General features: G+C 72.9%; 51 protein-coding genes and 1 pseudogene (1 of these 52 running past the window's edge). 26 read left to right on the top strand and 26 right to left on the bottom strand.

Annotated elements, in window-relative coordinates:
• Window positions 1-922, top strand: partial view of an NADH-quinone oxidoreductase subunit D gene (locus AB0H52_RS20530; RefSeq protein WP_278125979.1) — the 3' portion only. The gene continues 266 nt to the left of window position 1, outside the view; 922 of the gene's 1,188 nt are visible here — the last part of the coding sequence; its start codon lies off the left edge, out of view; its stop codon occupies window positions 920-922.
• Window positions 923-940: 18 nt separating this feature from the next.
• On the opposite strand, the gene AB0H52_RS20525 is transcribed toward AB0H52_RS20530, so the two are convergent.
• From AB0H52_RS20525 to AB0H52_RS20510, 4 genes are all read right to left on the bottom strand, one after another.
• Window positions 941-2,671, bottom strand: coding sequence for a hypothetical protein (locus AB0H52_RS20525; protein ID WP_357949274.1), 1,731 nt, complete (start codon window positions 2,669-2,671; stop codon window positions 941-943).
• Window positions 2,672-2,781: 110 nt separating this feature from the next.
• Window positions 2,782-3,786, bottom strand: coding sequence for a glycine betaine ABC transporter substrate-binding protein (locus tag AB0H52_RS20520; protein ID WP_357949271.1), 1,005 nt, complete (start codon window positions 3,784-3,786; stop codon window positions 2,782-2,784).
• Window positions 3,787-4,006: 220 nt separating this feature from the next.
• Window positions 4,007-4,747 (bottom strand): ABC transporter permease, encoded by a 741-nt coding sequence (locus AB0H52_RS20515; RefSeq protein ID WP_151488078.1) that lies wholly within the window; start codon window positions 4,745-4,747, stop codon window positions 4,007-4,009.
• On the bottom strand, window positions 4,744-5,430 hold the full coding sequence (locus AB0H52_RS20510; protein WP_151488077.1) for an ABC transporter permease: 687 nt from the start codon (window positions 5,428-5,430) through the stop codon (window positions 4,744-4,746). Before AB0H52_RS20510 ends, AB0H52_RS20515 begins: the two co-directional genes overlap by 4 nt.
• Window positions 5,431-5,459: 29 nt before the next feature.
• Between AB0H52_RS20510 and AB0H52_RS20505 the strand changes: the two genes are divergently transcribed.
• Window positions 5,460-6,437: an ABC transporter ATP-binding protein gene (locus tag AB0H52_RS20505; RefSeq protein ID WP_151488085.1), complete on the top strand. Its 978-nt coding sequence runs from the start codon at window positions 5,460-5,462 to the stop codon at window positions 6,435-6,437.
• Between the two features lie 56 nt (window positions 6,438-6,493).
• Here the strand turns inward: AB0H52_RS20505 and AB0H52_RS20500 are convergent, their stop codons facing one another.
• From AB0H52_RS20500 to folP, 7 genes are all read right to left on the bottom strand, one after another.
• Complete coding sequence (locus tag AB0H52_RS20500) at window positions 6,494-6,913, bottom strand: hypothetical protein (RefSeq protein ID WP_357949268.1); 420 nt, start codon at window positions 6,911-6,913, stop codon at window positions 6,494-6,496.
• A gap of 137 nt (window positions 6,914-7,050) precedes the next feature.
• Window positions 7,051-7,359 carry a hypothetical protein gene (locus AB0H52_RS20495; RefSeq protein WP_151488076.1) on the bottom strand — a complete coding sequence of 103 codons (309 nt, stop codon included), beginning with the start codon at window positions 7,357-7,359 and terminating at the stop codon, window positions 7,051-7,053.
• Between the two features lie 52 nt (window positions 7,360-7,411).
• Entirely contained in the window at window positions 7,412-8,641 is a 1,230-nt protein-coding gene (locus tag AB0H52_RS20490) for an ABC transporter permease (RefSeq protein ID WP_225854136.1), read from the bottom strand.
• 103 nt (window positions 8,642-8,744) lie between these two features.
• The gene (locus tag AB0H52_RS20485) at window positions 8,745-9,284 is read right to left on the bottom strand and encodes a DUF3180 domain-containing protein (protein WP_151488074.1); all 540 of its coding nucleotides are present in this window, start codon (window positions 9,282-9,284) and stop codon (window positions 8,745-8,747) included.
• A gap of 19 nt (window positions 9,285-9,303) precedes the next feature.
• On the bottom strand, window positions 9,304-9,831 hold the full coding sequence (folK, locus tag AB0H52_RS20480) for a 2-amino-4-hydroxy-6-hydroxymethyldihydropteridine diphosphokinase (protein WP_151488073.1): 528 nt from the start codon (window positions 9,829-9,831) through the stop codon (window positions 9,304-9,306).
• Window positions 9,828-10,196, bottom strand: a complete 369-nt coding sequence (gene folB / locus AB0H52_RS20475; protein ID WP_151488072.1) for a dihydroneopterin aldolase — start codon at window positions 10,194-10,196, stop codon at window positions 9,828-9,830. Before folB ends, folK begins: the two co-directional genes overlap by 4 nt.
• A complete protein-coding gene (gene folP / locus AB0H52_RS20470) occupies window positions 10,196-11,059 on the bottom strand; it encodes a dihydropteroate synthase (RefSeq protein WP_151488071.1) in 864 nt (287 codons plus the stop codon). The genes folB and folP overlap by 1 nt, the downstream gene beginning before the upstream one ends.
• A 346-nt stretch (window positions 11,060-11,405) precedes the next feature.
• On the opposite strand from folP, the gene AB0H52_RS20465 reads away from it, so the two are divergent.
• The 7 genes from AB0H52_RS20465 to AB0H52_RS20435 are packed head-to-tail and all read left to right on the top strand — an operon-like array spanning window position 11,406 to window position 19,840.
• The gene (locus AB0H52_RS20465) at window positions 11,406-11,720 is read left to right on the top strand and encodes a hypothetical protein (protein WP_030327982.1); all 315 of its coding nucleotides are present in this window, start codon (window positions 11,406-11,408) and stop codon (window positions 11,718-11,720) included.
• Window positions 11,721-11,733: 13 nt separating this feature from the next.
• Window positions 11,734-12,096 carry a hypothetical protein gene (locus AB0H52_RS20460; RefSeq protein WP_151488070.1) on the top strand — a complete coding sequence of 121 codons (363 nt, stop codon included), beginning with the start codon at window positions 11,734-11,736 and terminating at the stop codon, window positions 12,094-12,096.
• 49 nt (window positions 12,097-12,145) lie between these two features.
• Entirely contained in the window at window positions 12,146-15,547 is a 3,402-nt protein-coding gene (locus AB0H52_RS20455) for an ATP-binding protein (protein ID WP_357949263.1), read from the top strand.
• Between the two features lies 1 nt (window position 15,548).
• Window positions 15,549-17,498, top strand: coding sequence for an MFS transporter (locus tag AB0H52_RS20450; protein ID WP_357949261.1), 1,950 nt, complete (start codon window positions 15,549-15,551; stop codon window positions 17,496-17,498).
• A complete protein-coding gene (locus AB0H52_RS20445) occupies window positions 17,495-18,052 on the top strand; it encodes a hypothetical protein (protein ID WP_357949258.1) in 558 nt (185 codons plus the stop codon). Before AB0H52_RS20450 ends, AB0H52_RS20445 begins: the two co-directional genes overlap by 4 nt.
• Complete coding sequence (locus AB0H52_RS20440) at window positions 18,052-19,227, top strand: M23 family metallopeptidase (RefSeq protein ID WP_357949296.1); 1,176 nt, start codon at window positions 18,052-18,054, stop codon at window positions 19,225-19,227. Before AB0H52_RS20445 ends, AB0H52_RS20440 begins: the two co-directional genes overlap by 1 nt.
• A 13-nt stretch (window positions 19,228-19,240) precedes the next feature.
• On the top strand, window positions 19,241-19,840 hold the full coding sequence (locus AB0H52_RS20435; RefSeq protein WP_278125963.1) for a hypothetical protein: 600 nt from the start codon (window positions 19,241-19,243) through the stop codon (window positions 19,838-19,840).
• Between the two features lie 3 nt (window positions 19,841-19,843).
• On the opposite strand, the gene AB0H52_RS20430 is transcribed toward AB0H52_RS20435, so the two are convergent.
• Window positions 19,844-20,278 (bottom strand): hypothetical protein, encoded by a 435-nt coding sequence (locus AB0H52_RS20430; RefSeq protein ID WP_357949255.1) that lies wholly within the window; start codon window positions 20,276-20,278, stop codon window positions 19,844-19,846.
• Window positions 20,279-20,593: 315 nt separating this feature from the next.
• On the opposite strand from AB0H52_RS20430, the gene AB0H52_RS20425 reads away from it, so the two are divergent.
• Both AB0H52_RS20425 and AB0H52_RS20420 read left to right on the top strand, forming a co-directional pair.
• Entirely contained in the window at window positions 20,594-23,155 is a 2,562-nt protein-coding gene (locus tag AB0H52_RS20425; protein ID WP_151488064.1) for an FtsK/SpoIIIE domain-containing protein, read from the top strand.
• Window positions 23,156-23,201: 46 nt separating this feature from the next.
• Window positions 23,202-23,882, top strand: coding sequence for a hypothetical protein (locus tag AB0H52_RS20420; protein ID WP_225854134.1), 681 nt, complete (start codon window positions 23,202-23,204; stop codon window positions 23,880-23,882).
• Window positions 23,883-23,954: 72 nt separating this feature from the next.
• Here AB0H52_RS20420 and folE read toward each other — a convergent pair whose 3' ends face one another.
• From folE to AB0H52_RS20400, 4 genes are all read right to left on the bottom strand, one after another.
• Entirely contained in the window at window positions 23,955-24,620 is a 666-nt protein-coding gene (gene folE, locus AB0H52_RS20415) for a GTP cyclohydrolase I FolE (RefSeq protein ID WP_151488062.1), read from the bottom strand.
• Between the two features lie 35 nt (window positions 24,621-24,655).
• Window positions 24,656-26,674 (bottom strand): ATP-dependent zinc metalloprotease FtsH, encoded by a 2,019-nt coding sequence (gene ftsH / locus AB0H52_RS20410; RefSeq protein ID WP_151488061.1) that lies wholly within the window; start codon window positions 26,672-26,674, stop codon window positions 24,656-24,658.
• A 464-nt stretch (window positions 26,675-27,138) separates the two neighbouring features.
• Window positions 27,139-27,714 (bottom strand): hypoxanthine phosphoribosyltransferase, encoded by a 576-nt coding sequence (gene hpt / locus AB0H52_RS20405; protein WP_030328005.1) that lies wholly within the window; start codon window positions 27,712-27,714, stop codon window positions 27,139-27,141.
• Window positions 27,715-27,814: 100 nt separating this feature from the next.
• A complete protein-coding gene (locus AB0H52_RS20400) occupies window positions 27,815-27,964 on the bottom strand; it encodes a hypothetical protein (RefSeq protein WP_192580118.1) in 150 nt (49 codons plus the stop codon).
• A gap of 138 nt (window positions 27,965-28,102) precedes the next feature.
• Between AB0H52_RS20400 and AB0H52_RS20395 the strand changes: the two genes are divergently transcribed.
• Window positions 28,103-29,065: a helix-turn-helix domain-containing protein gene (locus AB0H52_RS20395; protein ID WP_151488060.1), complete on the top strand. Its 963-nt coding sequence runs from the start codon at window positions 28,103-28,105 to the stop codon at window positions 29,063-29,065.
• Between the two features lie 2 nt (window positions 29,066-29,067).
• Here the strand turns inward: AB0H52_RS20395 and tilS are convergent, their stop codons facing one another.
• From tilS to dacB, 3 genes are all read right to left on the bottom strand, one after another.
• A complete protein-coding gene (gene tilS / locus AB0H52_RS20390) occupies window positions 29,068-30,060 on the bottom strand; it encodes a tRNA lysidine(34) synthetase TilS (RefSeq protein ID WP_151488059.1) in 993 nt (330 codons plus the stop codon).
• An 11-nt stretch (window positions 30,061-30,071) separates the two neighbouring features.
• The gene (locus AB0H52_RS20385; protein ID WP_151488058.1) at window positions 30,072-31,142 is read right to left on the bottom strand and encodes a zinc-dependent metalloprotease; all 1,071 of its coding nucleotides are present in this window, start codon (window positions 31,140-31,142) and stop codon (window positions 30,072-30,074) included.
• A gap of 101 nt (window positions 31,143-31,243) precedes the next feature.
• Window positions 31,244-32,644, bottom strand: coding sequence for a D-alanyl-D-alanine carboxypeptidase/D-alanyl-D-alanine-endopeptidase (dacB, locus tag AB0H52_RS20380; RefSeq protein WP_192580117.1), 1,401 nt, complete (start codon window positions 32,642-32,644; stop codon window positions 31,244-31,246).
• A 572-nt stretch (window positions 32,645-33,216) separates the two neighbouring features.
• Between dacB and AB0H52_RS20375 the strand changes: the two genes are divergently transcribed.
• A complete protein-coding gene (locus AB0H52_RS20375) occupies window positions 33,217-33,723 on the top strand; it encodes an inorganic diphosphatase (protein ID WP_039907066.1) in 507 nt (168 codons plus the stop codon).
• 31 nt (window positions 33,724-33,754) lie between these two features.
• On the opposite strand, the gene eccD is transcribed toward AB0H52_RS20375, so the two are convergent.
• Window positions 33,755-35,158, bottom strand: coding sequence for a type VII secretion integral membrane protein EccD (gene eccD / locus AB0H52_RS20370; protein WP_151488056.1), 1,404 nt, complete (start codon window positions 35,156-35,158; stop codon window positions 33,755-33,757).
• Between the two features lie 101 nt (window positions 35,159-35,259).
• On the opposite strand from eccD, the gene eccCa reads away from it, so the two are divergent.
• From eccCa to AB0H52_RS20350, 4 genes are all read left to right on the top strand, one after another.
• Window positions 35,260-39,240 carry a type VII secretion protein EccCa gene (gene eccCa, locus AB0H52_RS20365; protein ID WP_151488055.1) on the top strand — a complete coding sequence of 1,327 codons (3,981 nt, stop codon included), beginning with the start codon at window positions 35,260-35,262 and terminating at the stop codon, window positions 39,238-39,240.
• A 75-nt stretch (window positions 39,241-39,315) separates the two neighbouring features.
• Window positions 39,316-40,644, top strand: coding sequence for a type VII secretion-associated serine protease mycosin (gene mycP, locus AB0H52_RS20360; RefSeq protein WP_357949248.1), 1,329 nt, complete (start codon window positions 39,316-39,318; stop codon window positions 40,642-40,644).
• Window positions 40,645-40,700: 56 nt separating this feature from the next.
• Window positions 40,701-41,489: a phosphatase PAP2 family protein gene (locus AB0H52_RS20355; RefSeq protein ID WP_151488053.1), complete on the top strand. Its 789-nt coding sequence runs from the start codon at window positions 40,701-40,703 to the stop codon at window positions 41,487-41,489.
• A gap of 37 nt (window positions 41,490-41,526) precedes the next feature.
• The gene (locus AB0H52_RS20350; RefSeq protein WP_151488052.1) at window positions 41,527-42,231 is read left to right on the top strand and encodes a phosphatase PAP2 family protein; all 705 of its coding nucleotides are present in this window, start codon (window positions 41,527-41,529) and stop codon (window positions 42,229-42,231) included.
• 13 nt (window positions 42,232-42,244) lie between these two features.
• Here the strand turns inward: AB0H52_RS20350 and AB0H52_RS20345 are convergent, their stop codons facing one another.
• The 5 genes from AB0H52_RS20345 to AB0H52_RS20325 all read right to left on the bottom strand — a co-directional run bounded on the left by AB0H52_RS20345 (window position 42,245) and on the right by AB0H52_RS20325 (window position 46,446).
• Window positions 42,245-43,423: a MarP family serine protease gene (locus AB0H52_RS20345; RefSeq protein WP_151488051.1), complete on the bottom strand. Its 1,179-nt coding sequence runs from the start codon at window positions 43,421-43,423 to the stop codon at window positions 42,245-42,247.
• A gap of 63 nt (window positions 43,424-43,486) precedes the next feature.
• Window positions 43,487-44,179 carry a CoA pyrophosphatase gene (locus AB0H52_RS20340; protein ID WP_151488050.1) on the bottom strand — a complete coding sequence of 231 codons (693 nt, stop codon included), beginning with the start codon at window positions 44,177-44,179 and terminating at the stop codon, window positions 43,487-43,489.
• Entirely contained in the window at window positions 44,176-44,826 is a 651-nt protein-coding gene (locus AB0H52_RS20335) for a TlpA disulfide reductase family protein (RefSeq protein WP_151488049.1), read from the bottom strand. Before AB0H52_RS20335 ends, AB0H52_RS20340 begins: the two co-directional genes overlap by 4 nt.
• Window positions 44,823-45,611 carry an endonuclease III gene (nth, locus tag AB0H52_RS20330; RefSeq protein WP_347403782.1) on the bottom strand — a complete coding sequence of 263 codons (789 nt, stop codon included), beginning with the start codon at window positions 45,609-45,611 and terminating at the stop codon, window positions 44,823-44,825. Before nth ends, AB0H52_RS20335 begins: the two co-directional genes overlap by 4 nt.
• A 172-nt stretch (window positions 45,612-45,783) precedes the next feature.
• Window positions 45,784-46,446 carry an adenosylcobinamide amidohydrolase gene (locus tag AB0H52_RS20325; protein WP_151488047.1) on the bottom strand — a complete coding sequence of 221 codons (663 nt, stop codon included), beginning with the start codon at window positions 46,444-46,446 and terminating at the stop codon, window positions 45,784-45,786.
• Window positions 46,447-46,589: 143 nt separating this feature from the next.
• Here AB0H52_RS20325 and AB0H52_RS20320 point away from each other — a divergent pair, with 143 nt between their 5' ends.
• The 9 genes from AB0H52_RS20320 (at window position 46,590) to AB0H52_RS20280 (ending at window position 57,454) form a co-directional block, all read left to right on the top strand.
• Window positions 46,590-47,267 (top strand): Crp/Fnr family transcriptional regulator, encoded by a 678-nt coding sequence (locus AB0H52_RS20320; protein WP_007073398.1) that lies wholly within the window; start codon window positions 46,590-46,592, stop codon window positions 47,265-47,267.
• A gap of 110 nt (window positions 47,268-47,377) precedes the next feature.
• Complete coding sequence (locus tag AB0H52_RS20315) at window positions 47,378-48,121, top strand: metallophosphoesterase family protein (protein WP_151488046.1); 744 nt, start codon at window positions 47,378-47,380, stop codon at window positions 48,119-48,121.
• A gap of 135 nt (window positions 48,122-48,256) precedes the next feature.
• Complete coding sequence (locus AB0H52_RS20310) at window positions 48,257-48,862, top strand: TetR/AcrR family transcriptional regulator (protein WP_151488045.1); 606 nt, start codon at window positions 48,257-48,259, stop codon at window positions 48,860-48,862.
• Between the two features lie 37 nt (window positions 48,863-48,899).
• Window positions 48,900-49,697 carry a TIGR03084 family metal-binding protein gene (locus AB0H52_RS20305; protein ID WP_357949240.1) on the top strand — a complete coding sequence of 266 codons (798 nt, stop codon included), beginning with the start codon at window positions 48,900-48,902 and terminating at the stop codon, window positions 49,695-49,697.
• On the top strand, window positions 49,694-51,370 hold the full coding sequence (locus AB0H52_RS20300) for an acyclic terpene utilization AtuA family protein (RefSeq protein WP_357949237.1): 1,677 nt from the start codon (window positions 49,694-49,696) through the stop codon (window positions 51,368-51,370). Before AB0H52_RS20305 ends, AB0H52_RS20300 begins: the two co-directional genes overlap by 4 nt.
• A complete protein-coding gene (locus tag AB0H52_RS20295) occupies window positions 51,367-52,563 on the top strand; it encodes an acyl-CoA dehydrogenase family protein (protein WP_357949234.1) in 1,197 nt (398 codons plus the stop codon). The genes AB0H52_RS20300 and AB0H52_RS20295 overlap by 4 nt, the downstream gene beginning before the upstream one ends.
• A gap of 55 nt (window positions 52,564-52,618) precedes the next feature.
• Window positions 52,619-54,220: a carboxyl transferase domain-containing protein gene (locus AB0H52_RS20290; protein WP_151488041.1), complete on the top strand. Its 1,602-nt coding sequence runs from the start codon at window positions 52,619-52,621 to the stop codon at window positions 54,218-54,220.
• 70 nt (window positions 54,221-54,290) lie between these two features.
• On the top strand, window positions 54,291-56,267 hold the full coding sequence (locus AB0H52_RS20285) for a biotin carboxylase N-terminal domain-containing protein (protein WP_357949231.1): 1,977 nt from the start codon (window positions 54,291-54,293) through the stop codon (window positions 56,265-56,267).
• Window positions 56,264-57,454 (top strand): acyl-CoA dehydrogenase, encoded by a 1,191-nt coding sequence (locus tag AB0H52_RS20280; RefSeq protein WP_357949228.1) that lies wholly within the window; start codon window positions 56,264-56,266, stop codon window positions 57,452-57,454. Before AB0H52_RS20285 ends, AB0H52_RS20280 begins: the two co-directional genes overlap by 4 nt.
• Window position 57,455: 1 nt before the next feature.
• Here AB0H52_RS20280 and AB0H52_RS20275 read toward each other — a convergent pair.
• Window positions 57,456-57,671 (bottom strand): annotated as a pseudogene (locus tag AB0H52_RS20275) (hypothetical protein); the annotation flags it as partial.

Here is a 57,671-nt window from a genome sequence, read left to right as displayed (position 1 = left end):
GCTGGCCAACCGGCACGACTGGTTGTCGGCGTTCTCCAACGAGCTGGGTGTGGTGCTCGCGGTGGAACGCCTGATGGGCATGGAGGTGCCGGAGCGGGCGACCTGGCTGCGGATGGCCCTCGCGGAGCTGAACCGGGTGCTCAACCACCTGATGTTCCTCGGCTCCTACCCGCTGGAGATCGGCGCGATCACGCCGGTGTTCTACGCCTTCCGGGAACGGGAGACGATCCAGGCGGTGATGGAGGAGGTCTCCGGCGGGCGGATCCACTACATGTTCAACCGGGTGGGTGGCCTGAAGGAGGAGGTGCCGTACGGCTGGACCGGGCGGGCGCGGGCGGCGATCGGTGAGGTACGTCGGCGGCTGCCCGACCTGGACCACCTGATCCGGCGTAACGAGATCTTCCTGGCCCGCACCGTGGGCGTGGGCGTGCTCTCCGCCGCGGACGCCGCCGCGTTCGGCGCGTCCGGGCCGGTGGCCCGGGCGTCCGGGCTCGACCTCGATCTGCGCCGCGACGACCCGTACCTGGCGTACGACGAGCTGGACGTGCCGGTGGTCACCCGCACCGCCGGGGACTGCCACGCCCGCTTCGAGGTGCTGCTGGATCAGGTGTACGCCTCGCTGGACCTCGCCGAGCAGTGCCTGGACCGGGTGGACCGCCTCACCGGGCCGATCAACACCCGGCTGCCGAAGGTGTTGAAGGCGCCGGAGGGGCACACGTACGCCTGGACGGAGAACCCGCTCGGCATCAACGGCTACTACCTGGTGTCGCGGGGGGAGAAGACGCCGTGGCGGTTGAAGCTGCGCACCGCCTCGTACGCCAACGTGCAGGCGCTGGCCACCCTGCTGCCCGGCTGCCTCGTGCCGGATCTGATCGCCATCCTCGGCTCGATGTTCTTCGTGGTCGGCGACATCGACAAGTGACGCGGGCCGCCTGAGCGGTCAGCTCCAGCGGTCGCCGGGCGGGGTGCCGCCGGCGCGCGGCACGTCGTCCTGCGGCGGGTAGCCGTACCGCTCGTCGACCCGTCGCCGCCCGATCCGCTCCGGCTCCGCCTGGTAGCCCCGCTGGCGTGGCGGGCGCCACTCGTCGGGCACCGGCACGCCGCCCACGGGCAGCGCCGGCCGGCCCGGCGGTTCGCCCCGCTCGTCCCGCCAGCCGCCGTCGTGGTCGCGCCGCCGGGCCGGCTCGTCCCGGTGGTACGGGTCGCGCTCGTCGTACCGGCCGGCGTCCTCGTAGCGGCTGGCGTCCTCGTAGCGGCCCGCGTCCTCGTGACGGCGCGGCTCGTCGTGTCGGACGGAGGCCCAGCGGTCGGCCATCCGGTACTCGGTGCCGGCGGCGTCGGCGTGCACCTCGGCCCGGCGTTCCCCGACGTGCAGCTCACGGCCGTTCTCGTCGTCGCGGACCGCCGCCCACCGGTCACCGGCGCGCAGCTGGGACCAGAACTCGCCGGTGTCGTCGGCCCGCAGCGGCGGCCCGGCCTGTGGTGCGGCCGCGCTGCCCCGGTCCGGCTCGCGTTGCTCCGACCATCCGCGCTCGTCGCGCTGCGGTCGGGAACCCCAGGAGGGCTCGTCGGGTGGGGCGTACGCGTCGCGGGGAGCGGTCCACTCCGGCTCGTCACGACGAGCCCTCCGCCCGGGCTCGGCGGCGACGTCCGCCCCCTCCCGGTCGGCGCTCCAACCGGAGCCGGCGCGGCCCCGGTCGTCGGCGTACCCGGACCAGGGGCGGTCCTCCGCCTCGCCGCGCGGGCGGTCGGCCGGACGGGGGCGCTCGTCCGCGCCACCACCCCGGGTCCACTCCTGCGCCGGCGGGGTCCACTGGCCGGCGTACCCGCCGCCGTACCGGGCGGCGGTCTCCGGCGGCCCACCGTCCACCACGGTGTGTCGGGTGGTGACGTGCACGGTCTCGGTGTGCCGGACCACGCCGGCCGGTCGGTGCGCGGGTTCGGGGCGGTCGTGCTCTCGGGGGCGGGCCGAGCCGTACCGGGTCGCGGCGGGACGTTCCGCGCCGCCGTACACGCCTGCGGGGGCGGAGGGCTCGGCGGTGGCCCGTGGGTACGCCGGTTCGTCGTCGTCGGCGCGTTCGGCGCGGCCCCGGCGGGGGGTGGCGTCCTCCGGACCGGGCACGCGGCCCCGGCCGGTCGCGACGTCGGCGGGCGCGGACCCCCGGCTGCGGGCTACCGGAACGTCGGTCGGCACCGGTGCCCGGTTGCGGGCGGCCGGTGCGTCGTCGACGGGCTCGGCGGCCGGCACCCGGGCCCGGCCGGCGCCGGCGGGGTCGACGGCGGGTGCGGCACCGGCGAGCGCGGCACCACTGGCGTCCAGGCGGCGTCGGACCGCGGCGATCCCCTCCTGTGCCCGCTGCGCCTGATCGAGTGCCTGGTTACCGCGCTGCGCGGCGGCCACGATTTCGGTACGCAGCTCCCGGCGCAGCTCCTCGATCTCGTTCAGCAGCTCGTCGGCCCGGGCCGCGTCATGGTCTGGCCGCAACGCGATGGACAGGCCGATCAGCACGACCGCCACGATGGCGAGCACCGCCGCGAAGCGCAGCGGGGTGCTGCCGTCGGCGACCAACAGGATCAGCGCCGCCACCGGGGCGAGCGCCACACCCGCCCAGAAGAGCAGGGTCAGCAGTCGCGGTTGACGCCGGGCGTCGGGGGTGACCGGGGCTGGCATGGCTGTGCAGCCTACCGAGGATCCTGACCAGAGGGAACGGGTGCCCGTCACGCGTGGACGCCCCCACCCGAGGTGCGGGCGGGGGCGTCGTCAGCGCGTGTGCGGCGGGCTCAGCTGGTGGCGAACGCGCCGTCCGAGGAGAAGATCAGACCCACGCTGATCGAACCGTCACGCAGACCGCTCTTGGTCAGCGGCCCGCCCTGGTCCAGCGAGGAGAACGAGCCCACCGACAGCCCGTACGTCTTCTCCAGACCCGGCTTGCAGAACGGACGCTGCTGGCACTCTGGCGGGCCACCCAGCACCGTGGCGCTGCCGGAGCACTTCGCGGCCAGCTCGGAGAGCGTACGAACGCCGTACTTGTCGGCGAAGGCCTGCGTCACCGCGAAGGCGTTCTGGTCCTGCGCGGCGGCCGGGGTGCCGAAGGTGATGCCCACCTTGTCGCCCTCGGCCTTGAGGGCGGTCACCGTCGTGTTGATGTCGGGCGAGCTGACCGGCGGCGGGTTCGCGCCGTTGGCCTTGGTGTTGAGGAACTCGGCCATCGTCGCCGCGTACTCCGGGACGACCTGGATCTCACCCTTCTCCAACGCCGGCTCGTACAGCTCCCGGTTGCCGATCTGCTGCACCTTGACCTGGTAGCCGGCGGCGGTGAGCGTGATCCGGTACAGCTCGCCCAGGGTCTGGCTCTCGGCGAAGTTGCCGGCACCCACCACGATGTCGCCGCCCGGCCCCTTGGCGATGCCCGCGGTGAGGTTGTTGGCGGTGGCGAACTCCTCGGCGGCCACCTTCGGGGTTTTGCGGTCGTCGTTCACGGCCTTGTTGAGCTGGATCAGCTTCGGCGTGTCGAGCGCCGCCGACACCTTGTCCAGTGCGGCGATCAGCTGCGGGTTGGCCGCCTTGCTGTTCACGGCGGGAATGACGTTGTCGGAGTTCTGCAACTTCTTGTCGTCCTGCAGGGCGATGAGCTGCTCGCCCTTGACCGGGGCGCACCCGGCGCCGGAGGCGCTCTGCTGGGGTGCGTCGGTGCCGGACGAGCCGGCGTCCCCGCATCCGGTGAGGAGTGCTGCCCCGGCGATGGCGCCGACAGCGCCGATCGCCAGACGTGTACGTGCGCGCATGTGCCCGCCTTCCGTGTCCCGGCGCGGCCCATCCCGGGCCGGCCGCGTGTCCGACGGGCGATCCTGACTTTTGGTCGCCCGCGAATATCCACCCAACATGCTCCGGAAGCGACCGACAACCTGGGATGGACTTCGTCACCTCATCGTCACCGACCGGCACGGCCGCCGGTCGGTGGTTCGCGGCGTCTCACCCGGACGGATCGGACCACCCGGGCGCGGGTCAGGCGCGGCCGGTGGCGTCCGCCGGCCGGGGCTGGCCCGTGCGCTGCCGCCCGCGCCGCAGCGGACGGGGCGTGACCAGCCGTTCGACGCCACCGAGGACCACCTCGGCCAGCAGCGCGAGCCCGGCGACCAGCACCCCACCGGCCACGATCTGACCGCCACCGCCGGCGATGCCCAGGCCGAAACCGGTCCGGATGATCTCGCCGAGGCCGCCGCCGTTGACGAACGAGGCCAGCGCGGCGGTCGCGATCACCTGCACGGCGGCGGTCCGGAAACCGGCGGCCAGGTAGGGCACCGCGAGCGGCAGCTCCACCCGCCGCAGCAGCTGCCCGCCGGACAGACCCATCCCCCGGGCGGCGTCGCGGGCCTCCGCGTCCGCCTGGCGTACGCCGGTGTACGCGTTGGCCAGCAGCGGCGGCACGGCGAACACGGCCAGCGCCACCACCACCGGCGTACGCCCGAAGCCGCTGGAGAAGACCACCGGGAGGATGGTCAGCAGTGCCAGCGTCGGAATGGCCAGGGTGGCGTTGGACACCAGCACCACCAGGCCGCCACCCCGCCCGGTGTGGCCCAGCCAGAGCCCGAGCGGCCAGGCCACCAGGCAGCCGAGCGCCACCGCCAGAGCCGAGATGGTGAGGTGCTCGCCGAGGCGGTCGAGCAGGCCGCCGGGGTTCGTCCAGTTCAGTGGGTCGTTGATCCAGACCACCGCCTGGCCGATCGGGTTCGCCGCGACGGTCACCGCACCCTCCGGGTGGTCCAGGGGGTCACCAGCCGGGCGACCAGGACGAGCAGCAGGTCGAGGACGACGGCGAGCGCCACGCAGAGCACCGAGCCGGTCATGATCTCGGCTTTGTAGAGGTTGTTCTGGAAGCCCGCGAAGATCAACTGCCCGAGGCCGCCGTGCCCGACCAGCACTCCCACCGTGACCAGCGCCACCGTGGAGACGGTCGCCAACCGCAGCCCGGTCAGGATGCCCGGCACGGCCAGCGGCAGGTCGATCCGGAACAGCCGGCCCCACCGGCCGTAGCCCATGCCCTCGGCGGCCTCGCCGACCTCGGGCGGCACCTGGTTGAGCCCGGCCACCACGTTGCGGACGATCAGCAGTAACGCGTAGAGGACCAGCCCGACCAGCACGGTGGTGGTGCCGGTGCCCAGGTACGGCGCGATGAACGCGAAGAGCGCCAACGACGGGATCGTGTAGACCACCCCGCTGACCGCGAGGATCGGACCGGCGAGCGGACGCACCCAGTACGCCAGCACCGACAACGGCAGGGCGATCAGCACCGCGATCAGCACCGCGCGCCCGGTGAGGGAGGCGTGTTCGCGCACCGCGGCGAGGATCGTGTCAGAGTTGTCCCGCACGTACTGCCAGGAGAACCAGGGGTTACCCGGGTCGGCCCGGTAGCTCAGGCGGAAGGACATACGTGGACGTTACCCCGGAGAGCCCCGACGTGGCCGAATCCCCTCGCGCGGCATCGATCTCCCTGGACGGCATCCAGAAGCGCTACCCGAACGGCACCGAGGCCGTCCGGAAGCTCAGCCTGGAGGTGAAGGCCGGCGAACTGGTGGTCCTGATCGGCCCGTCCGGCTGCGGCAAGTCGACGGTGCTGCGCATGATCAATCGGCTGATCGAGCCGACCTCGGGCCGGATCATGCTCGGCGACGAGGACGTCACCGACGTCGACCCGGTGCGGCTGCGCCGCCGGATCGGCTACGTGATCCAGAACGTCGGCCTCTTTCCACACCAGACGGTCCGCGCGAACGTGGCCACCGTGCCCGGCCTGTTGCGCTGGCCCCGCAACCGGACCCGGGCGCGCGTCGACGAACTGCTCGACCTGGTCGGACTGGACCCGGCCCAGTTCGGCGGCCGCTACCCGCAGGAGTTGTCCGGCGGCCAACGGCAGCGGGTGGGGGTGGCCCGCGCGCTCGCCGCCGACCCGGTGGTGCTGCTGATGGACGAGCCGTTCTCGGCCGTCGACCCGATCGTCCGGACCCGCCTGCAGGAGGAGTTCCTCCGTCTCCAGGCCGAGGTCCGCAAGACGATCGTGCTGGTCACCCACGACCTCGACGAGGCCGTACGGCTCGGCGACCGGATCGCGGTGCTGTCCGAGGGCGGGCACCTGGAGCAGTACGACACGCCGGCCGCCCTGCTCGGCGCACCCGCCACGCCGTTCGTGCGCGAGTTCGTCGGGGCGGACCGGGGCATCCGTCGGCTGGTGGTCACCCCACTGACGCGGGAGTCACTGGAGCCGCTGACCGGTGACGCGGCGGCGGACCTGCCCACCGTGGCGCTGGACGGCTCCGCGTACGACGCGTTGGCGGTTCTGCTCACCTCCGGCCGGGACCGGCTCGTGGTGACCGACGACGGCCGGCCCATGGGGACGCTCAGCCGGCAGCGCCTGCTCGACCTCGGCCGGCCGACGGGCTGACCCGGTGCCGGCGGACGGGCTTACCGGGTGCCGGCCGGGACTGCCCGGCCGGCACCTCAGGCGCGACCGCCAAGGCTGGCCGTGCCGATGATCCAACCGGAGAGGAAGCCGTAGCCCGCCCCGGTGCTGGCCTCCCGCAGGGCGGCCAGCAGCGACGGGTCGGGTCCGAGCAGCGCCGCCAGCACGGCGGCGAGCCCGCCGGCCAGCACGTACGCGGCCCAGCCGGAGAGGAACTGGCTGACCGAGCCGGGCACCCGGGCCACCTGCGCGGCGGGCAGCAGATACAGCAGGGCCACCGCGAGGACCACCAGCGCGACGGCCCGCAGGTCGGCGGCGAACAACCCGCCGGCCTGCCCGTCCGCGTCCAGCCGCCAGGCCGGCCAGGCCAGCAGACGCAGGTAGAAGGCGCCGGCCGAATCCGGGTCGGTCTGGGCGGCGGCCCAACCGGAGTACGCCGGGCTGCCGCCGATGCCCACCAGCAGCAGTACGGCGAGAGCGCCGGTGCCGGCGGCCGTGCCGTAGCGGCCGACCGGGCCGGAGCGGTGAAAGAGCGACGTGATCCGCCCAGGCCCCGAACCGGTGGATCGGACGGACCTGGGCTGCCCCGAGCGGCTCAGTGCTTCATCAGGTAGTCGATGAAGGCGGCCCGCAGCAGCGGCGCCGACTCCTCGTAGCCGTGACCGGTCAGCTCCCGCCACAACGCGTTCGCCTCGTCGATGGTCGGGCCGATCGAGTTCGGTGCGCCGTCCAGCACCGTCGCCTCGTCCGCGTTCGGCAGGTGCCGCAGCACCGACCAGTAGAAGCCCACGTCGCGACGCTCCCGGGCGAGGGCGAACGCCCGCTCCCGCAACTCCTCGGTGGACAGCGCGTCGAGTGCCTCGAACGAGGTTCCGCCGGGGGTGGCGGCAGGTGAGTCGGTCATGCCGCCGAGCCTAACGGGCGAGATCAGCTCCGGCGCGTCGACGCGACACGGCTCACCGCTCGTCGGCGTCCCACCGGCGTGGGCTGTCCTCCCACCGCGGCTCCCGCCACGGGTCGGCCGGCTCGGGTGCGGCCGGCGTCGGCAGCGTCGGGGGCCAGTTGTCGACCGACTGCGACCGCGGCATCGTCCAGCCGGCGCTGATCGTGCCGTCGGCGACCGGCTCGGGTCGGTCGGTGGTGCCCGGCCGGGGACGCCCGAACGTCTCGACCAGACGGGTGACCAGCAGCCCGACGCCGAGCGTCGCGCCGCCGACCGCCCAGTTGCTCAGCGTCCAGCCCCGCTCCGGCGCGTACGCCTGGAAGACGGCGACCAGGCTGACCGCCAGCAGGGTGCCGAACACCCCGCCCCGGCGGCCGTACGCGCTGGTGCCGCCGAGCAGCGCCACCCCGAACGCCAGGACGGTCCAGTCCAGCCCGGTGTCGGGGGTGACCGAGCCGGAGCCGTTCGCGGCGATCAGCACGCCACCGAGCGCCGCCAGCACGGTCGAGCCGACCAGCGCGACGGCGGTGACCACGGCGGCCACCACCCCCCGCCGACGGGCCGGATCGGCGATCGGCCGGTACCGGCCGACCAGGCGACGGATCGCCCGGATCACGCCGAACAGCCCGCCGAGGACCGCCACCGCGGCGAAGCCGGCGAACAGATAGCCGGCCGTACGCCCCGGCTCGTAGTCGCCCTGCACCAGCACCGCCGCGGACCGGCGTTCGATGTACACCACCACGCCGGCCGCGCCGGCCAGGCTGGCCGCCCAGCCCGGCACGTGCAGCACCACCACGACCAGGGCGAGCGCGAGCCCACCCAGCGCGGCGACCGCGACGGCCGGGCCGACGGACGCCGCCAGGCCCCGATCGCCCTGCTCCGCGTAGTGCAGGGCGGCCGCGACCGCGACCGGCCCGACGGCCAGGTTCGGGGCGGCGGTGCGCAGACTCAGCCCGGCCGCGAGAGCGAGCAGCCCGAGCCCGACCGCGTCGACCAGCAACGTGCGCAGGTTGTCGGCGCGCAGGGCCGCCGAGTCCTCCCGCCAGAGCAGCCAACCCAGCGCGACCAGGCCGACGACCAGGAGGAACTCCCACCACACGTGCACGCCCACCCGGTCCCGGCCCGGTTCACCGTGCGTGGGGTCGTCGAAGACGTTCTCCAGTACGGCGGCGGGCACCCCGGACGAGGGCTCGGCCGACCGGTCCCGGCCCGCTTCTTCGTACCCCATCACGCCGCCTCCCAGTGGCCGGCCGTCCCCCGTCCGGCGTGCGGACGGGCCGTGGGCGGCCCTTGCTCTCCGATCGCAGGCACCGTACCCGCGCCCGGAGCCGGGCGTAACCCCATGGTCAGCGCTGGCCGGGGCGGCTCTCCCGCTGGTCGGGCTCACGTTCGTCGTCCGGGCGCTCCGGCACCCGGCAGGAGCGTTCCAGCCAGAGCGCGGCGCCGACCAGCGCCAGCGAGGCCAGCAGACCGCCACCGGCGGCCGGCCGATCGTCCGCGGCCGCCCGAGTGGACTCCACGAAGAGCCAGCCGGTCAGCCCGGCGTAGAAGCCGGCGAAGATGGCGGCAGCCAGCGCGGACGCCTTGGCCAGCACCACGAACCGGGCCACCAGCAGCGGGTTGACCGGCTCCCGGCCGGGCTTGCGCTCGATCCGGCCCCGGGTGTTGACGGCCGCGTACGCCTCCAGCACGGCCAGCGCGGCCAGCGTCACCACCGGCAGCCAGGGCAGCCGGGGAATGCCGCTGTAGTAGAGGGTGCTGATCAGCAGCCAGGCCACGGCCGCGGCGGCCAGAGCGGCCACGACCAGACTCGAGATCCGGGTGGGGCCCATCCGCGACCCGTCCGGGCCCGGCCCACCCGGTGGTGGGGACTTCGCCTGCGTCATGCCGGCCGGCTCCACTCGGTCATGCGCTCGACTCTAACGCCAACTCCGGCCGGGCACGCAGATCCAGCACGTCGCCCGCCGCCGGACCGGTGGTCAGCAGGTCGGTCAGCCAGCCGTGCCCGGGCAGCCGCCCGTACGGCTGGATGTCGATCCACGGCCGCAGCACGAACGCCCGCAGGTGCGCCCGGGGGTGCGGCAGGGTCAGCTCGGGGTCGTCGCTGAGCACCGGCTCGTCGTCGTCGCCCCAGACCGCGATGACGTCCACGTCGAGAGTGCGCGGCCCGAACCGCCGCTGCGGGTCACGGACCCGGCCGGCCGCGCGTTCCGCGGCCCGGGCCCGCTCCAGCCAGTCGCGCGGGGTCGCGGCCCCGTCCTGGGCCAGCAGCACCGCGTTCAGGTACGCGGGCTGGTCGGCGTCGCCCCACGGTGGAGTCTCGTACACCCCGGAGACCACCAGGACGGCGTCGCCGAGCGTGGCGACGGCCGTGCGCAGGTGCTCCAGACGGTCGCCCAGGTTGCTGCCGAGCGAGAGGACGGCACGGGTCATTTCGCTCGCGTCCGGGTCAGGGTGACCGCCACGTCGGTGAAGGTGTGCGGCACCGGGGCCTCCGGTTTGTGCACGGTGATCGTGGCGGTGTCCACCCGCTCGTCGGCCAGGCAGACCGCGAGCAGCCGGTCCGCCAGGGTCTCGATCAGGTTGACCGGTTCGCCGGTCACCACCGCGACCAGACGCTCGGCCAGCTCGCCATAGTGCACCGTCGCGGTGACGTCGTCGCTGGCCGCGGCCGGGGCGAGGTCCAGCTCCAGGACCGCGTCGACGACGAAGTCCTGACCCTGGGCGCGTTCGAAGTCGTACACCCCGTGCCGGCCGCGGGCGCGCAGGCCGGTGAGCTGGATCCGGTCGGTCGCCATCACCGCACCTCTCGCTCGTGGCCGGCGGTCACCCGCGGCCTGCCGGTGGCCGTCCAGACGGCGAGCGCGTCGGCGGTCGCGCGCACGTCGTGCACGCGTACCCCCCAGGCGCCCGCCGCCACCGCGAGCAGGCTGGTGGCGACGGTGGCCGCCTCGCGCTGCGCGGTGGGCCGCGGCGTGCCGTCCGCGGCGGCGAGGAGCCCACCGAGGTACGACTTGCGGCTGGCGCCGAAGAGCAGCGGATACCCCAGGTCCAGCAGCTCCGGCAGGCGGGCGCTGAGTTCCCAGTTGTGGGTGGCCGTCTTGGCGAAGCCGAGGCCGGGGTCGATGACGATGCGGTCGGGGGCGACGCCGGCGGCCAGCGCCGAGTCGATCCGCTGCGCCAGCTCGGCACGGACGTCGGCCACGACGTCGCCGTAGCTGGCCAGCTCGCGCATCTGCCGCGAGTGACCCCGCCAGTGCATCAGCACCCAGGGGCAACCGGCGTCGCGGACCACCCGGGCCATGTCCGGATCGGCCAGGCCACCGGAGACGTCGTTGACGACCGCCGCGCCCGCACCCAGGGCGGCCTCCGCCACCCGGGCACGGCTGGTGTCGATGCTGACCGGCACACCGGCCGCGGTCAACGCGCGGATGACCGGCAGTACCCGGCCGGCCTCCGTCGCCGCGTCGATCCGCTCGGCGCCCGGTCGGGTCGACTCGCCACCGACGTCCACCAGGTGGGCTCCCGCGTCCCGCAGACGGACGCCGTGTCCGACGGCGGCGTCGAGGTCGGCGTACCGTCCGCCGTCGGAGAAGGAGTCCGGCGTGACGTTGAGAACGCCCATCACCACCGGGCCCGGAGCCCGTACCAGATCGGTCACGACTAGACGGTACCGGTCGCGGTGGCGGCACCCTCCGACCCGGGTCGACCATCCCTGACGTGCGAGTTAGAACAGGTGTACGATCGGTCGTCCGGGCAGAATCGGGCAGTCCCTTCGCGGCTTGTCGCAATCCGGGGCGGCCCGTACGCTTTGGAATTGGCCAGCATCGAGACGGCGAAGCGTGGAGGGAGGGCCGAAGCGGGGGAAAACCGCCCAAAGCTCACCACTCTCCGTGGTGAGTAACGAACACAGGGTCGAGGACGCTGCGCCCTGTGGAGCACATTTCCCGCAAGGCTTGCCTATTGCACCGCCGCGGCACCGCCGGCCGCGCTATGGGGAGGTTCCAGTGATCGCCTTCGAGCTCATGGAGACGGCGTCGTCCGGCGTCGCCCACGCGCTCTCCACCCTGGCGTCGGCTCCGCTCGCCGAGCCGGCCCCGAAGGGGATCGACACCAACAGTGTGGTCACCTTCTTCGCCAGCAAGATCGCACCGATCCTGCTCGCCGTCCTGGGCGTCATCTTCATCGGCCGCGCCAGCCGGGGCGAGATCTCCAAGGTGCTCACCAGCTCCGCGATCGCCATCGTCGGGCTGGCCTTCATCGCCGGCGCGGCAACACTCTTCTTCGTCGGCGATTACCTGATCGACCTGATCTTCGAATAGGCGCGTTCACCAGATGCGGCTGCGCACCGACGACGACATCTACCGGGCACGCCTGGTCTACCTCGGGCCGCCCGGCTACACCCTGCCGGTCCACCTGCCGTACGCCCAGTACGGGCTCTTCATCCTGCTCGTCCCCCTCTACATGTTCATCCACTGGCTGTTCACGTTCACGGTCGAGCTCTTCCCCGCCTGGGAGATCGCACTGGCCATCGTGACCACGTCGTTCATCTTCCGGCACGTCGACCCGGACCGGCCGGCGCGGGTGGTCATCCGCACCGCGCTGACCGACTGGCGACGCACCCGGGAGCCGGCGGTCGAGCAGCGCGATCCGCGCCTGGTCGGCAGCCGGATCAGGATCCGGGAGGAGCTGGCATGACCGGGCGTACACCGATCGGTCCGTCGTACAACGCGGGTGGGGCGATCGCATGAGCCGCTCTTCCACGCCGGGCTCCCCGGCCGGCCGCCCGGGCGCACCCGCAGGTCACCGTGCGCAGTCGTTCGACTACGCCGAAGGTGACGACGAGGTGGCCCTCGACCCCGCGCTGGTGACCTCGCCCGGGCACGGGGCGGTCGGCGTCTTCCAAGCACCCCGGCCGGTGTCCCGACGTACGCCGCCCGCCGAGCCCACCGCGGTGACGGCCGGCGAGAACGCCGACATCGACTCACCCTTCCTGGACCTGTTCGGTGGCGCGCGCCCCGGCGCTGCACGAGCCGTGACCGCGGGGCCGGCCACCCGCGAACAGCCGGCGATCCCGCAGCAACCACCCGCTGCCGCGCCGACTCCGGCCCGTCCGGCTCCCGAGCTGGAGCCACCGTGGACGCCCGACGACCGGCCCACCAGCGCCCGGCGGCCCGTCGAACCACGATGGGCGGACGCCCACCCGGGCAGCGAGTCCCGGGTGCCGCATCAGGCGGGTGACCGACTGCCACCGCTGCACCCCGCCAACGACCCTGCGCCGACCGCCGGAGGCGCGTCCGCGTCGACCGCCGGCCCGGCGACCCGGGCACCCGGCACCCGGCCCGTCGAACGACCACCCGCCCCGGCGGACCGGCCGGCGGTGGACCGGCCGGCGGTGGACCGGGCAGCAGCGCCGGCGGCCCGCACCGCCCCGGCGGCCCGGCCGACTCTGGAGGGTGCGCCGCACCGCACGGCCGCCCCGGAGCGGCCCAGGGAGGCCGGCAAAGAGGTCGCCGCGCCACGGCAGCGCACCGCGAGCCGGCAGGACCGGCCCGTCCGACCGACCCGGGTACGCGCCCCGAAGATCAAATTTGGGGATCGGGACCCGTCGGTCGAACTGGCCATCACCGAGATCGCCGGCCACCTCACCTTCACCCCGAACACCGTCACCGCCTGGTACTGGCTGCCCGAGGTGCGGTGGGCGTTCCGCCCGGACGCCGAACGCGAGGCGCTGCTGTCGGCGATCTCCGAGCAGTACGCCGGCCTGGCCGGCTTCCGACTGCACCTGCGCCGCACCACCCGACCGTTCCCCGCCGACGAGTGGGCGCGCACCATCGACGCGCACACCGCGTCGCCGCTGCCCGACGTACCCGGCACGGCCGGATGGGCCGACCACCTGGTCGCCGCCCAGCGGCACCTGATGGCCGTCAACCACGCCGAAGGACAGACCTACCTGGGCGTCACCTTCGCCCGCCGGTCCCTCGGTGACTCGCTCACCGAGCGGCTGCTGCGCACCTTCGGCCGGGGCACCGCCGACGGCGAACGCCGCAAGCTGGGCCGCACCGTGGAGCAGTTCGACGAGGTGCTCGGCGCGTTCGGCATGCGCGGCCGGCGGGTCACCGCACAGGAGCTGGAGTGGCTGCTCTACCGCTCGGTGGCGCTGTGCATGGCACCCCCGGGCACGCTCTCCCCGGTGACCGACGGCCGGTGGGAACGCGGCGACCTGCTGGCTCTCACCGAACAGGTCGAGCGCTACCGCACCCCGTACGGCTCCACGGTGAAGCTGGTCAACCGGATGACCGGCGAGGAACGGCACGTCGCCGTACTCGCCGTCGGTCGGATGGAACCGCTGGAGATCCCGGAACGACACGAGCCCTGGCTGCACTTCCACGAGCGACTGCCCTGGCCCATGGAAATCTCCACCCGGGTCGACATCCTCGGCTCCGGCGACTCGTTCCGCAATCTCGAACACCGACTGCGGATGATCCGCTCACAGCAGCTCGACTACGCCGAGCACGGCATCGACGCACCCCCGGAGCTGGAACGGCTCGCCAAGCGGGCGCTGGTGATCGGCGACGAGATGACCACCGGGCTGCCCGTCGACTCGGCCCGCGCACACGGCTGGCACCGGATCGCGGTCGGCGGCCGGACGAGGGAGGAATGCATGGAGCGGGCCCGCCGCCTCATCCAGCTCTACTCCCGCGAGTTGCGCATCTCGCTCCAGCATCCGAAGAACCAGGACTGGCTGGCCCGCGAGTTCATCCCCGGCGAGCCGATCGCCAACACCGGGTACGTCCGCCGGATGCCGGTACCGCTGCTCGCCGCCGCCCTCCCGCAGGCCGCGTCCAACGTGGGCGACCGGCGGGGCGACCTGATCGGCCGGACCGCCGGCACCTGCCGCCGCCCGGTCTTCCTCGACCTGCACTTCCCCATGGAGGTCCGGGAACGCTCCGGGCTCGCGGTCTTCGTCGCCGAGCCAGGAGGCGGCAAGTCGACCCTGCTCGGCGCACTGGGCTACCTGGCCGCCCGACGGGGCGTCCAGGTGACCCTGCTCGACCCGTCTGGCCCACTGGCCCGACTCTGCGCCATGCCCGAACTGCGGCCGTACTCCCGGGTGTTGAACCTGACCGGCTCGGAGCACGGCACGCTCGCGCCCTACTCACTCATCCCGACACCGCTGCGCAGCGAGTTCGGCGTGGGTGCGGCCGGTGACCGGGAGTTCGAGATCGCGGTCTCCAACGCCCGCGCCGAACGACGCATGCTCGTCCAGGACATCTGCATGATGCTGGTGCCACCGCAGGTGGCCCGGGAGGCGTCCACCGCCACCCTGTTCCGGCACGCCGTCCGCCAGGTCCCCGCCGAGGAGACCTCCACCCTGGACGACGTGGTCAGCTGCCTCGGGCGCCTCGACGACGACGCCGGCAAGGAACTGGCCAACCTGCTGCTCGACACGGCCGAGATGCCGCTGGCCATGCTCTTCTTCGGCCGGCCACCGGAAGGGCTGCTCGGGGCCGACGCGGCGCTCACCGTGATCACCATGGCCGGGCTGCGGCTGCCCGACCTGAAGATCGAGCGCGAGTACTGGTCCGCCGAGGAAGCCCTCGCCCTGCCGATGCTGCACACCGCACACCGGCTCGCCGTCCGCCGCTGCTACGGCGGGTCGATGTCGTCACGCAAACTCGTGGGCCTGGACGAGGCGCACTTCATGGAGGGCTGGCGCTCCGGCCGGTCGTTCCTGGTCCGACTCGCCCGAGACTCCCGCAAGTGGAACCTCGCCGCCCTGGTCGCCTCGCAGAACCCCCGCGACATCCTCGGCCTCGACGTACAGAACCTGGTCTCCACCGTCTTCGTCGGCCGCATCGCCGAAGACGCAGAGATCGCCTCCGAAGCACTACGGCTGCTGCGGGTGCCGGTCGACGACGGATACGAGGCCACCCTGGCCTCCCTCTCCGCCGCCGACACCAGCTCGGCCAACCGGCTCGGCTTCCGCGAGTTCGTGATGCGCGACGTCGACGGCCGGGTGCAGAAGGTCCGCGTCGACGTCTCGTACGTCGACGGGCTGCTGGACCACCTCGACACGACGCCCGCCGCGATCGCCGCAGCGGCCGGAGTGCTACCGAGCATCCCCCTGCCGGATCTGGAGGCGTGACATGGCGAGGGCCCGGGCAAGGATCACGTCGTTCCTGCTCGCCCTCGGCGTACTGGCCGGGGCAAGCCTCACCTGGCCGCTGATCGGTGCGGAGGCGGCTGCCGCCGCACCACCCGTCGCGCAGGCCCGCGCCGACCTCTGCACGACCCCGGAATGGCAGGCCGACTTCCAGGCCTGCGTGGCAAAGCTCCAAGCCGTCAGCGAGGACGAGGTCAAGTGCCGCAACGCACCGACCCCGGGTACCCCGGATTCCGGGCTCGCCGGCTGGTTCGCTGCCGCACCACCTGCAGAGACTGCGAACGGGATATCTGGTCGGTACAGCCTCTACGGATACGCGGGCTACAGCTACAACACCTACGACATTGAGGGTGGATGCGCATCGAGCGTGCTGCATCCGGACTACAAGTTCACCACCACGATCGCCAATGGCGAGTTCATGGCCGCCACGGCAATCATCGGTGCCTCGAACGCACTCCGAGAACGAGCTTGGGACCCCGGCTCGATGTGGGGATGGGCTGACCCGCTGGTAGACAAGGCAACCAAGGCCGTTTACGAGAAGGTCTTCAGCGTCTTCGGCATCGTCACGCTTTGCGTGGTCGGACTTTACCTCCTCTGGAGATCTCGCCAGTCGGACATGAGTAATGCCATGACCACCGCAGGTTGGGCGTTGTTCGTTATGGTTGCGGTCACGGCGTTGGCTGCATGGCCGGTCAAATCGGCAAACATCGCTGACAGCGCACTCGTGACAAGCCTTGGCGTGGTACACGACGCAGTGGGACCGCAGGCGAAGGAACCGGCACCGGATCGCTGCATCGATCCGGACCGTTGTAAAGATCTTAGAACCCCTGCCGTCCGAGCCAGCGACACCGCAACCGAAACCATGCTCTACCGAAACTGGCTCCGAGGCATGCTGGGTTCAGCGGATAGCGAGACCGCACGGAAGTACGGCCCGGCGCTTTACGACGCACGTTCGCTGACGTGGGGCGAAGCTCAATCGATGCGCGCCAACCCGGCCACGCGCCCGGCGGTTATCAAGACGAAGCAGCAGCAGTGGGCGCGGGTGGCTCAGCAGATCAAGACTGAGGACCCGGAGGCGTACGAGTACCTCCAAGGCGTGCGCGACATGGACCGGGTGGGCGCGGGATTCATCGCGGTTCTGGCCTCGGTGCTCTTCGCCATGTTCGACCTGACCGCGTCGGTGCTGGTTCTGCTGGGCTTCCTGATCTTCCGGTGGGCAGTGATCGCGGCACCCATCCTGGGCACCGTCGGGCTTCTTCGGCCAGCCAGCGCAGGGCTGCGGCGACTGGCGAACGCGGTGGTCGCTGCAGTCTTCAACATTGCCATCTTCGGTACTGGCGCTGCCATCTACCTGTTCGCGGTCGACCTGATCATGAGCACACCCGCGCTGCCGGGCTGGCTCCAGGTGGTGCTGGTCTGGCTCTGCGGGGTGGTCGGCTGGCTGCTGCTGAGGCCGTACCGACGGATCACCCAACTCGGCGGCAAGGACAGCAGCGAGGCGGTCAGCTCGGCTGGCTCCTGGCATCGTCGGTTCTTCCGCGACATGCGGGTCGCGGCGCGCCTTGACGTGGTGGAGCCCGGCGGCACCGCGGAACCCGTCGGCGGTCGGCGCCGGTCACCAGTTGCCGAGCAGACCCGGCTACGGCCGGAGGCGCGGCACGAGGATCCGACCTCGACCTCGCCGGCCCCTGTGGCTGGCGGCCGCACCGACGCCGGGCGACCGGACGGTCGTGAACGCGTGGACGAGGCGCCCGCGCAGGAGTCCGGCGGTCGACGTGGTGCGGTGCCGCCGCAACCCCGCCGGCGACAGCCGGCGACCTGGACCGAGCCGGACGTGCCCGCTGAGAACCCGTCGTTCGTGGTGTACCGACCGGGGTCCACCGAGCGTGCACCCGACCGCACCGGACCGCGGGTGCGCTCCGAGGCACGGTGACGGCGATGCGACGGGCACTCGAGTTTCTTTTCACCCGGGCGCTACGTTCCCGGCTGGGGGTGGCGCTGGTCATCGCGGTGCTCATCTCCGGCGTGATCGGAGCGGCCCGCCTCGTTGCTGGCCCGGGCGACTCCGGAGACGGGTTGAGTAGTCGACCGAACCGGCCGATCACCACCGTCGACCCGACGGCCGGCGACGACGGTATGCTCTCCACCGAGGCGCCACCATCGCCGGTGACCCGGTCCGGCGCCCGCACACCCGAGCAGACCGCCGAGCAGTTCGCTGCCGCCTGGCTCGGCCGCCCCGGAATGACCGCCGAAGAGTGGCAGGCCGGGATGCGACCGCTCTCCACTCCAACGCTGACCGAGAAGTTGTCCGGCGCCGAGCCCGAGACCGTGCCCGCCGAGAAGGTCATGGGATCCCCGACCATGCGGGAGCGGACCGAGACGTTCGTGGAGATGCTGCTTCCCCTCGACGCCGGGCAGCTTCGGCTGGAACTGGTCGCCTCCGATGGAGGATGGCTGGTCGACGTGGTGGACTGGGAGAGGCCGTGATCAGCGCTGGTAGTGCCGCCACCCGCCGTCGGCCCCTCCGACTCGGCGTGATCGCCGCAACTCTCACCGGTCTGCTGCTCCTGCTGTGCTGCACCGGAGGAACTGCGGCGTTCTTCCTCACCGGCCTCGGCGGCGACGACGCGAAGGACGGGAACGATCAGGCGAGCCTGGAGTGTGGGCCGATCCGTTCGGTGAGCATTACGGGCGAACTACCGCGGTTCATCGAGTATGGCGACGCACAGATCCGCAACGCCGCAATCATCATCAAGGTCGGCCAAGACATGAAGGTGCCGTCTCGTGGCTGGGTGATCGCCCTGGCCACAGCGATGCAGGAGTCCGCCCTACGCAATCTGGCGAACAGTAAGGTACCTGCGTCGCTGGCCCTGCCACACGAGGGCGTCGGTGCCGACCACGACTCGCTGGGCCTGTTCCAGCAACGGCCAGGGTGGGGCACAGTCGCCCAACGGATGACACCCGCGTACACCGCTCGGAAGTTCTACGAGAAGCTCGTCAAGGTGCGGACCTGGCAGCATCAACCGCTGACCGCGGTGGCACAGCGAGTTCAGATCAGCGCCTATCCGGATGCGTACGCCAAGCACGAGGAGGTGTCCAGCCGAATCGTGAACGCATTGGCCGGCGGCGCAGCTCGCACCGTCGAGATCAACGGTAAGGCGGTGTGCAACGCGGCCGAACGCGGCCAGATCGCCGCCTCCGGCTGGACCGCACCGGTACCCGGCAACGTCGTCTCCGGCTTCCGTACCGCCAGCCGACCCGGCCATGACGGTGCCGACATTGGTGTGGCCAAGGGCACCGAGATCCGCGCCGCAGCGGCCGGCCGCGTGCTGACCGCCAAATGCGACCCGGACCATCGCGGCCGAGAGGACTGCAACGTGGACGGATACCCTGACAAGGGCGGCTGCGGCTGGTTCGTCGATCTGCTGCACGCCGGCGGCTACGTCACGCGCTACTGCCACATGGTGGTCCAGCCCCGCGTCAAGAAGGGACAGATGGTTGCGGCCGGCGAAGTGATAGGCCAGGTAGGCAGCAGCGGCAATTCATCCGGCCCGCACCTGCACTTCGAGGTGCACCTGCGCAACGACCGCAACCCCTCCGGTGCCGTGAACCCGGTGCCGTTCATGCGCGATCGGGGCGCTCCGCTGCGCCGTCCGGCGTGAGGCCACCGCAGGCATGACCGGACCGCTGCCAGACCCGTTCGCCGACCAGCCCGACTGGGCACCCCAGCCACCCCGCCCACTGTCCATCGTCCCTGCCACCGACCGGGTGGAGTTGCGGGGACGGCGGGTGCTGGTCGGGCTGCCCGGGCTGGGCTGGCGGGGTGACCTGCGGGCAGACGACCGGGTGGTGCAGGGCGCCCGCACCTACGTGCCGGTGATTCCCGAACACGAGTGGTACCGGGCAGAGGCCGAGCAGGTCGAGGTGTTCGCGCCGCTGGTTCCGGTGGAGCGGGTCTGGGTGGAGACCGTCAGTGAGCGGCCAGGACCGGGTGGCGCCCGGACCAGCGGCCTCCGGCTGGTCTCGCTGGACGGCCCGGCACACCCGTCCCCCACACCCGTCTTCGAGGCGGACGCGGTGACAGGGCGGCGGGTGGTGCACGTCGAGGGCGCGCGGGAGCACCGTGACCTGCGGGCGGTCACCGAAACCTACTCGGGAGCCGAGGGAGACATCTGCGTCCGGATCACGCAGGAGGTGGAGTGGTACCGCTGGGCCTGGCGCGGCCAGTCACCCACCACCCTGGAGGTCCCGGTGCATCTGCTGTGGATCGAGTGAGTTTTAGCTGACTCGGGTGGCGGCACACACACGCCAACCTTCGCGCTCTTTTACATCGAATCGCCAAGTGTCAGCCAAGCTTTGTTGAATTCCGTCGATTGAAGCGCTCCGCCGGATGACCGCGCTGACAGAAGCGTCCCTGGCACCGACGTCCGAAACGGCGACATTCTCGATGTTAATTGAGAAGGAAACGCCTAGCTCTTGCTCTCGTCGTGAAATCTGGGTGCCGAAATCATCTAACGCGGGCACCGATCCGTCGCATGTATACAGTTTTGCCCTGTTGGGGTCACGTGAGACTAGTGCAGCTTGCAGGTAGCTGACCACCGCGACATCAGGGGAGCTGCGGTCCGGCGAGGAGGCGCGGTCGTACAGCACGTAACCGGTGAGGCCGGCGCCGACGGCGAGCAGGGCGAGCACTCCGGCGACCACGGTGAACACGGTCCGCATTCGGCGGCGCGGCGGTTGAGATGCCGGCGCGGCCGGGGCCGGCGGCAGCTGTTCGGACGGCGTCCGCTGGGCCGGTACGCGGGAGACCTGGGAACCGGCGGGGGGCTGCACTGATTCCACCTCCTGACGTTATCGGCTGGACGCCCCGGAGCCAATGCCTCAGATCCAGCGGATCGTGACGGACCCCTCCCCACCGGTGAGATCCCCGACAACACCGGCGCACCGCCGCGGCACCTCCCGTAGGAGCGGCCTCGGCTGGGATACCGTCTCTGCTCGGGGAGGGGTTGCCAACCTCGGCTTGAGGGGGTGGACGCGGTGGCCGGTCTGAGGGCTCGCACGAACCGCGCCGCAGCTCTGCACCGCCGGGCTGCCGCCGTGGCGACGTCTGCGGCCGGCATCCTCGACGAGACCCGACCGGCTCCTGCCGATCAGCGCCGCCAGTACGAGGCGGCCGATCGGCTTCGGGTGGTCGCGGCGCGGCTGGCTCCGGGTTGGTCGGGGGCTGCCCTGGATTCGCTGACGGTGGACTCTCCGGCGGGCGACGGGCCGCCGCTCTTCGTCCGGGTCGGTACGGCGGCGCCGTTGGATGATGCCCGCTTTCCGGCGCTGGTGCCTCTTGTCGGCACGGGTCATCTGAGTGTGGACGTCGACGCGCGGGAGCCTCGGGTGGCGGGGCTGCTCCGGGCCGTGCTGTTGAGGTCGCTGGGTGCGGCGCCGGCTGGTTCGCTGCTGGTTCGTGCGGTGGATGTCACGGGCGCTGTGCTCGCCCCGTTCGGGGCGCTCGCTGATGCCGGCCTGTTGCCGCCGCCGGCGGTGGACGTGGCGGGTCTGCGGGCGGTGTTGACGGAGGCGGAGCAGTGGGTGACTCCGGGGGCGAGTGGGCGGCGGCGTCACGACCGTACGTTGCTGTTGGTGGTTGCCGCGCTGCCGGAGCTGACCGGGTCGACGGATCTGGCGCGGATCGAGGCGTTGGCCGAGCAGGGGCCGACGGCCGGGCTGCACCTGGTGGTGGCCGGTTGGCCGCCTGCCGGCCCGTACGCGGCTCGGGCACCGCTGCCGCACGCGACGGCTCTGGCGCTGCGTAACGCGTACGCGTTGCTCGGTGATCCGCCGGGGGCGTCCTTCGCGGGTCCGGGTGCGGAGGCACCGGGTGGGTTGAATTCGCCGGTCTTCGTCGAGGCGGATCCTCCGGCCGATCTGGTGGACGCGGTGTGTCGGCGGCTCGCCGCGCAGGTGGAGGCGGGTTCCCGGCTGGGCCTGTCGGAGCTGCTACCGCCGACGGGTGACCGCCTCTGGGAGTCGGACCGGGCGAACGGGTTGACGACCACGGTCGGTGACGCCGGGGGGCGGGCGGTGCCGTTGGGTTTCACCGAGTTGACGCCGCACTGGTTGGTGAGCGGCCGGTCCGGTGAGGCCCGGGCGGCGTTCCTGACCACCGCGTTGCTCGGTCTGGCGGCCCGGTACGGCCCGGACGACCTGGCGCTCCACCTGGTGGATCTCGGCGACGGTGAGTCCTTCGTTGAGTTCCTGCAGACCGAACGGGACCGGTCCTGGATTCCGCAGGTGCGGGCGGCCGCGATGGCCGCCGACCGGGAGTACGTCCGGGATCTGCTCGACGAGTTGACGGCCGAGGTGCGGCGTCGGGCGGAGGCGGGTGGGCGGGCCGGTGGGCAGCGCTTCGCGGAGCTGCGCGAGCACCGGCCGCTGCCCCGGATCGTCTGCGTGGTGGACAATGTGCCGCTGCTCTTCGCCGAACGGGACCGGCTGGCCGCCGAGGTGGCCGCCCAGTTGGACGGGCTGGCGCGGGCCGGTCGGGCGTGGGGTGTGCATCTGGTGCTGGCCGGCGCGGGTGAGTTGGGGTTGTCCGCCCGCGCGGACGCCGGGCACCGGGATTCGGTGCTGGGGCAGTTCCCGGTGCGGGTGGCACTGCCGGGTGGCAGCCCGGTGCTGGAGCCGACCAATGACTCGGCCGCCGGTCTGCCGGTGGGCAGCGCGGTGGTGAACACGGCTGGCGGACTCGGCGGCCCGCGCGGCGCGACCCGGGGTCACGAGCGGTTGATCCGGCATCCGGACCCGCAGGACCACCCGGAGGTGGTGGAGCGGCTGCGACACGAGCTGTGGGAGGCCCGGCCGGCGGGTTCGGTGCCACCGGTGGTGTTCGCCGGGTACGCCCGACCGCTGCTGGGCAATGATCCGCGCTACCGGGCGGCGTCGGCCGGGCAGGCGCACGGGCCGGCGGCTCTGCTGGGGCGGGCGGTGGACGTGGCCCGCTCGACGGTCGCCGTACCGCTGGGGCCGGCTGCGGGACGCAACCTCGCGGTGCTGGGGTCGGGGCCGGCGGCGGGCGGGCTGCTCGCGACGGCGGCCCGCAGCACGGCCGTCCATCATCCGCCGGGCACGGCCCGGTTCCTGGTGGCGGCACCGGATCCGGGTGCCCGGCCGCTGGCGGAGGCGTTGACCGCCGAGCTGGCCGCCCGCCATCCGGCCAGCATGGTGGACCTGCCGACGTTGCTCACGGACGTGGACGCTGACCTGCCGACCTATCTGGTGGTCTTCGGGTTGGACCGGCCGGGGCCGCGGGAGTTGCCGGTGGACCAGCTGCGCGCGCTGCTGCGCGACGGGCCGCCGGCCGGTCGACACCTGTTGGGCTGGTGGCGGGCGGTGCCGCCGTTCGCCGCGCTGTTGGAGCCGGACGGCGAGGTGAACAAGGTGGCGGCCGTGGCGGTGGTGGACGTGCCGGCCGCGCAGCTCTCCGCGGTCTTCGGCCGGCCGGTGGAGTGGCGGGGCCGCCCCGATCGGGCGGTGCTCTGGGACGGTCCGGACGAGCGGGGCACGGTTCTGGTGCCGTTCGCTGACGAGGCCGGGTGATCCGGCGGTGGACGCGGAGGGTGTGGGTGTGGGTCCGAACGCGACGGTGACCGGGCCGGGGCGGCAGCGTACCGCCGGGCCCGACGCGGAACCCACGACGGCCTGGTCGGAGTACCTCGCCGCGGCCCGCCAGCTGGATGGGGTACGCCGCGGCGCGGCGGCTGCCGCCGGTGAGCAGGCCCGGTCGGCGGAGGCTGCTCGGGAGGAGCTGACGCTGGTCCGGACCGGGCTGGCGAGTCAGCAGGAACGGCTGCGGGAGTTGGGCGTACCGGCGATCTCGTTGGTGCCGTCGCCGCCGGAGCTGTCCGAGGCGGCCCGGTCGATGGCGGGCGGCCCGGCGGCCGTGTTGGCTTCGCTGCGGACGGCGCGGGGGTGGGCCGAGGGTGCGGACGCGGCGCTCGCCGCGCGCCGCCGGCTCCGCCCGGGGTCCTGGCCCGCCCGGGTGCGCAATCTGCTGGTGTACGGGCCGCTGGCACTGCTCGTGCCGCTGATCCAGATCGTGGTGTACGCGGCGACCGGGACGGGTCCGGCGAGCGTGGCCGCGGTGATCTGTGGGCTGCCGATGCCGGCGGTCGCCTTCGCCGTCGCCTGGCTGGGTGTCGGACGGGTGTTCCGGCCCGACCCGGGTGAGCGTCTGGACCGTACGGTGCGCTTCGGCGCGCTGGTCTGCCTGGTGCCGGCGGTGCTGGTCACGGCCGGTCTGTCGCTGGCCCTGCTGGCCGGCTGACCGACGGCGGGGTGTGCGTACGGGACGGCCGGCCGCCCTGGTGGGGACGGCCGGCCGGGTTCGGTCGAACGGTCAGCGGGGGATGATCAGCGCCATCGCCTCGGCCCGTGACTTGGAGTCCGATTGCAGGAGTCCGCGTACGGCCGACGTGATGGTCTTCGCACCGGACTTCTGGATGCCGCGCATCGCCATGCACATGTGCTCGCATTCCAGCACGACGACGACGCCGCGCGGGGCGAGCTTGCTCATGAGCAGGTCGGCGACCTGCGAGGTGAGCCGCTCCTGCACCTGGGGGCGGCGGGCGAACACCTCGACCAGCCGGGCCAGCTTGGACAGGCCGGTGATCCGCCCGTCCGGGCCGGGGATGTAGCCGATGTGCGCGCTGCCCCGGAACGGCAGCAGGTGGTGTTCGCAGAGGCTCATCACGTCGATGTCCCGCACGATCACCAGCTCTTCGTGGTTGGCCTCGAAGGTGGTGCTGAGCACCTGGGCCGGGTCGACCCGGAGGCCGGCGAAGAGTTCGGCGTACGCGCGGGCCACCCGGGCGGGTGTCTGCTGGAGTCCGTCGCGGTCGGGGTCCTCGCCGACCGCGATGAGGATCTCCCGGACCGCCTTCTCGATGCGGCCCAGGTCGACGGCGTCCTCGATCGGTCGGCCGGTCAGCCTGCCGCTGATCAGCCGGGCGGCCACGTAGTCGAGCCCGTCGTCGCCGTCGGGCTCGGTCGCGGAGACGGCCAGCTCCCGGTGGGGGGAACTGGCCGTCGGGTCGTTGCTCAGTGCGTACCGTCCGAGTTGTTGAACGGCGCCCCACCACCGACGGACGCCTGCGCGCCGTCGGCCTGGGCCTGTGCCTTGAGCTTGTCCTTCTCCGCGGGGGTGAGCACGGGCGGCTCGGTGGAGGGCTGGCGCTTGCCGAAGCCGTTGTACGGCGCCAGCGGCGGGCGCTTGACCACCCGGGAGCAGATCCGCGCCATGTCGGCCGTGGAGAGGGTCTCCTTCTCCATCAGCTCGAGCACGATGTTGTCCAGGACGTCCCGGTATTCGACCAGGATCTCCCAGGCCTCGTCGTGCGCCAGCTCGACCAGCGCCCGCATCTCGCCGTCGATCTCGGCGGCCACCGAGTCCGAGTAGTCCCGCTCGTGGCCCATGTTGCGGCCGAGGAACGGCTCGTCCCCGCTGGTGCCGTACTTGATCGCACCGAGCTTGGAGCTCATGCCGTACTGGGTGATCATCGCGCGGGCCAGTTGGGTGGCCTTCTCGATGTCGTTGCCGGCACCGGTGGTGGGCTCGTGGAAGACCAGTTCCTCGGCGGCCCGGCCGCCCAGCGCGTACGCCAGGGTGTCGATCATCTCGGCGCGGGTCTGGGTGTACTTGTCTTCGGTCGGGAGCACCAGGGTGTGGCCCAGCGAGCGACCACGGGACAGGATCGTCACCTTGTGCACCGGAGCGGCGTGCGGCAGCGCCCAGGCGACCAGCGCGTGCCCACCCTCGTGGTACGCGGTGATCTTCTTTTCCTGGTCGCTCATCACCCGGGTCCGTCGCTGCGGACCGGCGATCACCCGGTCGATCGACTCTTCCAGCGAGTCGTTGGTGATCGCCCGCTGGTCCTTGCGGGCGGTGAGTAGAGCCGACTCGTTGATCACGTTGGCCAGGTCGGCGCCGCTGAAGCCCGGGGTACGCCGGGCCACCGAGTCGAGGTCGACGTCGGGCGTGAACGGCTTGCCCTTGGCGTGCACCCGCAGGATGGCCTTGCGGCCCTCCATGTCGGGGGCGTCCACCGGAATCTGCCGGTCGAACCGGCCCGGGCGCAGCAGCGCCGGGTCGAGGATGTCCGGTCGGTTGGTGGCCGCGATCAGGATGACGCCGCCCTTGGTGTCGAAGCCGTCCATCTCGACGAGCAACTGGTTGAGCGTCTGCTCGCGCTCGTCGTGGCCGCCACCCATGCCGGCGCCACGGTGTCGACCGACGGCGTCGATCTCGTCGACGAAGACGATCGCCGGGGCGTTCGCCTTGGCCTGCTCGAAGAGGTCACGGACCCGGCTGGCGCCGACGCCGACGAACATCTCCACGAAGTCGGAGCCGGAGATGGAGTAGAACGGCACCCCGGCCTCGCCGGCGACCGCGCGGGCCAGCAGCGTCTTACCGGTACCGGGCGGGCCGAACAGCAGCACGCCCTTCGGGATCTTGGCTCCGAGGGCCTGGTACTTCGCCGGGTTCTGCAGGAAGTCCTTGATCTCGTGCAGTTCCTCGACGGCCTCCTCGGCGCCCGCGACGTCCGCGAAGGTCGTCTTCGGGGTGTCCTTGGTGATCATCTTCGCCTTGGACTTGCCGAAGTTGAGCACCCGGGAGCCGCCGCCCTGCATCTGCGACATGAAGAACAGCAGCAAAAGCACGAGCAGCGCGATGGGCAGCAGGTTGATGAGCAGGCTCATCCAGATGCTGTCCGACGAGACCTTGGCGTCGGCCGGGCCGGTGACCCGGTTCGCCGCCTTGGCCGCCAGCACCTCGTTCCAGACCTCGTCGCCCACCTGGTACGGGAACTGGGCCTCGATCTTGTTGGTGGTGGTCTCGCCGAACTTCGTCTTCTGGGCCAGGTCGAGCTGGAGCGTCTGCTCCTTGTCCTGGAAGACGACCTTATTGATCTTGGCGGTGTGCAGCTGGTCGAGCGCAACGGAAGTGTCCACGCGGTGGTAGCTGGGACCAGCGGTGAACAGCTGACTGAGCACAACGGCGCCGAGGATGACCAGGATGATCCAGACCACCGGTCGGCGGAAGAAACGCGTACGTTCCATACTGTTGTCGAGCGCCGGGGCGCCCGCATCCTCCTGATCGACGTCCTGACCGTCTGATGGTGTCGCCGCGGTGTGCGGCGGCCGGAGCCGCCGTGCGGGCCGGCCTCGACCCCGAGGCGCGCAACTGCCGCGCCGCGGTCATTCGACGGTACACCGTGTACGCGAGGAGTGAGCTTGCGAGCCCCGCACTTCGCGCACCTTCGACATCGACGGCGCACACCGTGGGCAGGCCCGCCAGCCCCGCACCGACGTACGGCGGGTCCGGGCGAAAACCGGCGTGGCGGGGAGTCCGTCCCGGCCACCCGAACGCCCGGTCACGCGGTCGAGGGAGCCGGACGCGGAGTTACATTCCGCGCCACCGGGCTCCACGGTAACCGCAACAACTGAGAGCCCGCTGAACGTCGGCTTGACGGATACCGATACGAGTTGGCCTCACACCGTCTGCCGGCGGCCACGGCATGCCGTCAGGAGCGGGCGTAGACCTCGGGCTTGAGCACCCCGACGTACGGCAGCTCCCGGTAACGCTCGCCGAAGTCCAGGCCGTACCCGACGACGAACTCGGTGGGGATGTCGAAGCCGACGTACTTCACCGGCACCGGCACCTTGACCGCGTCCGGCTTGCGAAAGAGCGCGACGACCTCGACGCTCGCCGCCGAGCGGGACTCCAGGTAGCGCAGCAGCCAGGACAGCGTCAGGCCGGAGTCGACGATGTCCTCGACGACCACGACGTGCCGACCGGCGATGTCCCGGTCGAGGTCCTTGAGGATGCGCACCACGCCGGAGGAGGTGGTGCCCTGGCCGTAGGAAGAGATGGCCATGAAGTCGAGTTCGGCCGGGGGGCCGTTGCGGCCCAACGCCCGGGCGAAGTCCGCCATGAACATCACCGCGCCCTTGAGCACGCAGACCAGCAGCAGTCCGTCGCCCACGTGGGCGTAGTCGGCGGAGACCTGCTTGGCCAGTTCCGCCGTCTTCTCGCGGATCTGCGCCTCGGAGATGATCACGTGGTCGATGTCGGCGTCGTACCAGGAGCCGTCAGCCATGACTCCTAGCCTGCCGTACGTCGGATGGCCTCCGTCGGCGGGGCCGCACCTTTTGGCGCGGTCCCGCCCGGGATTTTTCGTCGCATAAGCCGCTAACACCTCAGCTCGTACGTGACCGCCAGCGGCGGCCGTCCTCGCTGGGCTTCCAGTCGGCCGAATCGTGACTGTCGGCGGTGAGGCCGGTCGCCGAGGCGGCGACGAGCAGGACGAGGAACAGGAGGAAGAGCAGGAACTCCATGGCGGCGCTCACTTTCGCATGGTTGCTGTCGGTTTCGCCGCCGGTGCGCACCGGACTGACACCAGTCTGCGACCCCTCGCGCCGACCGGACAGTGGCAGTGATGCCACTGGGCATCGATTTACTGCCACCTCTGGGGTTACCCTCGTCACATGCTCCGCAACGTCGCCGTCCTCGTCCTCGACCAGGTCGCTCCGTTCGAGCTCGGCGTGCTCGCCGAGGTGTTCGGCACCGACCGGACGGTCGACGGTTTCCCCGGCTACCGCTTCCAGCTGTGCAGCCCGGACGGCGCGGCCGTCCGTACCTCCTCCGGCTTCCACCTCACCCCGCACGCCGACCTCGGCCCGGTGGAGGACGCCGACCTGGTGGCCGTCCCCGCGCACACGCAGGGCACCGTCGTTCCGGGCCCGGTGCTCGACGCGCTGCGCCGCGCCGACGCCCGCGGCGCGCACCTGTTCAGCGTCTGCTCCGGCGCCTTCCTGCTCGGCGAGGCGGGGCTGCTCGACGACCGGGAGTGCACCACCCACTGGCGGTACGTCGACGAGCTGCAACGCCGTCATCCCCGCGCCCGGGTGCGCTGCAACTCCCTCTACGTCCAGGACGGGCGGCTGCTCACCAGCGCCGGCACCGCGGCCGGTATCGACGCCTGCCTGCACCTGATCCGACAGGAGCACGGCTCGGCCACCGCGACCCGCCTGGCCCGGCGGATGGTGGTCCCGCCGCACCGCGACGGGGGCCAGTCACAGTACGTCGAGGCGCCGATCCCGAAGGTGCCCGAGGCACCCACCCTGGAGCCGGTGCTGGAGTGGCTGATGGGACACCTCGACCGGACGATCACCGTGGAGGAGCTGGCCGCCCGCGCCGGCATGGCTCCCCGCACGTTCGCCCGCCGGTTCCGCGCCGAAACCGGCACCACCCCGCACGACTGGCTCACCAACCAGCGGGTGCTGCTCGCCCGACGGCTGCTCGAGGAGACGCCGCTGAGCGTGGAGGAGGTCGCCGACCAGGCCGGCTTCGGCGACGCGGCGGCGCTGCGGCACCACTTCAGCCGCCGGGTCGGTGCCACCCCGCACAGCTACCGGACCACCTTCCGGGACCGGACACACAGCGTCTGAGGTCAGTCCGGGCTCACCGGAGCGAGCCGGTCGGCGCGGCGGAGCACCCGGACCCCCCCGGGCAGATCGGCCGGCCCCTGACCGTGCCAGTCGGTGATCAACGCGTCCAGCGCGGCGACGTGCCGATGGGACAGGGCACCCGGCAGGGCGCCCAGCTCACGCGCCCAGGCGTGCAGCACCCGGCCGCGTACGGCGGGGGCGAGGATGGTCAACGCCGGCACCGCGAGCCCACCCTCGGGATGCCGGGCCGCCGTCAGCGCCGTCTCCGCCAGCTCGTCGAGGGCGGCGTTGTCGGCCGCCACCAGCAGGGCCGTGCGCGCGAGGTTGTCCAGCACGCCGGGCCCGAGCGCCCGCACCAGAGCTGGCAGCACGTCGGCCCGCACCCGGGACCGGGCGTACGACGGGTCGGTGTTGTGCGGGTCCTGCCACGGCTGGAGCCCGAGCACGGCGCACGCGGCGCGGGTCTGCTCCCGGGCGATCCCCAGCAGCGGGCGCAGCAGTGGCACACCGGACAGGTCCCGCCGGGCCGGCATCCCGGCCAGCCCGCGCGGGCCGGCACCGCGGGCGAGCGCGAGCAGCACGGTCTCCGCCTGATCGTCACGGGTGTGCCCGGTGAGCACGGCGACCGCGTCATGTTGCCGGGACACCTCGGTCAACGCCTGGTACCGGGCCTCCCGGGCGGCCGCCTCCGGCCCTCCCGGGCGGCCGGCCACCTCGACGCGGACGGCCTGCACGAGCGGGAAGCCGGCGTCACGGGCCCAGGTCGCCACCTCGGCGGCCCGCTGCGCGGAACCGGCCTGCAGGCCGTGGTCGACGGTCACCAGGCCGGCGGCCAAGCCGAGCCGGGGCGCCACGAACACGGCGGCCGCCGCCAGGGCGAGCGAGTCGGCGCCACCGGAGCAGGCGACCAGCACCGGCCCTCCGGTCGGCAGACCGATCAGGGCGCGGCGAACCGCCACCCGGATCGCGGCCACCGGCGGGGCGAGCGCAGCCACCGGAGGGCGGGTCAGCCGGCGGCCGGGATGGTGCCGGCCGGGCCGTGCACCCGGGCCACCCAGGCATCCGGGTCAGCCAGCTCGGACAGCCGGGGCAGGGTCAGCGGCGAGTTGAAGATCGAGTTGAAGCCGTCCATGCCGACCCGCTCGACCACGCCGTGCACGAACTTGCGACCCTCGGCGTACTGACGCATCTTCACGTCCACCCCGAGCAGGCGACGGATCGCCTTCTCCAGCGGATTGCCCGCCTCGCGACGCCGGTTGAACGACGCCCGGATCCGCTCCACGCTCGGGATCACCTGCGGGCCGACGCCGTCCATCACGAACTCGGCGTGGCCCTCCAGCAGCGTCATCAGCGCGGTCAGCCGATCCAGCACGGCCCGCTGCGCCGGAGTCTGCACGATGTCCAGCACGCTGGTCCGGCTCTCCGGGTCGCGGACCGCCTCGGACAGGGTCGCGACGCCGCGTCGCAGCCGCTCGGTCAGGTGCTCGCCGCCGCTGGACGAGGCGTCCACGAAAGCCTGCACCTCGCTGAGGAAGTACGCCCGCATCCACGGCACCGCGGTGAACTGGGTGCGGTGGGTGACCTCGTGCAGGCAGACCCAGAGCCGGAAGTCCCGCGGGTCGGCGCCAAGCTTGCGCTCCACCTCGACGATGTTCGGTGCGACCAGCAGCAACTGGCCGGGGTCGGCGGAGAAGACCTCGTACTGGCCGAGCACCCGGCCGGACAGGTAGGCCAGCACGGTGCCGGCCTGGACCCCGGTCAGCCGGGACCCGATCGCCTCGGTCAACGCGCCGGGCGGCTTCTCGCCGGAGAGCCGACTGACCAGCGGGGTGATCACCTCACGCAGGCCGGCGATGTTCGCGGCGGCCCAGTCCCGGCGGTCGACCACCCGGACCGGCGGATGCGCCACCTGCGCCCGCAGCCCCGTGTAGTCGGCCACGTGCCCGGCCGCCTCGTCGGTCAGCCGTCGCAGATCGCCCACCACGTCGGTGGCCTCGGTGTACGACACCCGGGGGCCCGACTTGCTCAACGCCCCCGCGGTGGCGGCGGCCAGATCCCAGTCCACGAACTGCGCCATGGACCCACCGTACCCGCGCCGCGACACCCCGGCCCGGGCTCGCGTCGGCTATCGACGACGGTCGCCGCCCAGCGGGTGGCCGGGGACCGCATCCGGGGCGGTCAGCCGCAGCCGCAGCCGGCCAAGGCGGCGGCGATCCGGTCCAGTGCCGGTTGGGCGGTGTCCGTGCCGCCGGGCACCTTGTCGGTGAGCACCGCGAACGTGAGCAACCGGCCGTCAGCCGTGGTGACCAGGCCGGCGATGGCGTGCACCCCGGTCAGCGTGCCGGTCTTGGCCCGCACGGCACCCGCCCCGGCCGCCGTGCCGGGCGCACCGCGGTAACGGTCGTCCAGGGTGCCGGACCAGCCGGCGACCGGCAGGCCCCCGAACACACCGGCGAGTTCCGGATGGTCCGTGCTGGCGGCCAGTCGGATGAGGTCGGTCAGCAGCGACGGGCTGATCCGGTTGTTGCGGGACAGGCCGCTGCCGTCGGAGAGCGTGATCTCCTCGGCGGGCAGCCCCAGCTCGGCCAACTCGGCGTCCATCGCCGCGGCGGCTCCGTCGAACGAGGCCGGCCGGTTGCGGGCCAGCGCCACCTGCCGGGCGAGCGCCTCGGCGACCAGGTTGTCACTCTGACTGATCATGATGTCGACCAACCGGATCAGCGGCGGGGACTGCACCACGCCCAGCTCGGTGCCGGGTGCCGGGGCGCCACCGGCCGCGGTCGGCGCCGGAGCGGTGCCGCGCTTCACGGCGGAGGCCGGTACGCCCAGCAGCTTGGCGAACGACCGGCCGGCGGTCAGATCCGGCTCGGCGACCCGCACGGCGCCACCGCTGGCGGCACCCGGGTCCTTGCGCGCGCCGTTGGTCATCAACGCGGTCACCGCGCCGCCGTACCCGCCGGTGGGGATGTCGTCGTCCCAGCCCGGGCCGTAGACCGGGCCCGAGTAGACCGAACCGTCGACGATGACGCTGGTCGGGGCGGTGCCGCCGAGCGCCGTACGCACCTGGGCGGCCAGGTCGTCGAGGCGCGCGGCACCGGGGTAGTAGCCCTTCTTGTCGACCGCGAGCGTCGGGTCGCCGCCGCCGACGATCACCACCTCGCCGGGCTTCGCACCGGCCACCGCCCGGGTGGGGATCCGGTACCCGGGGCCACGGGCGGCCAGCACGGTCACCGCGGTCGCCAGCTTGGTCACCGAGGCGGGCACCGTGCCGTCGTCCGCTCCCTTGGCGAACAGCGTCTGGCCGGAGGTCACGTCGGCCACCGAGACGTTCACCCGGTCGCCCAGCGCGGCGGCACCCACCAGCGGGTCCAGCGCGGCGCGTACCCCGTCGGGGCTGGGCACCGGAGCGTTCGGGTCCGGACCGGCCAGCACGTCCGACGGGTCCGGTTCGGGGGTCGCGGCCGCAGCGGTGGGCGCGGACCCGGCGTCGTCGCCCAGCCATCCGGCGACCGGCCCGGGCCTGGTCACGACGACCCCGACGCCGGCGAGCACCAGCAGGACCACGAGGGCCAGCACCATCGGCAGCCGGCGCCGACGGGTCGGCGCGGCGGGTTCGGGCGCGGCGCCGGCGGGCGCGGGCAGCGCGGAGATCGGTGGGCCCAGCGGTGGGACGGCGTTCGGCGCGGCGGGCGCGTAGCCGGGCCGGGCCGGGCCGGTCGGGACGGTGGCGCTGCCGCGCGGCGCGCCGGTGGGTCGATCACCACCGGCGACCGGGAAACGGCCCGAGTTCGGTACGACCGGGGCCGAACCCGCAGGTGGATGCCAGGGCAGCGGAGCGGGACGCTCGGTCACCGGCTCCGGTGCCGACTGCGGCTCGGGAGCCCGCGGGAGGTGCGCGTCGGGCACCGGAACCCGCCCGGTGGCACCGCCGGCGCCGGATCGTCCGGTACCGCGCGCGACGCCCCCGTCCGGGCGGTAGTGTGAATCTTCCCTCCCCACGGCCCCCTCCTCCCCCAGCGAAAATTGGCTTGGGTGACACTACTTCGGTCCGAAGACTATGCGGCGGCCGGAGTCGGCGGGTGGGCATTCACCTGTCCGGAGGGCCGCCAGTGGTTCCGTTAGCCAGCGTGGGCAGACGAGGGAGCGTGCAGATGGATTTCGACGTGACGGTTGAGATCCCCAAGGGTCACCGGAACAAGTACGAGGTGGACCACAAGACCGGCCGGATCCGGCTGGACCGCACCCTGTTCACGTCTACCCAGTACCCGGCCGACTACGGGTTCATTGAGGAGACGCTGGGCGAGGACGGCGACCCGCTGGACGCGCTGGTGCTGGTCCCCGAGCCGACCTTCCCGGGTTGCCTGATCCGCTGCCGGACCATCGGCATGTTCCGGATGACCGACGAGAAGGGCGGCGACGACAAGGTCCTCTGCGTGCCCTACGAGGACCCCCGCCAGGAGCACCTGCGCGACATTCACCACCTGGGCGAGTTCGACCGCCTGGAGATCCAGCACTTCTTCGAGGTGTACAAGGACCTGGAGCCCGGCAAGTCGGTCGAGGGCGCCACCTGGGTCGGCCGCACCGAGGCCGAGGCCGAGATCCGGGCCTCCTACCAGCGGGCCAGGGACGCCGAGGCGCGTGGCGAGTCCACCCACTGACGAACGCTGACCGACCGGGCCCGGGTGCCGCTCAACCGAGCAGCCCCCGGGCCCGGTCGTACAGGTCGAGCACCGCGCAGGCGACCGGCACCACCGCGACCACCAGGGCCGTGTCGGTGAGATCCGCGATCCGACCGAGGTACGGCGAGACCGGCCGGTGGGCGTACCCGGTGCCGGCCGCGGCGGCCACCAGGGCCAGCGCCGCGCCGCCGAGGACCAGCGCCAGCCGCCCGGCGTCGTCGGCCCGACCGGCCAGCACCGCACCCAGCACCGCGTAGCCGGCGAGACCGGCGAGCACCGTCGGTACGCGGTGGCGCAGCGCCACGAACAGCCGCGACCGCAGCAGCAGCACGGCCGAGGCGACCGCCACCAGCACCCGCCCGGACGTTCCGCCGGCCACCCCGAGCACACCCGCCGCCGCCACCACGAGCAGGGCGTGCCCGAGCAGCATGCCGGTGAGCATCTCCTCGGTGCGGATCACCGCCGCGTGCACGCGGCCCCGGTCCGGCAGATCCCGGACCCGCTCCGGCTCCCCGGCGGGGCCCGCGGCCGGCAGGGTGATCGGCGGCAGCGGCAGCTTGCCCAGCCGGATGGCCAGCAGCGGAACCACCCCGACGGCGAAGACCAGCGCGCTGAGCAGCACCGCCGCCGTGCCGGCCGGGGGCAGCAGCAGCCCGCCGAGCGCCGCCGCAGCGCCCACCAGACCGGCCGTGACGCCGGCCACGAAGACCCGCAGCCGGCTGGCCACCCCGAGCAGCCCGAGCAGCGCCGACAGCAGCAACGCCACCGACCCGGTCAGCAACTCGGGCGCGCCCACCCACCGCACCGGCCCGAACGGCCCGACCGGGTCGCCGGAGCCGACCGCGAGGGCGCCGGCCACGAACGCGTACGGCAGGGCATAGCCGCCGAGGGTCGCGCCGGCGGCACCGTCGCCATGGGCACGGGAGGCGACCGCGCCGGCGACGGTGAGCAGCAGCGCCACCACGGCCGCCGCCAGCCAGCCGGCCCGGTGCCCGGGGCCACCGGCGAGCAGGGCGAGCAACCCCACACCGAGGGGTACGGCGGCACCGGCCAGGGCGGCCGCACGGGTGGCTCCGGCCGACCAGGCGCCGCCCCGGCGACGGGCGCCCTCGGCGATCGCCTCGACCACGTCGTCGTACTCCAGCTCGGGCCAGTGCGCGCGGGCCGGCACCAGGTGCAGCACCTCGCCGTCGCGGACCCCCTGCGGTAGCAGCGCCTGGGCGGTCGTCAGCAGCGCGCCGTCGGTGCGGCGCAGCACCCAACCGCCGTGCTGTTCGCCGTCGTCGGCGAGGCCCTCACCGGCGTGCCGGAGCACGTCGGGCAGCAGCTCGGCCAGCGGCACCTGCTCCGGAAGGGCGACGTCCACCCGCCGTTGCGGCGCGCTGATGGTGACGCGGGCCAGCCCGGTTGTCATCGGCTGATCTCCATATCGAGGGGGATCGGAGGCTGCGCGGACGACAGGACTTTACCTACCATGAGCCAGGCTCGGGTTACCCAGCGCTGTCAGGAGGCCGAGTGTCCACCGTCGTCATCAAGCGCCCGCCCCGCCGGCCGGCGCCCGAGATCCCCGCCGGTGAGCTGCCGGTCGAGGCGCCACCGGAGATCCCGGCGGTGACCGGGGGGCGGTGGCAGCAGATGCTCATGCTGCTGCCCATGCTGGGCGGCACGGTGGCGATGGCGATGATGTTCGGCCGGGGCGGCGGCGCCTACTCGTACGTGGTGGGCGGCATGTTCGGGCTGTCCTCGCTGGCGATGCTGGTGACCTCGTGGGGCAGCGCCTCGGGCACTCCGAAGAAGTCCGAGATGATGGCCGCCCGACGGGAGTACCTGCGGCACCTGGCAACGTTGCGCCGCCGGGTCCGGCAGACCGCCGGGCGGCAGCGGGCCGGGCTCTACTACCGGCACCCCGACCCCGGCCGCCTGTGGTCGACGGTGGACAGCCACCGGGTCTGGGAACGCCGTCCCGCCGACCCGGACTTCGCGGTGGTCCGCGTCGGCGTCGGGCCGCAGACCCTGGCCACCCCGCTCGTCCCGCCGGTCACCCGGCCCTTGGAGGAGCTGGAGCCGATGACCGCCGGCGCGCTGCGTCGCTTCCTGGACGCGTACTCCGTCGTGCCGGACCTGCCGGTGGCGCTGTCGCTGCGCAGCTTCGCCCGGGTGTACGTGCGGACCGCCGGCCGGACCGGCGGCGGCCCGCCGAGCGCCGGCCCGCCGACCGGCGACGCGGCGGCACAGGCGCTGGTCCGGGCGATGCTGACCCAACTGGCCGTCTTCCACGCGCCCGACGAGCTGCTCGTCGCGATCTGCGCCGGACCGGAACGGCGGGCCGGCTGGGAGTGGGTGAAGTGGCTGCCGCACGCCCACCATCCCGGCCGCACCGACGCGCTCGGCCCGGTCCGGCTGGTCACCAGCTCCGCCGTCGAGCTGGAGCGGCTGCTGGGCGACGTGCTGGCCAGCCGGTCCCGGTTCAGTCCGGCCGGCCCGGCCACCGACGGCCCGCACGTGGTGGTGGTCCTCGACGGCGGCGACCTGACCGGCGCCACCGACCTGACCGGCGACGGCGGCATCGACGCGGTCACCGTCCTGGACCTGGACACCCCGCCGCCGCGCCTGCTCGACCGGTACGCGCTGCTGCTGGAACTGCGCGGCCGGCGGCTGCACTCGTTGTCGATCGACGGGCACGCCGAGGTGGGTACGGCCGACCAGCTCGACCCGGCCGACGCCGAGGCGGTCGCCCGGCGGTTGGCGCCGCTGCGGCTGGCCGGCGCGGCACGCGGCCCGGACGCCCCGCTCCAGGCCGAGCTGGGCCTGCCCGAACTGCTCGGCCTCGGCGACCCGGAGAGCTTCACCGCCGAGCAGGGCTGGGCGCCCCGGTCGGCACGGGACCGGCTGCGGGTGCCGATCGGGGTGGGCGTGGACGGCGGCGCCATCGAGTTGGACCTCAAGGAGTCCGCCCAGGACGGGATGGGCCCGCACGGCCTGCTCATCGGGGCCACCGGCTCGGGCAAATCCGAACTGCTCCGTACGCTGGTGCTGGGGCTGGCCGCCACGCACAGCTCCGAGCAGCTCAACTTCGTGCTCGTCGACTTCAAGGGCGGCGCCACGTTCGCGTCGTTCGACCGTCTGCCGCACACCGCCGCGGTGATCACCAACCTGGCCGACGCGCTGCCCCTGGTCGACCGGATGGTCGACGCGATCAACGGGGAGCTGGTACGTCGGCAGGAGCTGCTGCGACGCGCCGGCAACTTCTCCAGCGTGCGGGACTACGAGCGGGCGCGTGCCGCCGGCAGCCCGCTGGCCCCGCTGCCGTCGCTGCTGCTGATCTGCGACGAGTTCTCCGAACTGCTCTCGGCGAAACCCGACTTCATCGACCTGTTCGTGCAGATCGGTCGGCTGGGCCGGTCGCTCGGTGTGCATCTGCTGCTCGCCAGTCAGCGCCTGGAGGAGGGTCGGCTCCGTGGGCTCGACACTCACCTGTCGTACCGGATCGGGTTGCGCACCTTCTCCGCGTTGGAGTCCCGCACGGTGCTCGGGGTGCCGGACGCGCACGAGCTGCCCCGCTCGCCGGGCCACGGCTACCTGCGCGCCGGCACCGACCCGCTGGCCCGATTCAAGGCCGCGTACGTGTCCGGCGCGGTGCGCCGCCGGGCCGTGCCGGCGGGCGCCACCGGTGGCGGCGGCGCCCGGCTGCTCACCTTCACCACCCACGTCGTGCCGGTGCCCGAGCCGGCCACACCCGCCCTGCCCATGGTGGCCGAGGACGAGAGCGGGCAGGAGACACTGCTCGACCTGCTGGTCGACCGGCTCGTCGGGCAGGGCCCACCCGCCCACCAGGTGTGGCTTCCGCCGCTCGGCGAGCCACCGGCCCTGGACGAGCTACTCGGGCCGGTCGAGGTGGACCCGACGCGCGGGCTCGTCGTGGGCAACCCGGAGCTGCACGGCGCGCTCGGGGTGCCGGTGGCCGTCGTGGACCGGCCGTTGGAGCAGCGCCGCGACCTGCTGTGGCTGGCGTTGGACGGCGCCGCCGGGCACATCGCGGTGGTCGGCGCGCCACAGAGCGGCAAGTCCACCGTGCTGCGCACGCTGATCTGCGCGCTTGCGCTCACCCACACCCCGACCGAGGTGCAGGTCTACTGTCTCGACTTCGGTGGTGGCGGGTTGGCCGCCGTCCGCGACCTGCCGCACGTGGGCGGGGTGACCGGGCGGGCCGACCCGACCGCGGTACGACGCACCGTCGGCGAGATGACGACCCTGCTGGCCGACCGGGAACGCCGCTTCGCGGAGTTGGGCGTGGAGTCGATGGCCGCGTACCGGCAGCGCCGTGCGGCGGCGGGGACGGCTGGCCAGCCGGGCGCCGACCCGTTCGGCGACGTGTTCCTGGTTATCGACGGCTGGAGCACCGTCCGTGGCGAGTACGACGACTTGGAGCCGCTGGTCACCGACCTCGCCACCCGGGGCCTGTCGTACGGGGTGCACGTCGTCGCCACCGCGCTGCGCTGGCTGGACTTCCGTCCGGCGATCCGGGATCTGTTCGGCTCCCGGCTGGAGTTGCGTCTCGGCGACCCGGCCGACTCGCTGGTGGCCCGGCGGGCAGCCGCGAACGTGCCGGAGCGCCCCGGCCGGGGGGTGACCGCGGAGAGCCTGCACTTCCTCACCGCACTGCCCCGCCTCGCCGCCGGCGGGGACACCGCCGACCTGGTCAAGGGGGTAGCCGAGGGGTGGAATGGCAAGGCGGCACCCCGGGTGCGGCTGCTCCCGCCGGTGCTGTCGTACGCCGATCTGGATCTCACCGCGACGACCGGGCTGCGGCTGCCGATCGGCATCGCCGAGGCGGACCTGCGCCCGGTGGTGCTCGACTTCGCCACCGAGCCGCACTTCGTGGTCTTCGGCGACGCGGAGTGCGGCAAGTCGTCGTTCCTCCGCGCGCTGGCCACCTCGATCGTCACCCGGTTCACTCCGGAACAGGCCCGGGTGATCCTGGTCGACTACCGGCGCAGCCTGCTCGGCGCCATCGAGACGCCCCACCTGATCGGGTACGGCACCGCGGCGGCGCACACCGCCGACCTGGTCGAGTCGGCCGCCGGCTACCTGGAGCGGCGTGCCCCCGGCCCGGAGGTCACCCCGCAGCAGTTGCGCGACCGGTCCTGGTGGTCCGGACCGGAGCTGTTCGTTCTGGTCGACGACTACGACCTGGTGGCGGCCGGGCCGGCGAACCCGTTGCGGGGGCTGGAGGAGCATCTGCCGCACGCCCGGGACGTGGGGTTGCACCTGGTGCTGGCCCGCCGTTCGGGTGGTGCGGGCCGGGCCCAGTACGAGCCGATGATCCAGCGGCTGCGGGAGCTGTCCACCGCCGGTCTGGTGATGGCCGGCAGCCCGGACGAGGGCGCGCTGGTCGGGCCGGTCCGGCCCGGCCCGCTGCCGCCGGGCCGTGGTCGGTTGGTCACCCGTCGAGAGGGTGTACGCCTCGTGCAGCTCGCTCAACTGCCGCCACCGTGACCTGTTCCCCCCGGTTCTTCCCGTGACGGGTGGGGAAACCGGTAATCTCCGATCGTCATGGTTCCGTCGGGATGAATGGCTGGGGATGTGACTGGGGTTCGGCACAGCGGTCCGGCAGCGGCCCGGCAGGCGCTTCTCGGCTTGGCGGCGGTGCTCGCCGTGGCGGCCCCGACCGCAGCCGCCGTCCCCGTCGCCGTGCCCACCACCGGTGGTCAGCTGGCCGGCGCGCCGTTGGCGGTGGCCCCCGGCGACAGCGTGAGCCGCACCGACCAGGTCCGCGACGAGCAGTGGCAGCTCGACGAGTTGCGGGCCGAGACGGCGTGGCGCAGTTCGACCGGCCGAGGCGTGACGGTGGCGGTGATCGACTCCGGAGTGGACGCGAACCATCCGGACCTCGTCGGGCAGGTGTTGCCCGGCAAGGACCTGGTGGGCGTCGCCGGTGGCGCCGGACCGGACCCGGTGGGGCACGGCACCACCGTCGCCGGCCTGATCGCCGGACGCAAGGACGACAAGCGGGGCGTCGTCGGCCTGGCACCGGATGCCCGGATCCTTCCGGTGCGGGTGCTCGACGAGCGGAACCGGTACGACGACGCCCTGATCGTCGCGCAGGGCGTGCGCTGGGCGGTCGACCACGGTGCCCGCGTGATCAACCTGTCGCTGGGCGGTAGCGGTGACAGCCCGGCGCTGGCCGCGGCCCTGGACTACGCGTTCGCCCGGGACGTGGTGGTGGTCGCCTGCACCGGCAACCTGGCCACCTCCACCGACCTGAAGGTCTGGTATCCGGCCCGGGAGCCGGGCGTGATCGCGGTGTCCGGCCTGGAACGCAACAGCGACAACCTGTGGTCCGGGTCGATCACCGGCCGGGCGACGGCGCTCGCCGCCCCCGCCAACGGTCTCGTTGGCGCGCGTCCTCCCAGCGGGTACTGGCGGGTGCAGGGCACCAGCTTCGCCGCACCGCTGGTGGCCGCCACCGCCGCGCTGGTCCGGTCGCGTTACCCGCAGATGTCCGCGGGTGAGGTGGTCAACCGGCTGCTGGTCACCGCCCGGGACATCGGCCCGACCGGCCGTGACGACCGCTTCGGGTACGGGGTGGTGGACCCGGTCGCCGCGCTGACCGCGCAGGTGCCGCCGGTGACCGCCAACCCGTTGGACGACCAGACGTCGCCGGGTGTGGTCGGCTTCGGTCCGGCTCCCGGCTCCGCCGACGACAACCCGGTGGCCGGCGCGGGCACCGACCCGCTCGGGCTCACCGCCCCCCGCCACCAGACCCGCTGGACGGCCCGCCCGGCGGGCGCACCGGCCGATTCGGCACCCGAACAGTTGTGGGTCGGCGCGGTGCTCTTCGTCGCCCTGGTGACGGGTACGGCGCTGATGGTGCGCCGGTTCCGGCAACGGGTCCGCTGATCCCGGGCTCGCACCGGCAGGGCTGAGCGGGCCGCAAGTGGGGTAGAACGGTCGCCATGAGCACGTCCGGCCCGCACACCGTCGCCCCCGCCCGCCCGTCCTGGCAGCGCCGCCGCCTCGACCCGGATCACGCGCTGGGGTTGCGGCTGACCCTGGCGGTGACGGCGGCGTTCCTGGTGCTGGTGCCGTTCTCGCTACTCGCGTTGCTGGTGCTCGGGGCGTGGGCGCCGCTGCACCGGCTGGACATGTCGGTGACCGACGCGCTGCACGGCTACGCGCTCGACCACCCCGCCTGGGTCGTGCTGATGCGGGTCTGGACCGAGGTGTTCGCACCCCTGCCGTTACGGGCCGCCGCCCTGCTCCTGGTGATCTGGCTGCTCCGCCGGGGAGCCCGCCGGCTGGCCGTCTGGACCGTCACGACCCTGGTGGTCGGTGGCCTGATGGGCCCGTTGCTCAAGCTGCTCGTCGGCCGGGACCGGCCGGAGCTGCTCGACCCGGTGGCCCGGGCCGCCGGCTACTCGTTCCCCTCCGGGCACGCGCTGAACGCGACCCTGGCGGCGGGGGTGCTGTTGTTGGTGCTCCTGCCGTACGCCGGGCGGGGGGTGTGGCGGGTCGTGCTGTGGGTCGTCGCCGTGCTGCTCACCGTGGTGACCGGGTTGAGCAGGGTGGCACTGGGTGTGCACTTCACCAGCGACGTGGTCGGCGGCTGGCTGCTCGGCGCGGCGGTGGTCGCGGCGACCGCCGCCGCGTTCACCAGCTGGCGGGCGCACACCGGCCTCCGACCGGTCCGGCCGGCCCGGGAGGGCATCGCTCCCGAGGTCGATCGGCATCCGGACGAGACCTGAGGCGTGCCGACGACGCCGGGCGGGTATTGGCCGGCTCATGTCCGACACCGTGGTCCAGATCGTCCGGCGGGTGCTGCTGCCGGTGTCCCTCCTGCTCGGCCTCATGGTGCTGCTGGGGGTGCTCGTCACCCGGGTGTTCGCCCGGACCTGGCCGTTCACCGTGGAGGACGCGGTGAACCGGGAGCTCGCCGGCGACCGCACCGCCGGCTGGAACGACGTCTCGCTGGTGTTCAGCACCCTGGCCAGCACCCAGATGATCGTCGTGGTCACCGTGCTGGTGGCGCTGGCGCTGCGACTCTGGCTGAAGCGCTGGCGGGAACCGCTGTTCCTGTGCGCGGCGGTGACCGCCCAGGCGCTGGTGTTCCTGCTGACCACGCTGGCGATCGACCGGCAGCGGCCCGCCGTGGAGCATATGGACGTCTCGCCACCCACGTCGAGTTTCCCGTCCGGGCACACCTCGGCGGCGGTGGCGCTCTACGTCGGTATCGCCGTGCTGATGGCACTGCGGGCGCGGAGCACCGGGGCGAAGGTCGCCTGGTGGACCCTGCTGCTGGTGGTGCCGCTGGGTGTGGCGCTGACCCGCATGTACCGGGGGATGCACCACCCGAGCGACGTGCTGGCGTCCTTCCTCAACGGCGGCACCTGCGTCGCGATCATGGCGCGCGCGGTGCTGGACCGGGGACTGCGGTGGGGACGGGCGCAGCTGCCAACCGGGCGGCCCGCCGTCTCGGCCCGGAGCTGACCCGGCGCGACGCTCAGGTGCACTCGCCGGTGCCGACGCCCCGGGTGCGCTCGGCGCCGGCCAGCGCCACCGGGCGGGCCTCCGCGGCGGTCACCGCGAAGCCGGTGTTGGGGTCGTCGGCAGCCGCCGCGAAGATGACGCCGAGCACCAGCCCGTTGGACGAGACCAGCGGGCCGCCGGAGTTGCCGCTGCGGACCAGCGCCCGGATCGTGTAGATCTCCCGGGTGACGTCACCGGAGGAGTAGATGTCCGGCCCGGTGATCCGGTCGACGTCGCGTACCCGCGCCGACTGCGCGTTGTACGGGCCGTCGAGGGGGAAGCCGAGCACGATCGCGTCGGCGCCGCTGCCCGCGTTGCCGGCCGCGAAGCGCAGCGACGGGCCGGGCATCCCCGGCACGTGCAGCACGGCCAGGTCGCGGTCCGGGTCGTACACCACCACCTGGCCGTCGTACCGCTTGCCGCCCAGCTCCACGGACACCGAACGGGTGCCGGCCACCACGTGCGCGTTGGTCATCACCCGGTCGTCGGCGTACACGAAACCGGAGCCCTCGATGCGACGCGAACAGCTCGGCGCGGAGCCCAGCACCTTGACCACCGACCGCTGGCCGTTGACCACGACCTGCGAGCCGGCCAACGCCGGATCCGGTGGCTCGACCTGCCGGGCCCGGGTGGGCGCGAGGTCACCGAAGACGTCCGGGAAGCCGTTGGTGTCGACGGTGTCCCGCAGCGCGGTGGAGAGCTGCTGTGCCTGGTCCGGGAGCACCCGGTCCACCACCGTGATGAGCGCGCTGTTGCGCACCGAGGCGGCCAGCCAGGGCAACGAGGACGACCCGAGCGGCACCGCGACGAGCCACGCGACCAGTAGCACCGCGAACAGCGAGACGAACGCCCCGCCGACGTCGTCGACCCGCTTACCCACCTCACTGGTGATCGTCTTACGCAGGTGTGAGCCGAGCCAGCCGGCCAACGCCTGACCGAGCGCGGCCAGCCCGAAGACCGCCACCAGCGAGATCAGCACCCGGATGCCGCTGTCCACGAATTGTCGCGCCAGCAGCGGCCCCAGTTGAAGGCCCAGCAGAGCGCCCAGGAAGAAGCCGGAGAACGACAGGATTCCGATGACGAAGCCCTGGCGGTATCCGCTGATCGCGAACACGAGCATGAGCAGCAACAGGACGAGATCCACGGCGGACACGGCTCAAGCGTACGGGCAGGACGCCCGCGAGATGACCATCGCTTGCGGAAGGTGACCGCGCGATCAGCGCAGGGCCGTCTCGTCGATCTCGTCGGTGCCGGCCGAGGGTGCCGGGGTCGCCCCGGTCGGGGGCAGCTCCACCACCCGGCCGTGCGGCCACGGACGCGCCCAGCCGCCCATTTCCAGCAGGGTCGCCAGCACCCCGGCGGTGAAACCCCAGACGAGCATCCCGCGCGCCGAGAACGCCGGCCCGATCCACCCGCTCGGGTGGCGGACCCGCAGCCGGTTCGCCGGGTCGACCAGTTCGCGGACCGGCAGTCGCGCCACGTGCGCCACCTCGGCGGGCTCCCGGGGATGCACCGGGTGTGGGTCGTGCCACCAGGCCAGTACGGGAGTGACCACGAAGTCGCTGACCGGGATCCACAGTTTCGGCAGCTCGGCGAGCACGGTCACGCTGGACGGGTCGAGGCCGACCTCCTCGTTCGCCTCGCGCAGCGCGGTCGCGCGGACGTCGGCGTCCTCCGGGTCGGCGGCGCCACCGGGGAAGGCCGGCTGCCCGGCGTGGTTGCGCAGGGTGGCGGCGCGTTGCAGGACGAGCACGTCCGGGCCGATGCCGGGTTGTTCACCGAGCAGCACCAGCACGGCGCTCTCCCGGCCGCCCTCGGCCGGTGTGGTGAGCCGGGTGAAGTCCTCGACGCGGGCGGTGCCCAGCCGGGTCAGCAGCGGCTCGATCCAGTCGGGTGGTTGGCGGGTCACGCCGACACCACCAGGCCCAGGTGCTGGCGGACGAGCTTGGCGAGCTGGGCGTCGTCGAGGGCCCCGGTGGCGTCGATGTGCCGGATCCGGCCCTGCGCGTCGACGAAGAGGGTCAGCGGGAAGGCGTTGCGCTTCAACTCCCGTTGCAGCGCGTCGCCCTGGTCGACCAGGATCGGGAACCGTACGCCGAAGTCCTCACCGATCGACTGGGCGCCGCCCCGGCTGTCGCGGGTGTTCACCCCGACCACCTGGAGGTGGCCGGCGGTCCGCTCGCTGAGCCGTTGGAAGGCGGGCAGTTCCTTGCGGCACGGCCCGCACCAGGACGCCCACACGTTGATCACGGCTGGCCCGGCCACGTCCCGCAGAGCGACGGGTGCACCGCCGGTGAAGCAGGCGAAGGTCAGCTCCGGCAGCACCTGCCCGCTGCCGGGTGCCGCCGTGGCGCTGACGGACGGGGCGGGGGACCCGGCCGTGGGTGGCGTGCCCAGTGCGGCGCAGTCCCGGAACGGCGACGGGCGTTCGGTGACCGCCTGCCTCGGTGCGGGGTCGTCGGCCGTGCCCGCGGTGCAGCCACCGACGATCAGCGCCAGCGGCAGGACGAGCAGGGCGAGGCGGCGCTTCGCGGCATGTGCGGGCTGCCGGTTCACGGCACCTCCGCGGCGACCGCCTGGGCCGGCACCAGCTCCGGGTCGACCCCGGCGGCCACCGCGAGGTCACGTGCCCGGGGGCCCTTGAGCAGCTTGGCGGCGGCCGTCGGGTCGGTGGGGCCGGTGCCGTACGAGGGGCAGAGCTTCGCGAGCGTGCACGCGCCGCAGGCGGGCTTGCGGGCGTGGCAGACCCGCCGCCCGTGGAAGATGATCCGGTGCGACAGCATGGTCCAGTCGCGCTTGTCGTACAGCGCGCCGATCGCGTGCTCGATCTTGACCGGGTCGGTCTCGGTGGTCAGCCGCCACCGGTGGACCAGCCGCTGGAAGTGCGTGTCGACGGTGATGCCCGGGACGTCGAAGGCGTTGCCCAGGATCACGTTGGCGGTCTTGCGGCCGATCCCGGGGAGCGTCACCAGGTCGACGAGCCGCCCCGGGACCCTGCCGTCGTACCGGTCGAGGAGGGCCTGCCCGAGCTTGAGCAGCGAGTCGGTCTTGTTGCGGTAGAAGCCGGTGGGCCGGATCAGCTCCTCCATCTCGCCCCGGTCGGCCCCGGCGTACGCGGCTGCGGTCGGGTAGCGGGCGAAGAGCTTGGGGGTGACCTCGTTGACCTTCTTGTCCGTGCACTGGGCGGAGAGGATGGTGGCGACGGCCAGCTCCAGTGCGTTGGAGTGGTCCAGTTCACAGTGTGCGTCGGGGTGCGTCTCGGCCAGCACCCGGCCGATCTTGCGGGCACGACGTTTGCGCCCGAGGTCGGTCTCGCTGGCACCGGGTGGGCTACTGGTCACGACGGTCAGCCTACGTCGCGCCCCGGACGTTCCCCCGCGGGTCAACCGCCGGTCGGCGCAGTGATCTTGCCCTGCCCGTCGAAGCGGGCGGGACGCGAGGGGGGCGGGGGTGTACATCGCCCGCGACCCTACCGGGCCGTAACGCGCCGACGAGGGCCGATCGGTCGAATGTTCAGCTGGTCAGCCGCTCCGACCACGGAACCACCGGCCGGTCACCGCCGGCGAGCACCGCCGCGTGCACCGCGCGGGCCAGCGGGGCACCCCAGGTCGAGCGCGGCCCCCCGTAGGTGGCCTCCGGCCCGTCCACCGGGCAGAGCACGGTGACCGAGTCGGTCGGGGTGCCGGTGCCCGGCAACCCCAGCTCCATGATCGCCTGGGTCTTCGCCTCGGTCGCGGTGGCCACCGCGTTGACCAGTGCCGAGTCGGCCAGCCGGGCCGGCACGTACACCACGATGTTGACCGTGCCGACCCGCTGCGCGAGCGCCGACGGAGCCGGCGCCGCGGCGGGCATCGGGATGCCGAGGCCGACCGTCGCCCAGGCCCGCACGCCGGTGTCGATGCGGTCCACCACCTCGGTCACGTCCACGCCGGTCAGCAGACCCACCCCGGGCCCGTCGAGGGCCAGGTCCGCGGCGAGCGCGGCCAGGTGGGCGGCCGGGTCGTCCCGGTCGTACGACATCGGCACGGTCGCGTTCACGATCCAGCGCCGGACACCGATTCCACCGCCGAGCGGGCCGCTGCTGACCGCCCGCAGGGGCGTGTCGGCATGCCAGACGAGCAGTGGGATGTCCCGCCCGTCCTCGGCGCGACTGGTCAGAGTTGGCTCGCTCAGCACGTCGGGCAGGTTACGCCTACCGATCAAGATTCCAGGGCCGACCTCTGATTCGTGCTCACGTGCGCCTAGACTTGGCGGCGCGCGAGGGGATCAGCGGACGGCGGCCCCGGCCGACGGACGGCACGCGCAACCGGAGGTGCGCGATGGATGAGGTACTGGCCCGCAGCGGGATCTTCCAGGGTGTTGACCCGGAAGCTGCCGAGGCGCTCGCCAAGGAGATGGAGACGATCGAGGTCCGCAAGGGCGAGGTCGTCTTCAATGAGGGCGAGCCCGGTGACAGTCTCTATATCCTGCTGTCCGGGAAGATCAAGGTTGGTCGCCGCGCCGCGGACGGCCGACAGAACCTGATCGCGGTGATGGGCCCGTCGGACATGGTCGGTGAGCTGTCGCTCTTCGACCCGGGTCCGCGTACGGCGACCGCCACCGCGGTGACCGACACCCGGCTCGTACGACTGCGCAAGCAGGCGCTGCGGCCGTGGCTGAACAACCGCCCGGAGATCGCCGAGCAGCTGCTGCGGGTGCTGGCCCGGCGACTGCGTCGGACCAACGACTCGCTCGCCGACCTGATCTTCACGGACGTGCCGGGCCGGGTCGCGAAGAACCTGCTCCAGATGGCCGGCCGGTTCGGCACCCGCGACGGCGGCGTGCTGCGGGTGACCCACGACCTCACTCAGGAGGAGATCGCCCAGCTCGTCGGCGCCTCTCGGGAGACGGTCAACAAGGCGCTGGCCGACTTCGCCTCGCGCGGTTGGCTGCGTCTGGACGGCAAGAGCATCATCATCCTGGACCCGGAGCGCCTGGCCCGCCGCGCCCGCGTCTGAGCGGTACGTCCCGTCCCCGCCCCTCGTCACCGACGGGAGGCGGGGACGGTTTCGTCTGCCCGCCGCAGAATCGCTGGTTCGTGGCGGCCCCCGGCGGCAAGGGTGGGGCGATGACGAACAGCGTTGCCGTGCTCTCCGACATCCATGGCGTACTGCCCGCGCTGGAGGCCGTGCTGGCCGAGCCGGACGTCGCCGCCGCCGACCTGATCGTGCTGACCGGCGACATCGCTGCCGGCCCGCAGCCGGTCGAGGTGCTCGACGTGCTCGCCGACCTCGGTGACCGGGTCTGCTGGGTGGGCGGAAACTGCGAACGTGAGCTGGTCGAGGCACGCTCTGGCCGACCGGCGTCGATCGAGGTGTCGAACTGGGCCGCCGGGCAGCTGCGCGAGGATCAGGTGGCCCGGCTGGCCGCGCTCCCGCCGACGGTGACCGTGGAGATCGACGGCCTCGGGCCGACGCTGTTCTGCCACGCGACGCCCCGCGACGACGAGGAGGTCGTGCTCGTCGACTCCCGGATGGCGCGCTGGGCGGAGGTGTTCGGAGGGCTTCCGGCGGAGATTTCCACCGTGGTCTGCGGCCACACGCACATGCCCTTCACCCGGCTGGTCGATCGACGCCTGGTGGTCAACCCGGGCAGCATCGGCATGCCGTACGGGGGCGCGGGGGCGTGGTGGGCACTGCTCGGGCCGGGCGTGCAGCTGCGCCGCACCGCCTTCGACGTGGACGCGGCCTGCGCCCGGGTAGCCGCGGAGTCCACCTTCCCCGACGCCGCCGTCTGGGCCGACGAGTACCTGCGCTCCCAACACAGCGACGCCGACGCGCTGGCCGTCTTCGGCCTACGCGACGGCCGCTGACCCACCCTGCGGCGCCACACTTACTGAGCAGCAGCTGGGCCATGGGTCAGGGTGCCTTTGGAGTTGATGCGCTCAACGACATCACTGGAAAAAGTCAGTCTTGACTGTTTGTTTCGTAGGCCGCAGGCTGTTCCCGTGTCCGCCGCATCGACGCGTGTCCCTCAGCAGGAGCGCAGCCGCGCCACCCAGGCCCGGCTGCTGGAGGCGACCGTCGACTGCCTGATCGAGCACGGCTGGTCCGGCACCACCACCACGGTCGTCGCCGCCCGGGCCGGAGTGTCGCGCGGCGCTCAGCTGCACCACTACCCGACGAAGGCCGCGCTCGTGACGGCCGCCGTGGCCCATCTGGCCGAACGGCGGGCCGACGAGCTGCGCACCGAGGCCGAGGCCCTGCCGGCCGGCCCGCAACGGCTGGACCGGGTGGTCGACCTGCTCGGTGCGGCGTTCACCGGGCCGCTGTTCGTGGCCGCGCTCGAACTCTGGGTCGCCGCCCGCACGGATCGGGAGCTTCGGGACGCCCTCGTGCCGCTGGAGGCGACCGTCGGCCGGGAGATGCACCGCCTCACCGTTGCCCTGCTCGGCGTCGACGAGCGCCGACCCGGCGTCCGCGAGGCGGTGCAGGCCACCCTCGACCTGCTGCGCGGGCTCGGGGTGGCCAACCTGCTCAGCGACGACTCGGCCCGCCGCGCCGCCCTGCTCACCACCTGGAAACGGCAGCTCGCCACCCTGCTCACGCCCTGACCGCCGGCCGCACCGGCCCCCACCCACCGGAGGCACCATGGTCGACCTCACCGACCTGCTCACGGACCTGGCCGACGAGTCCGCCCACCTGGACGCCCTGGTGGCACCATTACCCGCGAGCGACTGGACACGGCCGACCCCCGCACCGGGCTGGAGCATCGGGCACCAGATCGCCCACCTCGCCTGGACCGACCACGTGGCGCTGCTGGCCGCCACCGATCCCGAGGCGTTCTACGCGACGGTGACCGAGGCGCCGGACGTGACCCGACTCGTTGACCACGGCGCCGAGGCGTTCCTCGCGCCACCGGCCGAGCTGCTCGCCCGCTGGCGCGCCGGTCGGGCGGCACTGGCCGACGCCCTGGCCGCCGTCCCGGCCGGCGCGAAACTGCCCTGGTACGGCACCCGCATGTCGGCCACCTCGATGGCGACCGCCCGGATGATGGAGACCTGGGCGCACGGCGAGGACGTGGGCGACGCCCTCGGTGTCGTCCGCCCCGCCAGCGACCGGCTCCGGCACGTGGCGCACCTGGGCGTGCGTACCCTCGGGCACGGTTTCGCCGCCCACGGCCGTCCGGTACCGACGACGCCGATCCGGGTCGAGCTGGCCGAGCCCGGCGGCGACACCTGGGCCTGGGGTCCGGCGGACGCCGCCGAGCGGCTGAGCGGCCCCGCCCTCGACTTCTGCCTCCTGGTCACCCAGCGCCGCCACCGCGCGGACCTCGCCCTGCTCGCCAGCGGCCCGGTCGCCGAGGAGTGGCTCGACGTGGCGCAGGCCTTCGCCGGGCCGCCGGGTAGCGGCCGGGAGCCGGTCAGCGGGAACGGAGCACCGGCGTGATCCGCATCGGCAACGCGTCCGGCTTCTACGGCGACCGGTTCACCGCCTGGCAGGAGATGCTCGACGGTGGCGAACTCGACGTCCTGACCGGCGACTACCTCGCCGAGTTGACCATGCTGATCCTCGGCCGGGACCGGCTGCGCGACCCCGGCCTCGGCTACGCGAAGACGTTCCTGCGTCAACTGGAGACCTGCCTCGGCACCGCCCTCGACCGGGGGGTCCGGATCGTGACCAACGCCGGCGGGTTGAACCCCGCCGGCCTGGCCACGGCCATCGAGACTCTCGCCACCCGGCTGGGCCTGCCGGCCCGGATCGGATACGTCGAGGGTGACGCCATCTCGCGGCCGGACGCGTTGACCGCGAACGCCTACCTGGGCGCGTTCGGGATCGCCGCCTGCCTCGACGGTGGGGCGGACGTGGTGGTCACCGGCCGGGTCACCGACGCCTCGCTGGTCGTCGGCCCGGCCATCGCCCGGTACGGGTGGGGCCGCGACGACCTCGACGAGTTGGCCGGGGCGACCGTCGCGGGGCACCTCATCGAATGCGGCGCGCAGGTCACCGGCGGCAACTTCAGCTTCTTCACCGAACTGCCCGACGGCGGGCACCGCCCCGGCTTCCCGATCGCCGAGGTGTACGCGGACGGTTCCACCGTGCTCACCAAACATCCGGGCACCGGTGGCGCGGTCACCGTGGAGACCGTCACCGCCCAACTGCTCTACGAGGTCGGCGGGCCCGCCTACCTCGGGCCGGACGTGACCACCCGGCCGGATACGGTGAGGCTGCGCCCCGACGGGCCGGACCGGGTCCGGGTCTCCGGTGCCCGGGGCACGCCACCACCGCCCACGCTCAAGGTGGGCGTCAACAACCTCGGCGGCTTCCGCAACTCGATGACGTTCGTCCTCTGCGGACTCGACATCGACGCGAAGGCGGCGCTGGTCCGGGGGCAGATCGAGGAGTCGGTGGGCAAGGACGGGCTGGAGTTCACGCTGGCCCGGACCGACCACCCGGACGCCGCCGACACCGAGGCCGCGAGCGCGCTGCTGCACGTACACCTGCGTGACAGTGACCGGACGCGGGCCGGGCGGGCCTTCTCGGCCGCCGCCGTGGAGCTGGCGCTCGCCTCGTACCCGGGTTGCACGCTGACCACCCTGCCGGGCGACGCGACACCGTACGGCGTCTTCACCGCAGACGAGGTGCCGCAGGACGGGGTCGACCACGTCGCGGTGCTGCCCGGCGGCGCGCGGGTGCCGATCGCCCCGCCGATCCGTACCGCACCCGCGTCGCCGGACGGGACGACCTCGGGCGGCGACGCGCCGGTCGACGGTCCGAGCCGGCGCGGAGCACTCGGTGAGCTGGTCGGCGCGCGCTCCGGCGACAAGGGCGGCGACGCCAACCTGGGTGTCTGGGCGCGCTCCGACGCCGGGTACGCGTGGCTGCGCGCCTGGTTGACCGTCGAGCGGCTGGCCGAACTGCTGCCGGAGACCGCGCCGCTGTCGGTGCGGCGCTACGAGCTGCCGAACCTGCGCGCGGTCAACTTCGTGATCGAGGGCCTGCTCGGGGCGGGGGTGGCCGCGTCCACCCGGTTCGACCCGCAGGCCAAGGCGCTCGGTGAGCTGCTGCGTGCCCGGATCGTCGACCTGCCGGCCGACCTGCCGACGGGAGCGGCCCGATGACCCTCGTGGACACCCCGGATCGGCGGCAGCTGCGCGAGCTGACCCGTTCGTTCGTGACCCGGGAGGTGTTGCCGCACCTGGACGACTGGGAGCGGGCCGGCGAGGTACCCCGTGCCCTGCACGCGACCGCCGCGAAGCTCGGCCTGCTCGGCATCGGTTTCCCCGAGTCGGTCGGCGGCAGCGGCGGGGATCTGCTCGACTCGATCATCGTGACCGAGGAGCTGATCCGCTCCGGCGGCTCGTCCGGGCTGGTCGCAGCGCTGTTCACGCACGGCATCGCGTTGCCGCACATGGTGGCGGCGGCCGGTGCCCGCACCGGTGGCTCGCTCGGCGGCCGGCTCGGCGCGACCTCGCCGCCCGCCGATGACGGCCTCATCGAGCGGTACGTCCGGCCCACCCTCGCCGGCACGATGATCGGTGCCCTGGCGATCACCGAGCCGGACGGCGGTTCGGACGTGGCCGGCATCCGCACCACGGCCCGCCGCGACGGCGACCACTACGTGGTGAACGGGTCGAAGACCTACATCACCAGCGGGCACCGGGCGGACTTCGTGACGACGGCGGTGTGCACCGACTTCCCCGGCAGCGGTGAACTGACCCTGCTGATCATCGACAAGGGGTCGCCCGGGTTCACCGTGGGACGCCGGTTGGAGAAGCTGGGCTGGCACTGCTCGGACACGGCCGAGCTGTCCTTCGCCGACGTGCGGGTGCCGGTGACCAACCGGATCGGCGCGGAGAACACCGGCTTCCTGGCGATCATGCAGCACTTCGCGGCGGAGCGGCTCTCGCTGGCGACCCAGGCGTACGCGACCGCGCAGCGCTGCGTCGAGCTGGCCGTGCGCTGGTGCCGGGACCGGGAGACCTTCGGACGTCCACTGGCGAGCCGGCAGTTGATCCGGCACCGGTTGGCCGAGATGCACACGCGGGCCGAGGCGGCCCGGTCGTACGTGCACGAGGTCGCCGCTCGGGTGGCTGCCGGCGAGCCGGTGGTGACCGAGGTGGCGATGGCCAAGAACGTGGCGGTGGCCGCCTGCGACCACGTCGTCGACCAGGCGCTGCAGCTGCACGGCGGCTTCGGCTACCTGCGCGACGCCGAGGTGGAGCGGCACTACCGGGACGCCCGGATCCTCGGGATCGGCGGCGGCACCACCGAGATCATGAACGAGATCATCGCAAAAGGCATGGGCCTGTGAGCGCGAGGAGTGAGCCGGTCTTGCGAGCCCCGCAGTCGCGAATCGAGGATGCACCGTGACGATCCTGGACAGCGCGATCGACCCGGCCACGCCCGGATACCTGGCGAACCGGGCGGCGCTGCTGGAGCGACTGACCGAGCTGGACGCCGCGTTGGACCAGGCGCGGGCGGGCGGCGGCGACAAGTACGTGTCCCGGCACCACGCCCGCGGCAAGCTGCTCCCCCGGGAGCGGATCGAGCTGCTGGTCGACGCGGACAGTCCGTTCCTGGAGCTGTCGCCGGTCGCCGCGTACGGCACGGACTTCCCGGTGGGGGCCAGCGTGGTCACCGGCATCGGTGTGGTCGAGGGCGTGGAGTGCCTGATCGTCGCCAACGACCCGACGGTACGCGGCGGCGCGGTCAACCCCTGGTCCCTGGCGAAGACCCGACGGGCCGGTGAGATCGCCCTGGCCAACCGGCTGCCCATGGTCAACCTGGTCGAGTCGGCGGGGGCGGACCTGCCCACCCAGGCGGAGATCTTCATCCCGGGTGGTCGGGTGTTCCGGGACCTGACCCGGCTCTCGGCGGCCGGCATCCCCACGGTCAGCGTGGTCTTCGGCAACGCCACGGCCGGCGGCGCGTACGTGCCGGGGATGTCCGACCACGTGATCATGATTCGGGACCGGTCGCAGGTCTACCTGGCCGGGCCGCCGCTGGTGAAGATGGCCACCGGCGAGATCACCGACGACGAGTCGCTGGGCGGCGCGGCGATGCACGCCGGCACGTCCGGGCTCGCCGACTACCTGGCCGCCGACGAGCGCGACGGCATCCGGCTGGCCCGGCAGTGCGTACGCCGGCTCAACTGGCGCAAGCACGGTCCGCCACCACGCACGGCGGTGCCGGAGCCGCCGAAGTACGACCCGGAGGAGCTGCTCGGCATCGTCAGCTCCGATCTGAAGGTGCCGTTCGACCCGCGTGCGGTGCTGGCCCGGATCCTGGACGGCAGCGACTTCGACGAGTTCAAACCGGCGTACGGGGACGCGCTGGTCACCGGCTGGGGCGAGCTGCACGGCTGGCCGATCGGTGTGCTGGCCAACGCCCGCGGGGTGCTGTTCAGCGCGGAGGCGCAGAAGGCGGCCCAGTTCATCCAGCTCGCCAACGCCTCCGACACTCCGCTGATCTTCCTGCAGAACACCACCGGCTACATGGTCGGCACCGAGTACGAGCAGCGCGGCATCACCAAGCACGGCGCCCTGATGATCAACGCGGTGTCGAACTCGACGGTGCCGCACCTGACGGTGAACCTGGGTGCCTCGTACGGTGCCGGCAACTACGGGATGTGCGGCCGGGCGTACGAGCCGAGGTTCCTGTTCACCTGGCCGAACGCGAAGTCGGCGGTGATGGGCCCGGCGCAGCTCGCCGGTGTGCTGTCGATCGTGGCCCGGCAGGCGGCCGCCGCCCGTGGACGGGACTACGACGAGGAGTCCGACGCGGCGATGCGGATGATGGTCGAGCAGCAGATCGAGTCGCAGTCCGGCGCGCTCTTCCTCTCCGGCCGGCTCTACGACGACGGGGTGATCGACCCCCGGGACACCCGTACCGTCCTCGGGCTCTGCCTCTCGGCGATCCACAACGGACCGGTGAGGGGCGCCGACGGTTTCGGCGTCTTCCGGATGTGAGCGGGCTCCCCGTGAGCGCGAGGAACGCAGCGAAGCGGAGTACCGAGGTCGCGAACGAAAGGCAGGCGCGGTGATCACCAGACTTCTCGTCGCCAACCGGGGCGAGATCGCCCGTCGGATCTTCGCCACCTGCCGGGCCCTCGGCATCACCACCATCGCGGTGTACTCCGACGCGGACGCGAACGCGCCGTTCGTCGCCGAGGCCGACCTGGCCGTACACCTGCCCGGGAACACACCCGCCGAGACGTACCTGGACATGGTGCAGCTCCTGCGCGCGGCCCGCCGGTCCGGCGCGGACGCCGTGCACCCCGGCTACGGATTCCTCGCCGAGAACGCCGAGTTCGCGGCGCGGGTCACCGACGACGCCGGGCTGACCTGGGTCGGCCCTCCGGCGAAGGTGATCGCCGCGATGGGCGACAAGATGGCCGCCAAGGCGCTGCTCGCCGACGCGGGCGTGCCGATGCTGCCCACGTGGACCGACGCCGACCAGGTGGCCGACTACCCCGTGCTGGTCAAGGCCACCGCCGGTGGCGGCGGCCGGGGCATGCGGGTGGTCCGCGACCAGGACGGTCTCGCCGAGGCCGTCGCCTCCGCGCGCCGCGAGGCGGCCGCGGCGTTCGGCGACGGCACGGTCTTCATCGAGCGGTACGTCGAGCGCGGCCGGCACGTCGAGGTGCAGATCTTCGGTGACACCCACGGCACGGTGGTGGCCCTCGGGGCGCGCGACTGCTCGATCCAGCGCCGGCACCAGAAGATCGTCGAGGAGGCTCCGGCGGTCCTGGCTCCGGAGTTGCGGGACCGGCTGCACGCGGCGGCGGTGGCCGCCGGTCGGGCCGTCGAGTACGTGGGCGCCGGCACTGTGGAGTTCCTGCTCGCCCCCGACGGCCAGTTCCACTTCCTGGAGATGAACACCCGTCTCCAGGTCGAGCACCCGGTCACCGAGGCGGTCACCGGGCTGGACCTGGTCCGGCTGCAACTGCTGGTCGCCGAGGGCGAGCCGCTACCGCTCACGACGACTCCGCCGGCCGACGGCCACGCGATCGAGGTACGGCTCTGCGCCGAGGATCCGGCCCAGAACTTCCGTCCGGTCACCGGCACCCTGCACCGGTTCGCCATCCCCGGGTTGACCGGCGAGTTCACGCCGACCAAGGGTCTGCGCCTGGATTCCGGCGTGCTGGACGGCTCGACGGTGAGCGTGCACTACGACTCGATGCTGGCCAAGCTGATCGCGTGGGCGCCCACCCGCGCCGAGGCGGCCCGGGCGTTGGCCGGCGCGCTCGCGCGGGCCGAACTGCACGGTGTGGCCACCAACCGGGATCTGCTGGTGCGGGTGCTGCGCAGCCCCGAGTTCGGCGCGCTGGAGGTCGACACCGGCTTCCTCGACCGACATGCGGAGGTGTTCGCCCCGCTGCTGCCCGCCGACCTGCTGCCGGTGGCGGCGCTGGCCGCCGCGCTCGCCTCGGCCGCCGCGCGGCGGGCGACCGCCCCCGTGCTCGCCGGGCTCCCCTCCGGTTGGCGCAACGTGCCGGCGTTCCCCCAGGTGGCCCGGTACGTCGACCGGGCCGGGCAGGAGATCGAGGTCCGCTACCGGTTGGACCGCGACGGCAGCCTCGCCGAGTGGTCGACGGATCCGGCCGGTGAGATCCCGGCCCGGCTGGAGGAGGCCACCCCGGACCGGGTGGTGCTGACCGTGCTGGACAGCCGTTGGCAGTTGCGCGTACACCGGATGGGGTCGGAGGTCTTCGTGGACGGCCCGGCGGGGGCGGCGAGCCTCACCGAGCTGCCCCGTCTCCCGCTACCCACGGTGGAGCTGGCGGCCGGGTCGCTGCTCGCGCCGCTGCCCGGCGCGGTGACCCGGGTGCACGTCGGGGTCGGCCAGCGCGTCTCGGCCGGCGATCCACTGCTCACCCTGGAAGCGATGAAGCTGGAACATCCCGTGCTCGCCCCGACCGACGGCGTCGTCGCGGAACTGCCGGTGCCGGTCGGCGGCCAGGTGGACACCGGAGCCGTGCTGGCCGTGGTCAACCCCGAGGAGGACCCCCGATGACCTTCGACCTCACCCCCGAGCAGGACCAGCTTCGCGACGCCGTGCGGGCGTTGGGCCGGCGCTACGGCCACGGCTACTTCGTCGAGAAGGCGAAGGCCGGCGAACACACCACCGAGCTGTGGGCCGAGGCGGGACGGCTCGGCTACCTGGGGGTCAACATCCCCACCGAGTACGGCGGCGGGGGCGGCGGCATCACCGAGCTGGCCATCGTGTGCGAGGAGTTGGCCGCGGCTGGCTGCCCGCTGCTGCTGCTGGTGGTGTCCCCCGCCATCGCGGCCACCGTACTCAACCGGCACGGCACCGAGGAGCAGCGCAAACGGCATCTTCCCGGCCTCGCCGACGGGTCGCAGAAGATCGCTTTCGCGATCACCGAACCGGAGGCCGGCTCGAACTTCCACCGCCTCGGCACGGTGGCCCGCCGCGACGGTGACGGCTGGCTGCTCAATGGCCGCAAGTGCTACATCTCGGGGGTCGACGAGGCCGGTCACGTGCTGGTGGTGGCCCGTGTCGCCGTCGATGACGGCCCAGCCGGCTCAGGGGACGCGTCTCCGCAGAGGCTGAAGCCCGCGCTGTTCCTGGTGCCGACCGACGCGGCCGGACTGACCCGCTCCAAGCTGGACATGGAGATCGTGTCCCCGGAGAACCAGTTCCTGCTCTACCTCGACGACGTGCGGGTGCCCGTCGACGCGCTGGTCGGCGAGTCGCTGGACGCCGGACTGCCGGCGCTCTTCGCCGGGTTGAACCCGGAGCGGATCACGGTCGCCGCGATGGGTGCCGGCACCGGCCGGTACGCCATCGAGCGGGCCAGCGAGTACACCGCCACCCGCAAGGTCTGGGGTGGCCGCAGCATCGGCTCACATCAGGGCGTCTCGCATCCCCTCGCCCACGCGGCGGTGCAGGTCGAGCTGGCCCGCCTCATGATTCAGAAGGCGGCCACCCTGTACGACGCCGGCCGGGACCTGGAGGCCGGGGTGGCCGGCAACATGGCCAAGTACGCCGCCGGGGAGGCCGCCGCGCTCGCCGTGGACACCGCCGTGCAGGCCCTCGGCGGGGCGGGCATGACCACCGAGTACGGGGTGGCCACCCTGCTCGGCGCGGTGCGCGCCGGCCGGATCGCCCCGGTCAGCCGGGAGATGATCCTCAACTTCGTCGCCCAGCACGTCCTCGGCCAGGACAAGTCCTATTGAGCTACGAGCTATACCGTCGCTTATGCACGGCGTCACTGATCATGGCAGCGGTGGCGGTCGAATCGTCGTGCTCCCAGACAGCAATCAGAAGCCAGCCAGCGTTCGCCAACGCCTCAGCATTCGGCGAGTTCAGGCGGTCGTAGCATTTGATCTTGGTGGGTCGGTGGGACAGGATTCCCGCTGTGCGCAACATGTTGACCTTGACCGATCGTGAGGA

The organism is Micromonospora sp. NPDC050695, assembly GCF_040654415.1.
Lineage (GTDB): Bacteria > Actinomycetota > Actinomycetes > Mycobacteriales > Micromonosporaceae > Micromonospora.
Note: the sequence above shows the minus strand (reverse complement) of the source record. Positions and strands in the feature narration are given on the sequence as shown.

Bases quoted from the DNA above. Each gene is read 5' to 3' on its own strand.
- AB0H52_RS20525 (WP_357949274.1), bottom strand. From the start codon at position 2,671: ATGCCAGCCCCGGTCACCCCCGACGCCCGGCGTCAACCGCGACTGCTG.
- AB0H52_RS20520 (WP_357949271.1), bottom strand. From the start codon at position 3,786: ATGCGCGCACGTACACGTCTGGCGATCGGCGCTGTCGGCGCCATCGCC.
- AB0H52_RS20510 (WP_151488077.1), bottom strand. From the start codon at position 5,430: ATGTCCTTCCGCCTGAGCTACCGGGCCGACCCGGGTAACCCCTGGTTC.
- AB0H52_RS20495 (WP_151488076.1), bottom strand. From the start codon at position 7,359: ATGACCGACTCACCTGCCGCCACCCCCGGCGGAACCTCGTTCGAGGCA.
- AB0H52_RS20485 (WP_151488074.1), bottom strand. From the start codon at position 9,284: ATGACGCAGGCGAAGTCCCCACCACCGGGTGGGCCGGGCCCGGACGGG.
- folK (WP_151488073.1), bottom strand. From the start codon at position 9,831: ATGACCCGTGCCGTCCTCTCGCTCGGCAGCAACCTGGGCGACCGTCTG.
- folB (WP_151488072.1), bottom strand. From the start codon at position 10,196: ATGGCGACCGACCGGATCCAGCTCACCGGCCTGCGCGCCCGCGGCCGG.
- AB0H52_RS20460 (WP_151488070.1), top strand. From the start codon at position 11,734: ATGCGGCTGCGCACCGACGACGACATCTACCGGGCACGCCTGGTCTAC.
- AB0H52_RS20455 (WP_357949263.1), top strand. From the start codon at position 12,146: ATGAGCCGCTCTTCCACGCCGGGCTCCCCGGCCGGCCGCCCGGGCGCA.
- AB0H52_RS20450 (WP_357949261.1), top strand. From the start codon at position 15,549: ATGGCGAGGGCCCGGGCAAGGATCACGTCGTTCCTGCTCGCCCTCGGC.
- AB0H52_RS20435 (WP_278125963.1), top strand. From the start codon at position 19,241: ATGACCGGACCGCTGCCAGACCCGTTCGCCGACCAGCCCGACTGGGCA.
- ftsH (WP_151488061.1), bottom strand. From the start codon at position 26,674: ATGGAACGTACGCGTTTCTTCCGCCGACCGGTGGTCTGGATCATCCTG.
- hpt (WP_030328005.1), bottom strand. From the start codon at position 27,714: ATGGCTGACGGCTCCTGGTACGACGCCGACATCGACCACGTGATCATC.
- AB0H52_RS20395 (WP_151488060.1), top strand. From the start codon at position 28,103: ATGCTCCGCAACGTCGCCGTCCTCGTCCTCGACCAGGTCGCTCCGTTC.
- AB0H52_RS20385 (WP_151488058.1), bottom strand. From the start codon at position 31,142: ATGGCGCAGTTCGTGGACTGGGATCTGGCCGCCGCCACCGCGGGGGCG.
- dacB (WP_192580117.1), bottom strand. From the start codon at position 32,644: ATGGTGCTGGCCCTCGTGGTCCTGCTGGTGCTCGCCGGCGTCGGGGTC.
- AB0H52_RS20375 (WP_039907066.1), top strand. From the start codon at position 33,217: ATGGATTTCGACGTGACGGTTGAGATCCCCAAGGGTCACCGGAACAAG.
- eccD (WP_151488056.1), bottom strand. From the start codon at position 35,158: ATGACAACCGGGCTGGCCCGCGTCACCATCAGCGCGCCGCAACGGCGG.
- mycP (WP_357949248.1), top strand. From the start codon at position 39,316: ATGGCTGGGGATGTGACTGGGGTTCGGCACAGCGGTCCGGCAGCGGCC.
- AB0H52_RS20355 (WP_151488053.1), top strand. From the start codon at position 40,701: ATGAGCACGTCCGGCCCGCACACCGTCGCCCCCGCCCGCCCGTCCTGG.
- AB0H52_RS20350 (WP_151488052.1), top strand. From the start codon at position 41,527: ATGTCCGACACCGTGGTCCAGATCGTCCGGCGGGTGCTGCTGCCGGTG.
- AB0H52_RS20320 (WP_007073398.1), top strand. From the start codon at position 46,590: ATGGATGAGGTACTGGCCCGCAGCGGGATCTTCCAGGGTGTTGACCCG.
- AB0H52_RS20315 (WP_151488046.1), top strand. From the start codon at position 47,378: ATGACGAACAGCGTTGCCGTGCTCTCCGACATCCATGGCGTACTGCCC.
- AB0H52_RS20305 (WP_357949240.1), top strand. From the start codon at position 48,900: ATGGTCGACCTCACCGACCTGCTCACGGACCTGGCCGACGAGTCCGCC.
- AB0H52_RS20295 (WP_357949234.1), top strand. From the start codon at position 51,367: ATGACCCTCGTGGACACCCCGGATCGGCGGCAGCTGCGCGAGCTGACC.
- AB0H52_RS20280 (WP_357949228.1), top strand. From the start codon at position 56,264: ATGACCTTCGACCTCACCCCCGAGCAGGACCAGCTTCGCGACGCCGTG.